This window comes from Mesorhizobium sp. AR02, assembly GCF_024746835.1.
Classification (GTDB): Bacteria; Pseudomonadota; Alphaproteobacteria; order Rhizobiales; family Rhizobiaceae; genus Mesorhizobium.
The window spans coordinates 737,544-794,075 of the sequence record NZ_CP080531.1; the positions used below are offsets into that span (position 1 = coordinate 737,544).

52 protein-coding genes and 1 pseudogene (2 of these 53 running past the window's edge) are annotated in these 56,532 nt (G+C 63.8%); 15 read left to right on the forward strand and 38 right to left on the reverse strand.

From position 1 onward, the window contains the following. Together DBIPINDM_RS08140 and DBIPINDM_RS08145 are read right to left on the reverse strand one after the other, a co-directional pair. A protein-coding gene (locus tag DBIPINDM_RS08140) for a GntR family transcriptional regulator (protein WP_258585257.1) crosses the window boundary here: on the reverse strand, positions 1–359 show its 5' portion. 322 nt of this gene lie to the left of the window's left edge; 359 of the gene's 681 nt are visible here — the first part of the coding sequence; its start codon is at positions 357–359; its stop codon lies beyond the left edge, outside the window. Positions 360–467: 108 nt separating this feature from the next. Continuing rightward, the gene (locus tag DBIPINDM_RS08145) at positions 468–1,106 is read right to left on the reverse strand and encodes an HD domain-containing protein (RefSeq protein WP_258585258.1); all 639 of its coding nucleotides are present in this window, start codon (positions 1,104–1,106) and stop codon (positions 468–470) included. Between the two features lie 130 nt (positions 1,107–1,236). Between DBIPINDM_RS08145 and DBIPINDM_RS08150 the strand changes: the two genes are divergently transcribed. Continuing rightward, positions 1,237–2,211, forward strand: a complete 975-nt coding sequence (locus DBIPINDM_RS08150; RefSeq protein ID WP_258585259.1) for a GlxA family transcriptional regulator — start codon at positions 1,237–1,239, stop codon at positions 2,209–2,211. A gap of 11 nt (positions 2,212–2,222) precedes the next feature. On the opposite strand, the gene doeB is transcribed toward DBIPINDM_RS08150, so the two are convergent. From doeB to DBIPINDM_RS08200, 10 genes are all read right to left on the reverse strand, one after another. After that, on the reverse strand, positions 2,223–3,227 hold the full coding sequence (gene doeB, locus DBIPINDM_RS08155; protein ID WP_258585260.1) for a N(2)-acetyl-L-2,4-diaminobutanoate deacetylase DoeB: 1,005 nt from the start codon (positions 3,225–3,227) through the stop codon (positions 2,223–2,225). Positions 3,228–3,232: 5 nt separating this feature from the next. Beyond that, the gene (gene doeA / locus DBIPINDM_RS08160) at positions 3,233–4,411 is read right to left on the reverse strand and encodes an ectoine hydrolase DoeA (protein ID WP_258585261.1); all 1,179 of its coding nucleotides are present in this window, start codon (positions 4,409–4,411) and stop codon (positions 3,233–3,235) included. Between the two features lie 29 nt (positions 4,412–4,440). After that, a complete protein-coding gene (locus DBIPINDM_RS08165) occupies positions 4,441–5,433 on the reverse strand; it encodes a cyclodeaminase (protein ID WP_258585262.1) in 993 nt (330 codons plus the stop codon). After that, complete coding sequence (gene eutB, locus DBIPINDM_RS08170) at positions 5,430–6,416, reverse strand: hydroxyectoine utilization dehydratase EutB (protein WP_258585263.1); 987 nt, start codon at positions 6,414–6,416, stop codon at positions 5,430–5,432. The genes DBIPINDM_RS08165 and eutB overlap by 4 nt, the downstream gene beginning before the upstream one ends. 187 nt (positions 6,417–6,603) lie before the next feature. Beyond that, entirely contained in the window at positions 6,604–7,404 is an 801-nt protein-coding gene (gene eutA, locus DBIPINDM_RS08175) for an ectoine utilization protein EutA (RefSeq protein WP_258585264.1), read from the reverse strand. Positions 7,405–7,407: 3 nt separating this feature from the next. Further along, positions 7,408–8,067: an ectoine/hydroxyectoine ABC transporter permease subunit EhuD gene (ehuD, locus tag DBIPINDM_RS08180; protein ID WP_258585265.1), complete on the reverse strand. Its 660-nt coding sequence runs from the start codon at positions 8,065–8,067 to the stop codon at positions 7,408–7,410. Positions 8,068–8,083: 16 nt separating this feature from the next. After that, positions 8,084–8,743 carry an ectoine/hydroxyectoine ABC transporter permease subunit EhuC gene (gene ehuC / locus DBIPINDM_RS08185; protein ID WP_258585266.1) on the reverse strand — a complete coding sequence of 220 codons (660 nt, stop codon included), beginning with the start codon at positions 8,741–8,743 and terminating at the stop codon, positions 8,084–8,086. 221 nt (positions 8,744–8,964) lie between these two features. Continuing rightward, positions 8,965–9,816 carry an ectoine/hydroxyectoine ABC transporter substrate-binding protein EhuB gene (ehuB, locus tag DBIPINDM_RS08190; RefSeq protein ID WP_258585267.1) on the reverse strand — a complete coding sequence of 284 codons (852 nt, stop codon included), beginning with the start codon at positions 9,814–9,816 and terminating at the stop codon, positions 8,965–8,967. Positions 9,817–9,904: 88 nt separating this feature from the next. Beyond that, positions 9,905–10,633, reverse strand: a complete 729-nt coding sequence (gene ehuA, locus DBIPINDM_RS08195) for an ectoine/hydroxyectoine ABC transporter ATP-binding protein EhuA (RefSeq protein WP_318036947.1) — start codon at positions 10,631–10,633, stop codon at positions 9,905–9,907. A gap of 210 nt (positions 10,634–10,843) precedes the next feature. Then, positions 10,844–12,229, reverse strand: a complete 1,386-nt coding sequence (locus tag DBIPINDM_RS08200) for a PLP-dependent aminotransferase family protein (RefSeq protein WP_258585268.1) — start codon at positions 12,227–12,229, stop codon at positions 10,844–10,846. A gap of 83 nt (positions 12,230–12,312) precedes the next feature. Here DBIPINDM_RS08200 and DBIPINDM_RS08205 point away from each other — a divergent pair, with 83 nt between their 5' ends. The 5 genes from DBIPINDM_RS08205 to DBIPINDM_RS08225 all read left to right on the forward strand — a co-directional run bounded on the left by DBIPINDM_RS08205 (position 12,313) and on the right by DBIPINDM_RS08225 (position 18,729). Continuing rightward, on the forward strand, positions 12,313–12,804 hold the full coding sequence (locus DBIPINDM_RS08205; RefSeq protein WP_258585269.1) for an Lrp/AsnC family transcriptional regulator: 492 nt from the start codon (positions 12,313–12,315) through the stop codon (positions 12,802–12,804). 130 nt (positions 12,805–12,934) lie between these two features. After that, the gene (locus DBIPINDM_RS08210) at positions 12,935–14,428 is read left to right on the forward strand and encodes an NAD-dependent succinate-semialdehyde dehydrogenase (protein WP_258585270.1); all 1,494 of its coding nucleotides are present in this window, start codon (positions 12,935–12,937) and stop codon (positions 14,426–14,428) included. A 175-nt stretch (positions 14,429–14,603) separates the two neighbouring features. Next, complete coding sequence (locus DBIPINDM_RS08215) at positions 14,604–15,983, forward strand: aspartate aminotransferase family protein (RefSeq protein ID WP_258585271.1); 1,380 nt, start codon at positions 14,604–14,606, stop codon at positions 15,981–15,983. 8 nt (positions 15,984–15,991) lie between these two features. After that, the gene (locus DBIPINDM_RS08220; protein ID WP_258585272.1) at positions 15,992–17,095 is read left to right on the forward strand and encodes an alcohol dehydrogenase family protein; all 1,104 of its coding nucleotides are present in this window, start codon (positions 15,992–15,994) and stop codon (positions 17,093–17,095) included. A gap of 137 nt (positions 17,096–17,232) precedes the next feature. After that, complete coding sequence (locus tag DBIPINDM_RS08225; protein ID WP_258585273.1) at positions 17,233–18,729, forward strand: HAL/PAL/TAL family ammonia-lyase; 1,497 nt, start codon at positions 17,233–17,235, stop codon at positions 18,727–18,729. A 56-nt stretch (positions 18,730–18,785) separates the two neighbouring features. Here DBIPINDM_RS08225 and DBIPINDM_RS08230 read toward each other — a convergent pair whose 3' ends face one another. From DBIPINDM_RS08230 to DBIPINDM_RS08275, 10 genes are all read right to left on the reverse strand, one after another. After that, positions 18,786–20,225, reverse strand: coding sequence for an NAD(P)-dependent oxidoreductase (locus DBIPINDM_RS08230; protein ID WP_258585274.1), 1,440 nt, complete (start codon positions 20,223–20,225; stop codon positions 18,786–18,788). A 58-nt stretch (positions 20,226–20,283) separates the two neighbouring features. After that, positions 20,284–21,549 carry an NAD(P)/FAD-dependent oxidoreductase gene (locus DBIPINDM_RS08235; protein ID WP_258585275.1) on the reverse strand — a complete coding sequence of 422 codons (1,266 nt, stop codon included), beginning with the start codon at positions 21,547–21,549 and terminating at the stop codon, positions 20,284–20,286. 19 nt (positions 21,550–21,568) lie between these two features. Then, positions 21,569–22,351: an HpcH/HpaI aldolase family protein gene (locus DBIPINDM_RS08240; protein ID WP_064987889.1), complete on the reverse strand. Its 783-nt coding sequence runs from the start codon at positions 22,349–22,351 to the stop codon at positions 21,569–21,571. Positions 22,352–22,368: 17 nt separating this feature from the next. After that, complete coding sequence (locus DBIPINDM_RS08245) at positions 22,369–24,063, reverse strand: GMC family oxidoreductase (protein WP_258585276.1); 1,695 nt, start codon at positions 24,061–24,063, stop codon at positions 22,369–22,371. Positions 24,064–24,077: 14 nt separating this feature from the next. Beyond that, the gene (locus tag DBIPINDM_RS08250; RefSeq protein WP_258585277.1) at positions 24,078–25,556 is read right to left on the reverse strand and encodes an aldehyde dehydrogenase family protein; all 1,479 of its coding nucleotides are present in this window, start codon (positions 25,554–25,556) and stop codon (positions 24,078–24,080) included. Positions 25,557–25,639: 83 nt separating this feature from the next. Further along, positions 25,640–26,500 carry an amino acid ABC transporter ATP-binding protein gene (locus DBIPINDM_RS08255; protein WP_258585278.1) on the reverse strand — a complete coding sequence of 287 codons (861 nt, stop codon included), beginning with the start codon at positions 26,498–26,500 and terminating at the stop codon, positions 25,640–25,642. 1 nt (position 26,501) lies between these two features. Then, positions 26,502–27,152 (reverse strand): amino acid ABC transporter permease, encoded by a 651-nt coding sequence (locus tag DBIPINDM_RS08260; protein ID WP_258585279.1) that lies wholly within the window; start codon positions 27,150–27,152, stop codon positions 26,502–26,504. A 74-nt stretch (positions 27,153–27,226) separates the two neighbouring features. Continuing rightward, positions 27,227–28,069: a transporter substrate-binding domain-containing protein gene (locus tag DBIPINDM_RS08265; RefSeq protein ID WP_258585280.1), complete on the reverse strand. Its 843-nt coding sequence runs from the start codon at positions 28,067–28,069 to the stop codon at positions 27,227–27,229. A gap of 29 nt (positions 28,070–28,098) precedes the next feature. Then, on the reverse strand, positions 28,099–29,091 hold the full coding sequence (locus tag DBIPINDM_RS08270; protein ID WP_258585281.1) for a proline racemase family protein: 993 nt from the start codon (positions 29,089–29,091) through the stop codon (positions 28,099–28,101). Between the two features lie 3 nt (positions 29,092–29,094). Next, positions 29,095–29,775 carry a GntR family transcriptional regulator gene (locus tag DBIPINDM_RS08275; protein WP_258585282.1) on the reverse strand — a complete coding sequence of 227 codons (681 nt, stop codon included), beginning with the start codon at positions 29,773–29,775 and terminating at the stop codon, positions 29,095–29,097. Positions 29,776–29,886: 111 nt separating this feature from the next. On the opposite strand from DBIPINDM_RS08275, the gene DBIPINDM_RS08280 reads away from it, so the two are divergent. Further along, entirely contained in the window at positions 29,887–31,317 is a 1,431-nt protein-coding gene (locus tag DBIPINDM_RS08280) for an NAD-dependent succinate-semialdehyde dehydrogenase (RefSeq protein ID WP_258585283.1), read from the forward strand. 31 nt (positions 31,318–31,348) lie between these two features. Here the strand turns inward: DBIPINDM_RS08280 and DBIPINDM_RS08285 are convergent, their stop codons facing one another. Next, positions 31,349–32,695, reverse strand: a complete 1,347-nt coding sequence (locus DBIPINDM_RS08285) for an NAD(P)/FAD-dependent oxidoreductase (protein WP_258585284.1) — start codon at positions 32,693–32,695, stop codon at positions 31,349–31,351. A gap of 355 nt (positions 32,696–33,050) precedes the next feature. Between DBIPINDM_RS08285 and DBIPINDM_RS08290 the strand changes: the two genes are divergently transcribed. Both DBIPINDM_RS08290 and DBIPINDM_RS08295 read left to right on the forward strand, forming a co-directional pair. Further along, on the forward strand, positions 33,051–34,907 hold the full coding sequence (locus tag DBIPINDM_RS08290) for an ABC transporter ATP-binding protein (RefSeq protein WP_258585285.1): 1,857 nt from the start codon (positions 33,051–33,053) through the stop codon (positions 34,905–34,907). Then, complete coding sequence (locus DBIPINDM_RS08295) at positions 34,907–36,799, forward strand: ABC transporter ATP-binding protein (RefSeq protein ID WP_258585286.1); 1,893 nt, start codon at positions 34,907–34,909, stop codon at positions 36,797–36,799. The genes DBIPINDM_RS08290 and DBIPINDM_RS08295 overlap by 1 nt, the downstream gene beginning before the upstream one ends. Before the next feature lie 525 nt (positions 36,800–37,324). On the opposite strand, the gene DBIPINDM_RS08300 is transcribed toward DBIPINDM_RS08295, so the two are convergent. Beyond that, on the reverse strand, positions 37,325–37,696 hold the full coding sequence (locus DBIPINDM_RS08300) for a hypothetical protein (protein WP_258585287.1): 372 nt from the start codon (positions 37,694–37,696) through the stop codon (positions 37,325–37,327). Between the two features lie 676 nt (positions 37,697–38,372). Here DBIPINDM_RS08300 and DBIPINDM_RS08305 point away from each other — a divergent pair. Next, positions 38,373–39,233, forward strand: a complete 861-nt coding sequence (locus DBIPINDM_RS08305) for an alpha/beta hydrolase (RefSeq protein ID WP_258585288.1) — start codon at positions 38,373–38,375, stop codon at positions 39,231–39,233. Positions 39,234–39,298: 65 nt separating this feature from the next. Here DBIPINDM_RS08305 and DBIPINDM_RS08310 read toward each other — a convergent pair whose 3' ends face one another. The 10 genes from DBIPINDM_RS08310 to DBIPINDM_RS08355 form a co-directional block, all read right to left on the reverse strand. Beyond that, on the reverse strand, positions 39,299–39,664 hold the full coding sequence (locus DBIPINDM_RS08310; protein ID WP_258585289.1) for a response regulator: 366 nt from the start codon (positions 39,662–39,664) through the stop codon (positions 39,299–39,301). Continuing rightward, a complete protein-coding gene (locus tag DBIPINDM_RS08315; RefSeq protein ID WP_258585290.1) occupies positions 39,657–40,709 on the reverse strand; it encodes an HWE histidine kinase domain-containing protein in 1,053 nt (350 codons plus the stop codon). Before DBIPINDM_RS08315 ends, DBIPINDM_RS08310 begins: the two co-directional genes overlap by 8 nt. 120 nt (positions 40,710–40,829) lie before the next feature. Continuing rightward, positions 40,830–41,621: an ABC transporter ATP-binding protein gene (locus tag DBIPINDM_RS08320; RefSeq protein WP_258585291.1), complete on the reverse strand. Its 792-nt coding sequence runs from the start codon at positions 41,619–41,621 to the stop codon at positions 40,830–40,832. Positions 41,622–41,631: 10 nt separating this feature from the next. Continuing rightward, entirely contained in the window at positions 41,632–42,399 is a 768-nt protein-coding gene (locus DBIPINDM_RS08325) for an ABC transporter permease (RefSeq protein ID WP_258585292.1), read from the reverse strand. A gap of 124 nt (positions 42,400–42,523) precedes the next feature. Next, positions 42,524–43,531, reverse strand: coding sequence for an ABC transporter substrate-binding protein (locus DBIPINDM_RS08330; RefSeq protein ID WP_258589219.1), 1,008 nt, complete (start codon positions 43,529–43,531; stop codon positions 42,524–42,526). Between the two features lie 249 nt (positions 43,532–43,780). Further along, on the reverse strand, positions 43,781–45,070 hold the full coding sequence (locus DBIPINDM_RS08335) for a hypothetical protein (RefSeq protein WP_258585293.1): 1,290 nt from the start codon (positions 45,068–45,070) through the stop codon (positions 43,781–43,783). 106 nt (positions 45,071–45,176) lie between these two features. Next, complete coding sequence (hutC, locus tag DBIPINDM_RS08340; RefSeq protein ID WP_258585294.1) at positions 45,177–45,908, reverse strand: histidine utilization repressor; 732 nt, start codon at positions 45,906–45,908, stop codon at positions 45,177–45,179. 31 nt (positions 45,909–45,939) lie between these two features. Beyond that, a complete protein-coding gene (locus DBIPINDM_RS08345) occupies positions 45,940–46,965 on the reverse strand; it encodes a zinc-dependent alcohol dehydrogenase (protein WP_258585295.1) in 1,026 nt (341 codons plus the stop codon). Positions 46,966–46,980: 15 nt separating this feature from the next. Continuing rightward, positions 46,981–48,303, reverse strand: a complete 1,323-nt coding sequence (gene hisD, locus DBIPINDM_RS08350; protein ID WP_258585296.1) for a histidinol dehydrogenase — start codon at positions 48,301–48,303, stop codon at positions 46,981–46,983. Positions 48,304–48,385: 82 nt separating this feature from the next. Further along, entirely contained in the window at positions 48,386–49,159 is a 774-nt protein-coding gene (locus DBIPINDM_RS08355; protein WP_258585297.1) for an SDR family NAD(P)-dependent oxidoreductase, read from the reverse strand. Between the two features lie 231 nt (positions 49,160–49,390). Between DBIPINDM_RS08355 and DBIPINDM_RS08360 the strand changes: the two genes are divergently transcribed. Beyond that, positions 49,391–50,494 carry a histidinol-phosphate transaminase gene (locus DBIPINDM_RS08360; protein ID WP_416361745.1) on the forward strand — a complete coding sequence of 368 codons (1,104 nt, stop codon included), beginning with the start codon at positions 49,391–49,393 and terminating at the stop codon, positions 50,492–50,494. Positions 50,495–50,659: 165 nt separating this feature from the next. Beyond that, a pseudogene (locus DBIPINDM_RS08365) lies at positions 50,660–51,942 on the forward strand (NAD(P)/FAD-dependent oxidoreductase). Between the two features lie 47 nt (positions 51,943–51,989). Here DBIPINDM_RS08365 and DBIPINDM_RS08370 read toward each other — a convergent pair. The 3 genes from DBIPINDM_RS08370 to DBIPINDM_RS08380 are packed head-to-tail and all read right to left on the reverse strand — an operon-like array spanning position 51,990 to position 53,883. Further along, positions 51,990–52,796: an SDR family NAD(P)-dependent oxidoreductase gene (locus DBIPINDM_RS08370; RefSeq protein WP_258585298.1), complete on the reverse strand. Its 807-nt coding sequence runs from the start codon at positions 52,794–52,796 to the stop codon at positions 51,990–51,992. Beyond that, positions 52,793–53,647 (reverse strand): NAD-dependent epimerase/dehydratase family protein, encoded by an 855-nt coding sequence (locus DBIPINDM_RS08375; protein ID WP_258585299.1) that lies wholly within the window; start codon positions 53,645–53,647, stop codon positions 52,793–52,795. Before DBIPINDM_RS08375 ends, DBIPINDM_RS08370 begins: the two co-directional genes overlap by 4 nt. Positions 53,648–53,685: 38 nt before the next feature. Then, entirely contained in the window at positions 53,686–53,883 is a 198-nt protein-coding gene (locus DBIPINDM_RS08380; RefSeq protein ID WP_258585300.1) for a hypothetical protein, read from the reverse strand. Between DBIPINDM_RS08380 and DBIPINDM_RS08385 the strand changes: the two genes are divergently transcribed. Genes DBIPINDM_RS08385 through DBIPINDM_RS08395 form a run of 3 tightly spaced genes read left to right on the forward strand, consistent with a single transcriptional unit; the run spans position 53,882 to position 56,346 of the window. Continuing rightward, positions 53,882–54,526 (forward strand): cysteine hydrolase family protein, encoded by a 645-nt coding sequence (locus DBIPINDM_RS08385; RefSeq protein ID WP_027045720.1) that lies wholly within the window; start codon positions 53,882–53,884, stop codon positions 54,524–54,526. The genes DBIPINDM_RS08380 and DBIPINDM_RS08385 overlap by 2 nt on opposite strands. Positions 54,527–54,572: 46 nt before the next feature. Continuing rightward, positions 54,573–55,106, forward strand: a complete 534-nt coding sequence (locus DBIPINDM_RS08390) for a MarR family winged helix-turn-helix transcriptional regulator (RefSeq protein ID WP_258585301.1) — start codon at positions 54,573–54,575, stop codon at positions 55,104–55,106. A 43-nt stretch (positions 55,107–55,149) separates the two neighbouring features. After that, positions 55,150–56,346, forward strand: a complete 1,197-nt coding sequence (locus DBIPINDM_RS08395) for an amidohydrolase family protein (protein ID WP_258585302.1) — start codon at positions 55,150–55,152, stop codon at positions 56,344–56,346. An 18-nt stretch (positions 56,347–56,364) separates the two neighbouring features. Here DBIPINDM_RS08395 and DBIPINDM_RS08400 read toward each other — a convergent pair whose 3' ends face one another. Next, positions 56,365–56,532, reverse strand: the 3' portion of a protein-coding gene (locus DBIPINDM_RS08400; RefSeq protein WP_258585303.1) for an amino acid synthesis family protein. 417 nt of this gene lie beyond the right edge of the window; 168 of the gene's 585 nt are visible here — the last part of the coding sequence; the start codon falls outside the window, past its right edge; its stop codon occupies positions 56,365–56,367.

Consider the following 56,532-nt stretch of genomic DNA (forward strand, 5'->3'; position numbering starts at 1 on the left):
TCGAGCACCTGTTCGGCCTCATCGAGCTTGCCGCCGGACAAGGCGGGAACAGACAGCCGAAGCGCTTCGCATTCGAGCAATTCGCGCACCGCGTAGATTTCGCTGATTTCGGCGCCGTCCATCCGGGCGACATGCGCGCCCTTGGTCGGGTGGATGGACACGATGCCCTCGGCCTCCAACTGGCGAAGGGCATCACGAATAGGCATGCGGCTGAAGCCGAACTGCTCGGCCAGTTCGTCCTGGCGCAGCGCGGTGCCGGCCTTCAGGGTGCCGCTGGCTATGGCCTCGCGCAGGACGTTGGCGACCTGCTCCGCCACCGTCTGCGGTCTCTCGATCAGGCTTTCCGCAAATCCGCTCAATCGATGCTCCCCAAGTCACGCGAAGACCAGCGTAATGGAAAACCACCGGACTGGATATGAGTATCCTCGTGTACGGCCCTAACAAGGGTGTTGGAAACCCTGTTGCTCCTACCGCCAGACGGAGTTGCGGATCACCGAGCAGAAGTTGCCGCGGTGGAAATGCGGCTCCTTGTCGGCGATGACATCGGCCTTGACGTTGCCGAAGGTGGTGTCGGGCTTGTGCTTGATGCCGTCGTAGAAGGCCTGGATGATGTCTTCCTTGAAGGCAGGCGTCCGCGGGAAGGCTTGCACCACCGTTTCGCGCTCCTCGTCGGAATACTGCGCGTGGGTTAGCCCAAGCACGTCCATCTCGACGCCGGCCGTCACCAGCGCCACCACCGGATGCATGTGAACCGGCACGCCCGGCGTGGTGTGCAGCGCAATCGCTGTCCAGACCGTGTAGGCATCCTCTTCGGCAATGCCATGGCTGCGCAGGAAATCGCGCGCGGCGTGCGCGCCATCGACCTCGAAACGTTCATGCTGGCTTGAGTGGCTCGGCATCAGCCCGATGTCGTGGAACATCGCGCCGGCATAGAGCAGCTCTCGATCGAAGTTGAGCCCGCGATGCAGGCCGGCCAGCGCGCCAAAATGATAGACGCGGCTCGAATGGTTGAAGAGCAGTTCGGTCTCGGTGTCGCGGATGAAGGCGGTGATGGCGCGCGCCAGTCTGCTGTCGGGAATGGCGGCGGCGCTCGGGATGGTGGGCATGATGTCGTCTCCTGATGATCTGAAGTGACAATCTAGGCGCCATCGGCTATGGCAGAAATCGTTTTGTTACGACGATTTCTGCCAAAACACCGGCATAGCGGACTTGGGCGCGATTGATGGGAGCAGACTGATGGCTTTGCGGATCGGTATCCTCGCCTTGGAAGGCGCGCAGCTGCTCGATGTCTCGGGGCCGCTCGATGTCTTCGCCGAAGCCAATCTGCAGGCCGGCCGGCAAGCCTATGCCCTATCGGTCGTCGCAGCGGTGGATGGCGCGGTAACCTGCTCCTCGGGGGCCCGGCTGCTGCCTGATTTCGTCATTGGACAGGCTGATATGCCGCGCTTCGACACGATGCTGGTGGCCGGAGCACCGCATTTGGGGCTGAAGGCACACAGTGCGCCTGTGCTCGACTGGCTGCGCGCCGTCAGCATCACTGCCCGGCGCTATGGATCGGTATGCACCGGCGCCTTCCTGTTGGCGGAAGCCGGCTTGCTCGACGGCCGCCACGCCACCACCCATTGGGCCGTCGCCGACCGGCTCGCCGAGCGCTTTCCCGAGGTGATGCTCGATGTCGACGCCATTCATGTTCGCGACGGCAAGATCAGGACGGCTGCGGGGGTGACCGCTGGGCTCGACCTGGCGCTGGCGCTGGTCGAGGAGGATCTCGGCGCCGAGATCGCGCGGCGCGTCGCGGCGCAGCTCGTCATGTATTTCCGCCGCGGCGGCGGCCAGCTTCAGTACAGCCGCAAGGGCGCCGGCAGCCCGGCCGGGCGCTCGGCGCTGCAGCAGGTGCAACGCTGGGTGATCGCCAACCCGGCCGAAGAACATGGCGTCGACCAGCTTGCCGGCCGCGCCGGCATGAGCCCGCGCCACTTCGCCCGGCTGTTTCGCCAGGAGGTTGGCACTACGCCGTCGGCCTGGGTCGAGGCGATCCGGGTCGAGGCGGCGCAGCGCCTGCTGGAAACCGGTGCGGCGCCAAAGCTCGTCGCCGACCAATGCGGCTTTTCAGACGTCGACACGTTTCGTCGCGCCTTCCAGCGCAAGATCGGGGTGACACCTGCCGCCTACCGGCGCGTCCAGGTCGATGAGCCGCGGGCCGTGCCTTGACAGCGATCCGCCTAACCCTCGACTTCGACGGCGACCACAGCGGCGCAGTCGCCGGCCTTGACCAGGCCAGGAAAATGGCGCGCCGCCAGCATGCCCGACATCTTTGCCCGTATCTCCTGCGGGGTGATGCCAGTGCGGCCGGTGGAATGGATGCGCGCCAGTACCGAGCCCTCTTTGACAGGCTCACCGAGATCGACCATGGTTTCGATCATCCCGTCGTCCTCGGCGAAGGAGAAGCAATCGCCCGAGGGCATATCGAGCCATTGAGTTCGAGTCTTCTCGACCGCACCAGCAACAATTCCGGCGTGGCGCAGCACATTGAGAATGCCGCGCCGGGCGATGCGCACGGTTTGCGCGCGCGAGGTGCCGCCACCGCCAAGCTCGGTGCTGACGAAGACCTTGCCCATTTCCTCGGCCGCCGTGTCGTACATGCCGACTGAGTCGATCTCGATCATGCGCATCGAGAAGGGTGCCGAGAATGCCGCGACCGCATCGAAAGCTTTCTGCTCCAGCACCTTGTCGGGCAAAGTGTGCGCGGCGCAGAACGGCACGAAGTCCAGCGTCCTGCCGCCGGAATGGAAGTCGAAGACGATGTCGGCGCGGGGCAGCAATTCGCGCTGGAAATAGTCGGCGATCTTTTCCGTCACCGTGCCGTCCGGCCGACCGGGAAAGCTGCGGTTCATGTTGCCCTTGTCGATCGGCGATGTCCGCGTGCCCGCTCTGAAAGCCGGATAGTTCATCGCCGGCACGATGATCACGCTGCCGCTGACGTGCTTGGGGTCTAGCGTGCGGGCGAGATCGTAGAGCGCCAGCGGCCCCTCATATTCGTCGCCATGGTTGCCGCCGGAGAGCAGCGCCGTCGGCCCCTTGCCGTTGCGGATGACGCAGATCGGGATCATCACCGAGCCCCAGGCCGAGTCGTCGCGGCTATAGGGCAGACGCAGGAAGCCATGCTGGACGCCGTCACGATCGAAATCGACAGTCGGCGCGATTGGCGACGGGCGGAGGCTGGACATCGGGCTCAATTCTTCACCACCAGTTTGCGCGGCACATTGGCGAGGCACTCTACACCGGTTTCGGTGATCAGGATGGACTCGGTAATCTCCAGCCCCATCGTCTCCAGCCACAGGCCGGTCATGAAATGGAAGGTCATGCCGGGCTTGAGCTCGGTGCGATCGCCGGGGCGCAGGCTCATGGTGCGCTCGCCCCAGTCCGGCGGATAGGAAAGACCGATCGAGTAGCCGGTGCGGTTGTCCTTGACGATGCCGTATTTCTTCAGAACGGCGAAGAAGGCATTGGCGATGTCCTCGCAGGCGTTGCCGGGTTTCGCCGCCGCAAGCCCCGCCTCCATGCCTTCCAGCGTCGCCTTCTCGGCATCGAGAAATTCCTGCGTTGGTTTGCCGAGGAAGACGGTGCGCGAGAGCGGGCAATGGTACCTGTTATAGCAGCCGGCAATCTCGAAAAAGGTACCCTCGCCCGACTTCATCGGCTGGTCGTCCCAGGTCAGATGTGGCGCCGAGGCATCGACGCCTGACGGCAGCAGCGGCACGATCGCCGGGTAGTCGCCGCCAATACCGTCGACGCCGCGCGTGCCGGCATCATAGATCTCGGCGACGAGATCGCATTTGCGCATGCCGACCTCGATCTTGTCGACGATGCGCTGGTGCATGGCCTCGACGATGCGGGCGGCCTTGCGCATATAGTCGATCTCGGTCGGGCTTTTCACCGCGCGTTGCCAGTTGACCAGCGCGGTGGCATCGACGAAGCGGGCATTGGGCAGATGCTTCTGCAGCGAGGCGAAGGCGGCGGCCGAGAACCAGTAATTGTCCATCTCGACGCCGATGGTGAGCTTGCCCCAGCCGCGATCGGCCAACACGCTGGACAAGAAATCCATCGGGTGGCGCTCGGTCGACTGCACGTAATGGTCGGCATAGCCGACGATGTTGTCATGCGCGAGATAGGCGGTGCGCTTGGCGCCGTTGGCGTCCTGGCCACGGCCGTACCAGACCGGCTCACCCGAGGGTGGCACGATGACGGCCTGATGCACATAGAAGGACCAGCCATCATAGCCGGTCAGCCAGGCCATGTTGGAGGGGTCGCTGATAACAAGCAGATCGACGCCCTTCACCTCCATGGCTTGCCGGGTCTTGGCAAGGCGATCGGCAAATTCGCCGCGCGAGAATTTCAGGTTTGGTTGCATTGTTCTTGGTCCTCGTTTTGCGGCCAGCATCAGCTTTCAAAAATGGTTCCGGCATTGGCCGCCCGCGCCCGGTCGCGGGCGAGCGTGGCGATCGCGGTGTCCTGCACGCCGGTGCCGGTCAGGTCGGCAATGGTGATGTCGCTGGCCGAGCGCCGGCCGTGTTTTGCGCCGGCGATGATCTGGCCGAGCTCAGTCACCTCTGCATCCCCGGCCATCACGCCCGCCGCGATAGCATGATGCAGTTCACCCAGCCGTCGTGTCTGGCGGGCACTGTCGGCGACATAGAGATCGGCCATACGCAGGATGGCAGGCGCGATCTCGTTCTTGTGCTCGGCGTCCGAACCCATCGCGGTGATGTGTTGGCCGGCGGAAACGAACCCGGCCTTGATCAACGGCTCGGTCGACGGCGTGGTGGTGACAATGATATCGGCGCCGGCAACCGCCTTTGCCGCGTCGGGCTCGGCGCGCACGACAATGCCCAGTCTTTCGCGCAAGCGGGCAGCGGTGGCTTCCGCCTTCGCGGCGTCGCGTGCCCAGATGCGTGCTTCCTCGATCGGCCTGACAAGGCGCAGTGCTTCCAATTGCAGACCTGCCTGCAAACCGGCGCCGAAGATCGCCGCTACGGCGGAGTCTTCGCGCGACAAGTGCTTCGCCGCCACCGCGCCAGCCGCAGCGGTGCGGACATCGGTCAGGTAGCCATTGTCGAGCAGCAGCGCCTCGACCACACCAGTCTTGGCAGACAGCAGCACCATCATGCCGCCACCGCTCGGCAGGCCGAGTTTTGGATTGTCGAAGAAGCCGGAGCTGATCTTGACGGCGAAGCCGTCGATACCGGGCACGTAAGCGGACTTCACGTCGACCTCGCCGCGGTGCTCGTGAAGATCGAGCCGCAGGATCGGCGGCATCACCACCGGCAGTGTTGCCAGCGCGCGAAAAGCGTTTTCGACGCAAGCGACGGCGTCGAGATCGAGCGTCACGATCTTGCGCAGCTCAGCTTCGGTGAGGATCGTCATCCGGCTCATGCGGCACGCTCCGCCTCGCCGCAGACGATCTTGCGGTGCGCGTTCATGTCGATGTTGCGGCCGGAGAGCAGCACAACCACTGGTCCGTTCGCCTTGACCTTGCCGGCGAGCAGTGCGGCGATGCCAACCGCGCCGGCGCCCTCGACGATCTCGCGCTCCTGCGCATAAGCGTGTCGAATGCCGGCAGCGATCTCGTCCTCGCTGAGCAGCACGACGTCGTCGAGCAGGTCGCGGCACATGGAAAAGGTCAGCCTGTTGTCGAGGCCGATGCCGCCGCCGAGTGAATCCGCCAGCGTCGGCAGTTCTTCCACGAGCACCGGCTTGCCGGCATCAAGACTGGCCTTCATCGCCGCGCCACGCGCCATCGAAACGCCGATGACTTTTGTGCCGGGGCTGACGCCCTTGACGGCGGCAGCAACACCGGACGCCAGCCCGCCACCGGAGAGCTGCACCAGGACGACAGCAGCGTCCGGGACCTGCTCGATCATCTCCAGCCCGACTGTGCCTTGGCCCGCAATGATGGCGGGGTGGTCGAAAGGCGGCAGCATCACCAACCCTTCCTCCGCCACCAGCCGCTCGACCTCCTGCTGCGCGTCGTCCTGGCTGTTGCCGACAATGCGGATTTCGGCTCCAAGCCGGCGGATCTCGTCGAGCTTGTTCTCGGGCACCAGCCGCGACATGTAGATCACCGCGCGCATGCCTTCGAGCTTCGCCGCATGCGCCAGCGCCCGACCGTGATTGCCGGTCGAGGCCGCGACGACGCCCCGAGCTTTCTCCTCAGCGCTCAGCGAAGCGATGGCATTCGATGCACCGCGGAGCTTGAAGCTGCCGGTGGTCTGTCGGTGTTCGAGTTTGAGGTGGACAGGGACGCCGAAGCGTTCCGAAAGGCTTTGGGACAGGACAGTTGGCGTCTGCTCGATCTTGTTGGCGATACGCTCGCGCGCAGACCGGATGTCGTTGAGACTGATAGAGTGAATTGGCATGACGTCGGCGCTGCCCCTCATCCGCCTGCCGGCATCCTCTCCCCGTGAACGGGGAGAGGGACGCTTTCATCGGCGATTTCGCCAATCGCCAACGTTGCAGGATGAGCGCCGAGATTGCGGACAGCCCTCTTCTCCCCGTTTACGGGGAGAAGGTGCCGGCAGGCGGATGAGGGGCAGCGCCGACGCATCAGACCAAGCCCCTTTGCAAAGCAACTTCCGGCAATGCCAGCGTCATCAGACGGCCGAATTCGGGATGGTCTGTCTCGTCGCCGCAAAGCCGCAAACAATTCCAGGCGGTCGCCTGATTGCTGGTGACCACCGGCCGGCCGATCGCCTGTTCCATCCCTGTAACCACAAGCGCGCCGCGCAGCGCCGTGCAGGACACGAACAGGGCTTCGGCGCTCGCGTCGGTGGCCTCACGTGCGAGATCGACAAGCACTGGCGGCGGAATGCGCGCCATCTCGCGGTCATCCTCGAAGCCGAGACAGGTGAAGCTGAGGATGTCGAAACCTCGCTCGGCGAAATACTCAGCCATCGGCCTGGAGGTTTCGACCGTGTAGGGGGTGAGGATACTGATCTTCTTCGCCCCGAGCGCCTTCAATCCGCGGACGCCGGCCATCGGCGGCGTGACGACGGGAATGCCGGGTTTGGCGGCCTGGATCGCCGCCTCGATCTCGGCATCGCCGATGACCACCGAGGCCGAGGTGCAGGAATAGCAGATGGCATCGAGATTCTCGTCGGGCAGGATCAAGGCCGCGCCCGCCGTCAGCGCCGGCTGCATCTTGCGCAGATTTTCCGGCGTCGTCGGATTGGCGTAGGGAATGCGCGCGACATAGACGCCGATGCGTTCGCTCGCCACCATGCGGCGGAAATCCGGTTCGCTGGTGTGATCGGTGGCGAGGATGATCAGGCCGACGCGCTTTTCCAGAGGGCGCGCATCCAACGCTGGCCGTTTCGGGTGGACCTTGATCTCAGGCAATGGTTTCACGGATTACCTCTCGATCTTGCCGTAGCGGCGTTCCAGCCAGCGCAGCAGCACGACCGAACAAAGACTGATAGCGAGGAAGAAGGCGCCGACCAGCGTGATCGGCTCGATATAGCGGTAGTAGGTGTTGGCAACGCTTTTCGCCTGGTTCATCAGCTCCAGCACGGTGATCGCCGACAACAGCGGCGTCTCCTTGAACATGGCGATGAAATAATTGGCCAGAGCCGGGATCATCGGCGGGATGGCTTGCGGAATGATGATGTGGGTCCAGGTCTGCGTGGCGCTGAGATTGCAGGCCTTGGCGGCCTCCCATTGGCCGCGCGGCACATTGTCGATGCCGGCGCGGTAGACCTCCGCCGTGTAGGTGCCGTAGTGCAGCCCAAGCCCGATAACGCCGGCGACGAGCGGCGGTAAAAGAATGCCGATATCGGGCAGCACGTAGAAGATGAAATAGAGCTGCACCAGAAGCGGCGTGCCGCGGATGAATTCGGCCGCCCAGCCGACGGTGCGCGACAAGGCCTTGTTGGTCGAGCGGCGCGCCAGCGCGATGCCAAGCCCGACGATCGCCGCCAGCACCGAGCCGAGCAGCGTCGCCAGGATGGTGATCTTCACCCCCTGGATCAGCGTCGGCATGATCTGCCAGACAAAATCCCAATCCCATTCCATCAGCGAGCCCACTCCATCAGACGCGCACCCCATCAAGGCCGCGCGCCAGCCGGCGCTCCAGCGAGCGCACGCCCCATGAGATGAGCAGCGCCAGGATGAAATAGATGATGAGGATGGTGGTGAACGGCACCATAGTGTTGCCGGTCTGGGCGCGCACCACCTGCGCCTGGAACGTGAGGTCGGCGAGCGAGATCAGCGAGACCACCGACGTGGCCTTCAGCAGCTCGATGGCGTTGTTGCCGAAGGTCGGCAGCATCACCAGAAATGCCTGCGGCAGGATGACGTGGCGCAGACCTTGCCAACGGCCGAGATTAAGGGCGATGCAGGCCTCGTGCTGTTCGCGGCCGATCGATTGCACCGCGCCGCGCACCACTTCGGCGGCATAGGCGCCGACGTTCAAGCCGAGCGCCAGCACGCCGGCCTGCAGCGGGGTCAATTCGAGGCCCACCAGCGGCAGCACGAAATAGGCGAAGAACAGCTGCACGAAGATCGATGTGCCGCGAAAGAATTCGATATAGGCGGTGGCGAGCGCCCGCAGCAGAAAGAAGCGCGACAGCCGCCCCATGCCGGCAAAGAAGGCCATGATCAGGGCAAGCACCGACCCCATCAGCGTCAGCTCGATGGTGACAAGCGCTCCCTGCACTATCAGGCCGAGATAGCCGGACCACTGGGTCATTCGATTAGAGGTTCCAACGTTGGCGGTTCTTGGGTCCTTCTCCCCGTTCACGGGGAGTTGAGGAGCGGTCCGCGTAGCGGGCGAAAAGCCAATTGCTTGGCTTTTCGAGCGACGAAAGGCGGCAGGCAGATGAGGGGCAGCGCTAGCCTGTCCAAACTTGGCGCCGCCCCTCATCCGTCACTTCGTGACACCTTCTCCCCGTAAACGGGGAGAAGGAAAAATCACTTCGCCGAGCAGAGCTTGTCGCGCGTCGTCGACATCGCGGCGGCTGCCGAGAAGCCGTAGGGCTCGATGATCTTGGCGAACTCGCCTGATTTCTTCATCTTGGCCAATTCGACGTCGTAGGCGTCACGCATCGCCTCGTCGCCCTTCTTGAAGGCGGCGCCGTCGCAATAGACCGGGGCGCCCTGCACCGGCGCGATGACTTCGAGGCTCGGATCATTGGCCTTTTTCATCAGATCGTTGATCGACAGAACCGGCAGCGAATAGGCGTCGATGCGGCCGTCCTGCACCATCTTCAGGCCGCTTTGCCCATCCGGCACGACGATGATACGTTCGCGCGGCACGCCGGCGTTGAGGGCCAGCTTCTCCTCGGTGCCACCGCCGGGCGCGCCGATCGTGGCGGTCGTGTCCTTGGCGACATCCTCGTAGCTCTTGAAACCTTTCGGATTGCCTTTCTTCACCAGCATCGCCTCGGCGTCGCACAGCACCGGTTCGGAATAGGCGACAGCCGCGCAACGCTCCGGCTTCATGAACAGGCCGGCGGTGACGACATCGAAACGGCCGGCCTTCAGGCCGGGGATCATGGCGCCATATTCCGAGATGGAAGCGACGATGTCGGAGACACCGAGGCGTTTGAAGATCTCGCGCGCCACGTCGGGCGCCGCGCCAGAAACCTTGCCGTCGGCGGCGACGGCCGTGTAGGGCGGCTCGTTGGCGATGGCGACACGGGCGAAGCCCTGTGCCTTCAACTGCTCGAGCTTGCTGTCGTCGGCCGACCCCGCGGTCGAGGCGGCCAGCACCGCCGTCAGTGCAAGGCCGGCGACGCCGGCCAGAATGCCAAGTTTCTTCATTGTTCCCAACTCCTTGTTTCTTGTCTTGGTTTGTTCGAGGCAGCTTTCCCGCCCCTTGAGGACGGCGTTGTCGCCTCGGGCATGACGGTCAGACGCGATGTCCGGCCGCGATGATCTTCTTCAGGAAGCCTTGCGTGCGCTCCTGCTTGGGATGGCGGAAAATCTCGTCGGGCTTGCCTTCCTCAACGATCTTGCCGCGATCGAAGAACAGCACCCGGTCGGCGAAGTCGTGGGCAAACCCCATCTCGTGCGTGACCAGCAGCATGGTCATGTCGGTCTCGGCGCAGAGCCGCCACAGAACGTTGAGCACCTCCTCGACCAGTTCCGGATCTAGCGCCGACGTCACTTCGTCGAACAGCATGATCTTCGGCTGCAAAGCGAGCGCGCGGGCGATCGCCACGCGCTGTTTCTGGCCGCCGGACAGCTGCGCCGGCATGGCCTTGGCCTTGTCGGCCATGCCGACCATGTCGAGCAGTTCCATCGCCCGTTTTTCGGCGGCGGCGCGTGGCGTGCCCTTGGTCAGCATCGGCGCCAGCGTCACATTGTCGATGACGCTCTTGTGCGGAAACAGGTTGAACAGCTGGAAGACCATGCCGATCTTCTGGCGCATCCGGGCCAGATGCCGCTCGTCGGCCGGCAGCAGCTGACCGTTGCGCTCCATGTGGTAGAGCTGCTCGCCCTCGATCTGGATGTGGCCGCCATCGATGCGCTCCAGCGTCATCAGGATGCGCAGGATCGTCGTCTTGCCCGAGCCGGACGGGCCGATCAGCGCCAGCTTCTCGCGCGGCATGACCTGCATCGACAGGCCGTCCAGCACCTTGAAGCTGCCAAAGCTCTTCGAGATGCCGTCGATCTTGATGATGGGCGCGGTGGTTGCGGACAAATGAATTTCCCCGTGCTGGAGAAGCCTGTGCCCTTAACGATGCGGAACGCGCCAAATCATGTCAATTGGGAAAATAATATCATGACAATATTTCCCATTCCGCACAATTGTTGAGCAATCGGTGCCCGAAGAGCGGCGCACTCGCTAGATGGCCAACAGCAGATGTTCCGGATCGCCAAGCAAGAGCTTGGTGACAACGCCGAGGCCGGCGCGCAGTTCCCCTTCGGTGGTCGAGCCCAGCGAGATGCGCACCGCCGGATGCCAGGGCGCGTCGGAAATGCGGAAGGATGTGCCGGGCGCGATCGCCACGCCCTGCAGCCGGGCCTGGGCGACAAAGCCCTCCTCGGTACGGTCGTCGGGCAATTGCAGCCAGACGTGCAGCCCGTCGCGCCGGGCGCGATAGTCGATCCCGGCAAGCACCTCGGCGGCGATGTCCTGCCGCCGTCGAAGTGCGGCGCGCTGCCAACGCACGAGTTCCATCGCGGTGCCGTCGGTCACCCATTTGGTCGCGATCTCGGCCACCAGCGGCGTTGCCATCCAGTTCGAGACCAGGTGCCGGTTGGCGACGGCGGCGACATAGCGGTCGGGCGCGGCGAGATAGCCGATGCGCAGGCCGGGCACGGTGATCTTGGTGAAGGAAGTGACGTAGAGCGTGCGCTCCGGCGCGAAGGCGGCCACCGGCGGCGGCCGGTCTTCGACCAACGGCCCCAGCACATCGTTCTCGATGATGGCGATGTCGTGCTTGCGCGCAACCGCGGCGATCTCTTCGCGCCGCCGTGCATCCATCAGGGTTGCCGTGGGGTTGATCACCGAAGGCTGTACGAACACCGCGCGGATGTCGGACAGCCGGCAGGCCTCGTCCAGCGCCTCCGGGATCAGGCCGTTGTCGTCGATCGGCAGACCTTCGAGGTTGAAGCCGAGATAGCGCGCCAGCGGTACCAGCGTGTGGTGGCCGATCGCCTCGGTGGCGACAGTGGAGCCGGGCGGCGCCACGCTCATCAGCGCCACCGTCATGCCGGCGGTGGCGCCGTTGGTCAGGCTGATATTCTGCGCGGAGACATCCAGCCCGCACAGTTTCAGCCATTCGACGGCGACCGCTCGATGGCGCGGGAACACCATGTTGGGCCGGAACGACAGCGCCGAGCTCGACGGCAGGTTTTCGGCCAGCCAGCCCAGCGCCTGCTTCAGCCGCTCCAGATGCATCGGCTCGCAGACCGGCTTCAGGATGGACAGGTCGATGACCTCGCCGAGGCGCTCCGGCAGATAGGGTGGCTCCGGCTCGCGGCGTTGCGTCTGGACAAAGCTGCCACGGCCGATCTCGCCGGAAATCAAGCCGCGGCGAATCAATTCCTCATAGGCACGGCTGACGGTCTGCACCGAGAGTTTGAGATCGTCCGCCAGCCGGCGATGCGTCGGCAGCCGCGCGCCATTGGCCAAACGCCCGTCATGGATGGCGCGCGCGAACTGGTCGGCCAGCGATTGATAGGCTGGCCGCCGAATGAGCGCGGGGTCGGGTTGCCACAATGTCATGACTTATTAGAGATCGAAATCAGTGCAATTGACAATCGAAATAATGCGCCATCATGGTACTGTGGACGAAAAAGTGGGCAACGATGACTGCTGCTAAACTCGACCCGATCGACCTCAAAATCCTCGACGCCATCCAGCGCGACGGGCGCATCACCAAGCTGGCGCTGGCCGAGCAGGTCGGGCTGTCGCCGACCCCATGCTGGATGCGGCTGCGCAAGCTGGAGAAGGCCGGCATCGTCTCGGGTTATCACGCCAGGATCGCCATGCGTGTCGTGGCGCCGGTCGCTACCGTGCTTATGGAGGTGACGCTGGCCAGCCACCGCCAGGCCGATTTCGACCGCTTCGAGCGCGTCATCCGAGACATCCCCGAGATCGTTGCCTGCTGGTCGGTGGGTGGCGGCGTCGACTATGTGCTGAAGGTGATGGCGCGCGACATCGACGCCTACCAGCGGCTGGTCGACGGCTTGCTCGAGCGCGAGATCGGCATCGACCGCTACTTCACCTACATCGTCATCAAGACGGTGAAGGACGATATCGCGCTGCCCATAGCCGACCTGTTGCCGGTATCGCCGTAGCGCCGGAGAGATCGTCTGCCCGACCGGTGCAATAGAGAGAGACTCTCTATCAGCGCGTGCCCAAACAGCCTCTCTGTCTGTCCGCGATGGATAATCTCCCGGCATCAGACCGCACCGGGAGGCTTCGACCATGTCCGCGCATTTCGCCCGCTCGCATCGCCATGAAGCGCTCGACCGCCTCGCCGACCGCCGCCTGCTGCGCGAACTCGCCTATGTCGATGGACACTGGACGGCAAGCGAGGCCGCTGAAAGTTTTGAGGTCACCGATCCGGCGACTGGCACTACTGTCGCGTTTGTCGCCGCGCTGGATGCGCGGCAAACGACAAAAGCGATCGATGCCGCCGTCAGCGCCTTCCCGGCCTGGCGGTCGCTGATGCCGCAGGAGCGCTCGAAAATTCTGCGAAAATGGTTCGAACTGATCATCGCCGCGAAAGACGACCTCGCTCTGCTGATGACACTGGAACAAGGCAAGCCGCTGCAGGAATCGCTCGGCGAGATCGATTATGCCGCCTCCTTCGTCGAATGGTACGCGGAGGAAGCAAAACGTCTCAACGCCGAGAGCGTCACCAGCCATCTGCCTGATGCGGAAATGATGGTTCGGCGCGAGCCGCTTGGCGTCGTCGGTGTCGTCACGCCGTGGAATTTCCCCTCGGCCATGCTGACCCGCAAGGCGGCCGCCGCCCTTGCCGCCGGCTGTACCATCGTCGCGCATCCCTCCTCCGAGACGCCGCTGTCGGCGCTGGCGCTGGCTGAGCTTGGTGAGCGCGCCGGCCTGCCCGCAGGCGTTTTCAACATCGTCACTGGCAAGGCCGCGACGATCGTCGGCCGGATGTGCGAGGACGCACGCGTCCGCGCCATGAGTTTTACGGGCTCGACCGAGATCGGCCGGCTGATCGCGGCCCAGAGCGCGCCGACGATGAAGCGGCTGGTGATGGAGCTTGGCGGCCACGCGCCACTGATCGTCTTTGCCGACGCGGATCTGGACAAAGCGGTGGGCATTGCCATCGATGCCAAATTCGCCACGTCGGGCCAGGACTGCCTTGCCGCCAATCGCATCTACGTCCAGCGGCCTCTCTACGACCGCTTCTGCGCCGCCTTCGCCAGGCGCATCGAGGCGCTGCGGATCGGCAATGGGCTCGCCGACAAGATTGATATCGGGCCGCTGATGCATGAGCGAGCCGTCCAGAAAGTCGAGGAACAGGTCGCCAACGCCCTCGCCCAGGGCGCGCGCTGCCTCAATGGCGGCAAGCGGCATCAGGCCGGGCCGCTGTTCTATCAGCCGACGCTGCTGGTCGATGTGCCCGACGAGGCGTTGATCATGCGCGAAGAGACTTTTGGACCGGTCGCCGCCGTCACGCCTTTCGACAGCGAGGACGAGGTGATCGCGCGCGCCAACGCCACCGAATATGGCCTCGTCGCCTATATCGTGACCGAGAATGGCGCCCGCCAGCAGCGCCTGGGCCGCGCGCTCGACTACGGCATGGTTGCCATCAACCGCGTCAAGATCACCGGCGCGCCGATACCCTTCGGCGGCGTCAAGCAATCCGGCATCGGCCGCGAAGGCTCGCGCCACGGGCTCGAAGCTTTCACCGATCTAAAATATCTCTGCCTGGACGTAGCCTAAGATGTGTCGATATTCAGGTGATGCCGGCCTGCAAATGCCAGGCTTCTGCGCTTCCGGTGCTCACGTACTTGAGTACGCTCCGCTCCGGTTCTCGAAACCTGACATTTTCGGCTCGGCCTGACCTGAATCTCAACACATCTTAAGTCGCGTTCGCTTTCCTCAAGGAGTAGAAAAAATGCTCGACCAGTCCAATGAACTCGCCGCCTGGGATCGCGACCACTTCTTCCATCCCTCGACCCATATGGGCACGCATGCACGGGGCGAGAGCCAGACCCGCATCATGGCCGGTGGTGAAGGCGTCACCGTCTGGGACAACAATGGCAGGAAGAGCATCGATGCCTTCGCCGGCCTCTATTGCGTCAATGTCGGCTATGGCCGCCAGAAGATCGCCGATGCCATCGCCACCCAGGCCAGGAATCTCGCCTACTACCACGCCTATGTCGGGCACGGCACCGAGGCCTCGATCACTCTGGCCAAGATGATCGTCGATCGCGCACCGAAAGGCATGTCGAGGGTCTATTTCGGCCTCTCCGGCTCGGATGCCAACGAAACCAACATCAAGCTGATCTGGTACTACAACAACGTGCTCGGCCGGCCGGAGAAGAAGAAGATCATCTCGCGCTGGCGCGGCTATCACGGTTCGGGCGTGATGACAGGGTCGCTGACCGGGCTCGACCTGTTCCACAACGCCTTCGACCTGCCGCGCGCGCCCATCCTGCACACCGAAGCGCCCTACTATTTCCGCCGCGCCGACCGCTCGATGAGCGAGGAGCAGTTTTCGCAGCATTGCGCCGACAAGCTCGAGGAGACGATCCTGGCCGAAGGGCCCGAAACCGTCGCCGCCTTCATCGGCGAGCCGATCCTCGGCACCGGCGGCATCGTGCCGCCGCCGGCCGGTTATTGGGAAAAGATCCAGGCGGTGCTGAAGAAATATGATGTGCTACTGGTCGCCGACGAGGTGGTCACGGGCTTTGGGCGGCTGGGCACCATGTTCGGCTCCGACCACTACGGCATCAAGCCGGATTTGATCACCATCGCCAAGGGTCTGACCTCGGCCTATGCGCCCCTATCGGGCGTCATTGTCGCCGACAAGATGTGGCAGGTGTTGGTGCAGGGCTCCGACAAGCTCGGCTCGCTCGGCCATGGCTGGACCTATTCGGCGCATCCGATCTGCGTTGCCGCCGGTGTCGCCAATCTCGAACTGATCGACGAGATGGACCTTGTGACCAATGCCAAGGAGATCGGCGCCTATTTCCGCGCCGAGCTGGCCAAGGCCGTCGGCGGGCATAAGAACGTCGGCGATGTGCGCGGCGACGGCATGCTGGCGGCGGTCGAGTTCGTCGCCGATCGGGATGACCGGGTGTTCTTCGAGGCTTCGCAGAAGATCGGACCGCAAGTGGCGACAGCGCTGGCCGCCAGCGGCGTCATCGGCCGCGCCATGCCGCAGGGCGACATCCTTGGCTTTGCGCCGCCGCTTTGCCTGACGCGTGAAGAAGCCGATATCGTCGTGTCGAAGACCGCCGATGCGGTGAAGAGCGTGTTTGCCAATCTCTGAGATCGACCATGAATGCGATAACCAGAACCATCCCCGCCACCATGGCCGCCGTGCTGCTCACCGGGCACGGCGGACCGGAAAAGCTTGTCTACCGCACCGATGTGAAAGTGCCCGTACCTGCCGCCGCCGAAGTGCTGGTCAAGGTCACCGCTTGCGGCATGAACAACACCGATGTCTGGGTGCGCCAGGGCGCCTATGGCACGGAAGAGGATGCTGCCGCCGTGTCGACCTGGCGGAGGCAGGGCAACACGCTTGTTTTCCCGCGCATCCAGGGCACCGACACGGTGGGCACCATCGTTGCTGTCGGCGAAGGCGTCTCGCCGGACCGTGTCGGCGAACGGGTGATGGTCGATTTCTCCATCTACAACCGCGACGACGATTCGCTGGCCGACATCGACTATATGGGCCATGGCCGCGATGGCGGTTACGCCGAGTACCAGACCGTGCCGGCACAGAATGCGCATGTTGTCGACACGGATATGAGCGATATCGAACTCGCCACCTTCTGCTGTGCGTATCTCACCGGTGAACAGATGCTGGAACGCGCTGGCTTGAAGGCTGGCGAGCGCGTGCTGGTCACTGGCGCCTCGGGTGGCGTTGGCTCCGGCATCGTGCAACTGGCGCGGGCGCGCGACGCGATCCCCTATGCAATCGTCGGCAAGGGCAAGGAACAGGCGGTGCTCAACATCGGCGCCGAGGCCGTGATCACCCGCGGCGTCGCCGACCTGCCGCAAGCCGTGACTGAGGCGACCGGCGGCAAGCCGATCGACGTCGTGGCCGACCTCGTCGGCGGCGCGATCTTCAACGACCTGCTGCGTATCCTGCGGCCCGAGGGCCGCTACACCACCGCCGGCGCGATCGCCGGCCCGGTTGTGCAGCTTGATCTCAGGACCATGTATCTCAAGCAGTTGCAGTTGCATGGTTCGAGCCAGGGCACGCGCGCCGATTTCCGCCGCATCGTCGGCTATATCGAGGCGAAGAAAATCCGGCCGCTGGTCGGCGGCGTCTACAAGCTCTCCGATTTTCACCACGCGCAAGCCGATTTCATCGCCAAGGATTTTGTCGGCAAGCTGGTGGTGGTGCCCGACGCCGTCGCGGAGCGGTCGGCGTAGTTCAGAAATCCAGGCATCCTCGCTTCTGCCCGCTGCCATAATCGGAATGGCTTGCAGTCCAGCCGGCAAGCCGCCACAAACGGTGACGCCCGCCGCGCCGCAGGTCCGGGCCTCTGGTCACAAGATACAGGCGAGACATGACAGCCCGGATGATACTGCTCGACGCCAAGCCGCTCGGCGTGGCCGATGTCGCCGAGATCGCACGCCGCAACGCCCGGCTGATGCTGGGCGAAGACGCGATGCGCCGCGTCCAGGCGAGCCGCGCCCTCATCGAACATCTCACTGGGCTTGGCAAGCCGATGTACGGCGTCACCACGGGCCTCGGCGCTTGTGTCGACACGCCGCTGGCGCAGGCCGACCTGATCGCCTTCCAGCACAGCGTGCCGCTCAGCCACAGCATGGGCATCGGACCGGCGCTGCCAACCGAGGCAGTGCGGGCGATGATGATCGCGCGCATTTCAGGCATGGCCGCCGGTGGCACCGGCACCTCCGAGCGCGTGGTCATGGGCCTTGTGGCGGCGCTGAACGCCGGCGTCCATCCGGTGATCCCGACCTGGGGATCGATCGGCGCGGCAGACCTTGCCCATCTCGGCCATATGGCAAGGTCGCTACGCGGCGATGGCGAGGCGGAGTTCCAGGGCAGGATCATGCCCTCCGCCGAGGCGCTTGCGCTCGCCGGTCTAGAACCGCTCGACCTGCGCGAAAAGGACGGCCACGCCATCATCGTCGCCAACAGCCTGTCGACCGGAACAGCATGCCTGTGCCTCGAAGACGTCGCCCATCTCATCGACTGGGCGCTGGCAGCGGTCGCCCTCAACTATGAGGCATTCCGCTCTTCCCTCACCGCGATCGACGAGGATGCCCTGGCGGCCCGGCCGGCCTTCGGCCAGCGCGAGATCGGCGCGCGGCTGCGCACAGAACTGGCCGGTAGCGGCCTGTGGAAGGACAGAGCGGCGCGGCGTCTGCAGGATCCGCTCAGCTATCGCTGCGTGCCGCAGGTCTGGGGTGGCCTGCTCAATGCGTTCGAACAGGCGCGGCGGGCGACCGAAATCGAACTGACCCATTCGGGCGACAACCCCGTGATCCTGGCCGAGGGAGAACGGGTGATTTCCAACGGCAATTTCGACCTCACGGCGATGACGCTGGCCTTTGAACAGCTCGGCCAGGCCCTCGCGCATTGCGCGGTCGGCACCGCCAACCGCTGCATGAAACTGATGTCGCCGACCATCGCCGACCTGCCACGCTTCCTGTCGGCCAGGGGTGGCAGCCGCCAGGGCTACGCGGAACTGCAGAAGCCGTTGTCCGCGCTGGAAGCCGAAATCCGGCATCTCGCCAACCCGATGTCGCTCAGCCCGCTCGCCGTTTCGGACGGCATCGAGGATCAGTCGTCGATGGCACCGCGGGTGGTGGCCAAGACCGCCGAGATCATCGAGCGCATGCGTTATCTCGTGGCGATGGAGCTGATCTTCGCGGCGACGGGCGTCGAACTGCGCGGCGTCGTCGACAGCATGGGCGAAGGGCCGCAGCGCACCTTCGCCGCCGTGCGCGCGCTCGTCAGCCCGCTCGACGACGACCGCGAGATGAGCACCGACATGACACGGATGGCGCGGATGGTGGCAGGACCAAGATACTGAGCGAGGCTCCCATCCGACAGCTGCCGTTTTTAAATCCGCGCGGCGGCAGGCCGATATTATTGATAAGGCCCCCTGAGGTTCAGGCTCTCGGCCAGAAGGCAGAAGCGGTCGATCAGCCGGACAAGCTCCTCGCCCTGTTCGGCGACGATCGTGCCGCGCTCGGCGGGCGGCGTGTCCGACAGAGCCTGCCACAGCCGGCTTTGCCGATCGCAGACATCCGCCAGCTCGGAGCATTCGCCTGAGGTCAATTTCAAAAGGTGGTCCGCCGTCACCGGCCCGATGCCTTGGGGCGTTGTCGCCCCACGGGAAAGATAGCCCGGCGGTACGGTGCCCTTCGCATTCGCCACCGATTTGCGGCAGATGACGTCGAACAGTTGGTCGACGGCCTGTTTGGCGCCGGCAACGCGCGAGGGATGGTCCGTGTCGGCGGCGGCATGCGGCAGAAGTTCGAGTTTGTCGCCATGCCTTTCGACGAGGTCGAGATAAGGCAGCATCGGACCGGAAAGAGCGTCGGTCGAGGCATTCTTGAACAGGTCGGCATCGATTGCCGCATGGCGCACCCGGCCTGCATCCAGCGCGTCGCCAAGGGCCGCCACGTCGACAAGCTCGCCGCGATCGTAATTGACCAGCACCGCGCCCTTGTTCATGCGGGAGAGGACGTCCGCGCCGATGAGCCCGGCATTGGCGTAGCGGCCGCTTTGCGCATCCTGCTTGCCCAGTCCGACATGGACGCTGAGCACATCCGCGCCTTCGGCCGCGTCGCCGAGGTCCGCCGCAAAGGCGAAGCCCTCGGCTTCTATCCAGTCGCGGTGCCGTGGCCGTGCATGGATCACCACGCGCATGCCGAAGGCGCGGGCAAGCTTGGCCACCTCGCGGCCGATATTGCCGTAGCCGATGACGGCAATCGTCTTGCCTTCGAGCTTCTCGGTCGGGAAATCGCGCAGTTCCCTGCCGGTGTCGAAAGCGCCGCGCGCCACCCGCTCGTGAAGCCTGTCGACCGGCAGGTCTGGCAGCACTTTGAGGATCGCCTTCATCACCATCTGCGCCGTGGCACGGCTGTTGATACCGGGCGTGTTCATCAGCACCGCAGTGCCGCCCTCGCCGCTGCCGCCACCCCAGGAGCGCGAGCCCATATTGCCGGTGCCGGCGCCGATCCGCACGCCCGCCAGCGGAAAGACGGTCTCTGCGGGCAGAAAGGTCGCGGCGGCGATGACGGCGTCATAGCGCCCGTCGCCCGCGGCTTCGATCAGCTCTTCGCGCGTGCTGAGGTCCGGCCGGTAGAAGAAATGCACCCGGCCACGTTCGAGGCCTGCTTTGTCGCCAAGTGCTGCCGCATGAAAGCGGCCACCCTTGGCCTCGATATGCGCGCGCACTTCGCTCGGGTCGGGCTTGCCGTCGGGCCCGAAACGCAGGCCGACCAGATCGCAGATCAGCACGGCGTAGACGCTTTGCGGGTCGATTGGCTCCACGGCCTGTGTATTGGTGTTCGCGGTCACGTCGTTTCCCTCATGCAAGAGCGGCAAGGCCTGCTGCGACAGCAGGTGTCCTGAACAATCAGAACCTATCCGTCCGGAAGGGCGTCAGATCGATCACCGGCGGCAAACCGGCGGCAAGTTGCGACACGATCTTGCCGGTGACAGCGCCGCCAATGAGGCCCTGATGGCCGTGGCCGAAGGCATAGATGACATTCCTGGCCCGCGACGCCCGGTCGATGACCGGAATGCTGTCGGGCGTGCCTGGCCGATGTCCCATCCAGCGCGTGACCTCGCCAACCTCGAGTTTCCTGAACATCGGCCTCGCCTGCTTCAGGAGAACATCCGCGCGGTTCATGTTGGCGGGTGCCTTCAGGCCGGCGAATTCGACATTGCCGGCGATCCGCAGTCCATCCTCCATCGGTGAGGCGACGAACTTGCGGTCGGCCGAAATGGTCTGGATGCGCAGGCCGGTATCGGCCCCCTTGACCATGATATGGTAGCCACGCTCGCTCTCGAGCGGAATACGGTCGCCAAGCTTGCGGGCGAGATCGCCCGACCAGGCCCCCGCGCACAGCACCACGGTTTCGACAGGCATGCGCCCGCCACCTTCAAGCCGCAGCGCCGAGGGACCATTGGGGCCCATGTCGAATCCGATCACTTTCGCCCTGATGAAGCGCGCACCCTGGCGCGCCGCATGTTCGGCGAGCTTCGCAACAAGCCGGCCGGGATTGGGACACTGCCCCTGTTCGGGCAAATAGACCGCGCTCTTGAAAATCGGTGCCAGGGCCGGTTCGAGCTGGCGGATCTCGTCGGCATCGAGGATGTCGACCTTGACGCCATGCTCGCGCCGCAGCCCGAGCCCATAGGCGCTCTTCGACGGGCCGTCGGCGGTTTCATGGACGAAGAGCTGGCCGCGCTTCTGCAGAAGATCCTCGCAGCCGGCGGCCTTGATCAGCGGCTCGTAGCACTCGAATGTGTAACGGTGCAGAGAGCGCATCGCCGCCGATATCTCCTCGGCGCGCGGCTTGCGGCTGGCGGCGAGGAAGCGCAGCAGCCAGGGCAGCGCGTGCGGCAGATAGGCGAGCCGCACGATCAACGGACCTTCGGGATCCATCAGCCATTTCGGCACGTTGCGAAGCACGCCCGGCATCGCGTTCGGGATGCAGGAGCCCGGGCAGATGCCGCCGGCATTGCCGAATGAGCATTGTTCCTCGGACCCCGGCAAGGCCGGATCGACCACCTCGACGGCAAAACCCTGATCGAGCAGGTAATTCGCGGTGCAGACGCCGATGATGCCGGCGCCGATGACCGTCACCTTGCCGCGCGGCGTGCTTGTCGATGCCATGATCGATCCGTTGTGCCGGTCAGGGTGCGATCGCGCTCGGCGTGCCGGCGCGGAAGGCCGGCAGCGACCGCGCCACCATCTGCTGCAGCATGCGGAAGTCGGAGAGATAGGCCATGAAGCGATAGCCCAGCTTGCGCATGTCGACGCCGTAAGCGACCGAGCCGCAATGGATGCCAGGAATGACGCCAGCTTCCTTGCACTTGGCGGCGATGTATTCGATCGCCTCGTAGACGGCGGGATAGCGCGGGTCGAAACCGGGTGCCTCGCCCATGGTCACCGCAAGGTCCGACGGACCGACGAAGATGGCGTCGAGATTCGGCGTCTTCAGTATGTCTTCCAGGTTCTTCACCGCCTGCTCGCTCTCGATCATCGCCATGGTGATGATGGTGTCGTTGGCGTGCTGGAAATAGTCCGCGCCGGCATAGAGTGAGGCGCGCAGCGGACCGACGCTGCGGCCGCCCTTAGGGAAATAGCGGCAGGCCTTGACGAAGGCATCCGCTTCCTCGGCGGTGTTGACCATCGGGCAGATCACACCATAGGCGCCGGCATCGAGCACCTTGCCGATGATCGCCGGGTCGTTCCACGGCACGCGCACCATCGGCGTCGTGTCCGTCGTCGAGATCGCCTGCAGCATCGGCACCGCGTCGACATAGTCCGTCGCGCCATGCTGGAGGTCGACAGTCAGCGCGTCCCAGCCCTGCTGGGCCATCAGTTCCGCCGAGATCGACGACGGAATGCCGAGCCAGCCCGTCACCACTTCGCCGCCGGCGGCCCAGATGTCCTTCACCTTGTTCTTGCGCATAGTCTTGAGGTCCTTTGCTATTGTCGAGAATTCAAAATCAAGTCCGCCGCCTTTTCAGCGATGGCGATGGTCGTGATGTTGGTGTTGGCGGCGACGATCGTCGGCATGATCGAGGCGTCGACGACGCGCAGGCCCTGCACGCCGCGCACGCGGCATTCGGCATCGAGCACCGCCAGCGGATCGCCGTCGGCGCCCATCTTGCAAGTGCCGGAGACATGCCAGCCCGACCAGACGGATTGCTTGACCCAGTCGGCGATCAGCTCTTCATTGCCGAGCATCGCCTGGATGCGGTCGGTGGTGCCGAACTTGCGCTTGAGCAAGGTCTCGCGGAAGAAGGGCGCGTAGTCGAACAGGTAGGCCGCGGTCGCGGTCTTGACCCAGTTCGATGGCTTGCGGACGCTGAGCGCTCGCGCCTCGTCGCTGTAGCCGGCCAGGAACCAGGTGTTGACGTGCTGCTGGACATCGGGCGATTGCATGATCTTGCAGATGCGCCTGAAGCCATCGACCAGGCGCATCAGGTCGCGGCCGTCGGAGGCCATGTTCAGATCGACGATCGGTTCATCGGTCTGGACCGCAGACTTCAACGTCACCGTGCCGCGCGAATAGGATTTGTTGACGCAGACATTGAGCGCGCCCATCGCCTTGCCGAGCGGATGCCAACCGGCGCGGTTGACCGGCATCAGCAGCATGTCGCCCGGATGGCAGTCGGCATAGTTGGAAGAATATCTGACGCCCAGGAAGATGTGGCGCCGCTGACCGGGCTTGAGCCGCGCGGATTTCTTGAAATGCGCGCCGACGGCTATATGCGGATGATCGGTCAGGTTCTCGCCGACGCCGGGGCGATCGGCGACCACTTCGATGCCCAGCCGCTTCAGCTGCGCCGCCGGCCCGATGCCGGCACGAAGCAGGATGGCTGGCGAATGCAGGGCGCCGGCTGAAACGATCGTCTCGTTGGCGTTGTAGATCTGTGTGCGGCCAGCGATCGTGACCTCGACGCCGGTGATGCGCGTCCCCTTGGTCACCAGTCTCTCAACGAAGGCATTGGCGAAGATGTGCAGGTTCTTGCGCGCGCGCGCCTCGGCGTCGAGATAGCCGATCGCCGTCGACACGCGGCGGTCGTTCTCGTTCGACAAAGGCAGCGGGAACGAGCCGTCCTCGAAACTGCCATTGTAGTCCGGCCGGTAGGGATATTCGCTTTCCGTCTGCTTGAGCACGGATCTGGTGAAGCCGGCCCAATCCTTTGGAAAGACGCGGCGGATCGGAATCCGGCCGGTCTTGTTGTGAAGCTCGCCATCGAAATCGAGATCGCGCTCGAGCTTCTTGAGGTAGGGCAGCATGCCGTCCCATCCCCAGCCGGGCAGGCCGAGACCTTCCCATTCGTCATAGTCATGCGGCAGGCCGCGCACGGCGAACTGGCCGTTGATGCTGGAGCCGCCGCCCATCACCTTGGCCTGTTCGAGCTTGGCCGTCTTGACCACCTGCGCATTTTGCTTGGGCGAGCGGTTGAAGACGCGCAGTTCCGTCCAATGGTATTTCGGGTCGAAATAGGAGAGGCCGGGATAGCTGTCGGCGATCACCTCCGGGACGTCGTCCGGCGGCGTGTCGGGTCCGGCTTCGAAAAGCGCGACCTGTTTCGTCCCGTTCTCCGAGAGACGGCTGGCGAGCACGGCGCCTGCCGAGCCGCCGCCGACAATGATGTAATCGAATTGCATGTGCTTGCGCTCGCTCAGGCGTAATTGGCCCAGATGGCCTTCTGGCGCAGGAACGCCTCGATGCCGGCACGGCCCATATCCTTGCCGAAGCCGGATCCCTTGTAACCGCCGGCCGGATAGGTGAACTCCGGGCCGCGCCCGTGCTGGTTGATCCAGACCATGCCGGCCTCGATCGAATCCGCTGCCTTGAGCGCCTTCTTCAAATCCGTGGTGTGGACGCTGGCGGCGAGCCCGTAGACCGGATGCGCCGCCTGAGCGAGGCCTTCCTCGAGATCAGCAAAGGTGCGTACGGTCAGCACCGGACCAAAAAACTCTTCCTTGAAACCGATATTGTCGTCGGAGACATTTTCGAGGATCGTCGGGGCGTAGAAACTACCCTCGTTGCGGCCTTCCAGCACCGTGCCGCCGGTGACCACCGAGGCGCCCTCGCCGATGCTGGCGCGGACCATCGTATCGATGTGCTCGAGCTGCTTGCGGCTGATGATCGGCGCGAAGGTCGTCGCCTCGTCCCAGGTCGGGCCAGCCTTGATCACCTTGGTCCGGGCGATGACGCGTTCGACAAGCTGATCGGCAATCTTGTCCTCGACGATCAGCCGCGAACCGGCCGTGCAGACCTGGCCGGCATTGTCCATGAATGCCGCCGCGACCCGGCCGGCCACGACATCGATATCACCGGCATCGGCCAGCACCAATTGCGGACTCTTGCCGCCGAGTTCAAGCGTGACGGGTTTGATGCCGGACTGGGCGGCCAGCGTCATGATGGCCACACCGGTCTGCGTGGAGCCGGTAAAGGAGATTTTCAATATATCGGGATGGCGCACGATCGCCGCTCCCGTCGTGTGCCCGTAACCGTTGACGACATTGAACAGGCCGGCCGGAATGCCGGCCTTGGCCGCGAGCTCCGCCAGCGCCAGAAGGCTGTGCGGGGTCAGCTCCGAGGTCTTCATCAGCACCGCATTGCCGGCGGCCAGCGCCGGGGCGAATTTCCAGGCCGCCGTGATCATCGGGAAGTTCCAGGGAACGATCGCGCCGACAATGCCGTAGGGCTCATGCTTGACGATGCTGAGCGCATTCGCCTCGGTCGAAGTGACCGTGCCTTCGATCTTGTCGCAGAATTCGGCGTAGTAGCGCACGACGCCAGCGGTGCGGACCGCGTCTCGAGCAATCGTCATCGAGATCAGCCGGCTCGATCCCATCGCTTCCAGTTGGCCGAGATAGGTCGCGTTCTCCTCGATCAGCGCCGCGAGGCGCATCAGCGCGGCGGCACGATCGCGTGGCGCGATCTTCGCCCAGCGGCTCTGCGCCAGCGCCTTTTTGGCGGCATCGACGGCTTGCTGCACCGCCGCTTCGCCGCCATCGGTGATCACGCCCATGGGCTGGAGATCGGAGGGGCGGAGAACCTCGATTTCCGCGCCAGGCAGTTCAACGTACTGCCCGCCAATGTGATGGCCCCTGGGGACGGCGATTGTGGCCGGATCGAAACTCAGTGTCATTGATGTCTTCCTTTTGCGGCCAGCTCGAAAGGGGGGCGCATTCGACGATGTCCGCTTGACTGTTTGCGTGAAGCGGCGTGCCGTCAGCACGCCTTCTCGGCTTCACGCGCCTCGAGGAACGGGCGAAGCAGATCCGCCGATTCATGAAAGCGTCCGACAAATGTCTTCAGACGCGGATGTTCGGGATGAAGCAGCACCTTGGCAGGCGGCCCCTGCTCGGCGACCAACCCCTGGTCGAGAAACACGACCCGATCGGCGACTTCGAAGGCAAAGCCCAGTTCGTGGGTGACGATCACCATGGTCATGCCGCTCCTGGCCAGTTCGACCATCGCCTTCATGACTTCGCCGACCAGTTCGGGGTCGAGTGCGGAGGTCGGCTCGTCGAACAGCATCACCTTGGGCTGCATGGCCATGGCTCTGGCGATCGCGACGCGCTGCTGCTGGCCGCCGGAAAGCTGGCGCGGATATTTTTCGACGTGCTGCGCCAGCCCCATCAGGTCGAGAAGCTTCAGCGCCGTTTGACGCGCCTGCTCCTTCGGCTCTTTCTTGACGATGACCGGGCCTTCCATGACGTTTTCGAGCGCCGTCATATGCGGGAAGAGATTGAACTGCTGGAAGACCATGCCGGTCTTGGAGCGGATGCGGTTGACCTCCTGGGCCGGTATCTGGGCGCCCTTGCCATCGGCCTGCCTGTCGAACAGCGTCTCGTCACCGATGACGATGCTGCCGCTGGTCGGAATGTTGAGCAGGTTGATGCAGCGCAGCAGCGAGGTCTTGCCCGATCCGCTGGCACCGATCAGGACGACCACCTCGCCTTCGACGACCGAGAGGTGGATGCCGTTCAGCACACGCTTGTCGCCGAACTTCAGGCAGATGCCATCCAGCCGCAGGACAGGCTTGTCGCTCTTCTCCGGCACGGCAGAGTTGGTTTGGGTGGTGCTCATTTTACGCTGGCCCGCTCTTTTCGAGTTTCCGGGACAGCAGCGTCAGCGGCACCAGGATGATCAGGAAGATGGCGCCGACGGCGGTGTAAACCTCCATCGGCCGATAGGTGAAACTCGAGATATAGCTCGCCTGATAGAGAAGGTCCGGAACCGTGATCATCGACAGCAGCGTCGTGTTCTTCATCTGGATGATCGACTGGCCGGCGAGTGGCGGGATCATCTTGCGGAAGGCCTGCGGCAGGATGATGCGGCGCATGCGCTGGCCATAGGACATGCCGATGGCGGTTGCCGCATCGGTCTGGCCTGGGTCGACCGACTGGACGCCGGCGCGCAGGATTTCAGCGTAGAAGGAGCCGACATAGCAGCTCAGCCCGATGAAGCCGGCCCAGAATTTCGTGACATTGATGCCGGCGAAGATCGGGAAGGCGTAATAGACCCACAGAAGCGTGACGAGCAGCGGAATGTTGCGGAAGAACTCGACATAGATCTGGCCGAGGACGACCAGCGGCTTGAACGTGCTCAGTTGGATAAGCCCGATGAACAGGCCGATCAGCATGCCCGCACCGATGGTGATGACGGTGAAGTAGAGCGTCATCAGCAGGCCCTGCCAGAGCAGCCCGATATTGTTGGTTATGACTGTATAGTCGAACATGGCGTCCTCACTGGTTCGATGCACGTCCAGTGGTGGCCTGACCGCCGCACCAGGCGGCGGTCAGGCTGTTGCGATCAGAAGGAGAAACCTGCCGGAAGGATCGACAGGTCGATGCCGCGGGCTTCCCAGGAACGGGCAAGCTTGCCCTGGGCGAGGCCGAGCGAGCGCTCCTGCAGGATCCAGTTGGTCAGGAAGTTGATGAAGCCGGCATTACCGGGCTTGCGGGCGACGGCCAGCGTTGCCGGATTGCGCAGGATCGGCTCAGGCAACGAGACATTGCCGATCTTCTGGTTGGTGATCTGCAGCGCATCGAAAATGGAGAGCACGACGCCATCGGCGCGGCCGGCTTGCAATTCCATCAGCGCCAGGCCACGATCTTCGACCGGCGTGATCTTGGCCTTCGGCAGCAGCGCTTCGGCGACCACCTGCATGGTGCTGCCCTTCTGCACGACGACGGTCTTGTCCGGCGAATTGAGCTCGGCCCAGGTCTTGACCGGCTTGCCGGGAGGCGTCAGCACGGCCCAGGCGTCGGTGAACAGCGGCTCCCAGAGATAGTCGACGACGAGGCCACGCTTCGGGTTCGGATTGACGCCGATGGCGATATCGATCTTGTTGGCCTGGAAGTCGGCGGCCAGATTGCCCCAGGTCGTCTCGACAGGTTCGAGCTTGACGCCGAGCTGGGTTGCGATCTCGCCCAGGAATTCGTAGTAGAAGCCGCTCCACTGGCCGGTGGCCGGATCCTTGATATAGCCCGGCTCCTCGCCGGTCATCACTGGCACCTTGAGCACACCGCTGGCGCGGATCTGGTCGATGACGGCGGACGGATTGTCGTCCGCGGAAGCCGCGATCGGCGCCGTGAGCAGGCCAAGGCCAATGGTCAAAGCGGCCATGAACGTACGCATTACTGTCAATTTCATGTCATTCCCCTTTTCTGAGTTTTTGGTGATTACCGGGCTAGAAATCCCTTCGAGAGAGGGTCGCCCTTCTCGAAGTAGATCGTCTGGGTCGAGGTGATGAAGGCCGAGCCCTCGATCTCGATGATCATCGCCTCGCGGCCTTGCTCCTCGACGCGCCGTTGCAGGCGCGCCTCGAACGGAATGCCGAAGATGTTCCGGGCGTGGTAAGTCTGGTCGGGACCGATCAGCCCCTTCTCCAGCAGATAGGTCAGGCGCGCCGACGTGCCGGTGCCGCAAGGCGAGCGGTCGAACTTGTTGGATTCCAGGACAAGAAAATGCGTCGCCGAGTGCTCGCTGTCGGCATCGTGGAACAGCACGCTCGGCGCGGCCGCGCCCGCCAGCAGCGGCAGGTCCTTCGTCGCCGCCTTGATCGCGGCCTTGATCCTGGCGCCGGCCAGCATCAGGGCCGATGCATTGTCCGGGACCAGCTTGAAGCCGAGTGGCGCAGCATTCACCAGCGCGTACCACATGCCGGCATAGACAATCGCGGCATCGACCTTGCCGACACCTTCAACGGAGACGCTCAGGTGCTCCAGTCCGACATAGCTCGGGACGTTGGCGATCCGCACGCGGTCCAGCGAGCCGTCTTCGTTCCAGATCAGGTGAACGGTCACCACTCCGGCTGGCGTTTCCAACGTGAAGCTGTCGCCCGTTTCGACAGAAATCTGGCCTGTGAAGGCCAGCGTCCTGGCAAGGCCGATCGTGCCGTGACCGCACATATCGAGATAGACATAGGACGAGATGAAGAACGCGCCATAGTCGGCGACTTCAGAGGCGACCGGCACGAGACCGACCATGGCGGCATGGCCGCGCGGCTCATGCAGCAGTGCGGCGCGCAGATGGTCGAAGTGCTGGCGGAAATGGTCCCGCTTCTCCCGCACGCTCGAGCCGGAGAGTTTCGGAATACCACTTAGGATGACGCGCGTCGGGTGGCCGGCTGTGTGGGAATCGATGACGCTGAACGCTGACGAGAAGCTGGACACGAACTAGCCCTCTCCGAAGGCGTCGCGAATGCCGGCCCGCATGCTCTGCCAGATTTCCCGGATGAGGTTTTCGGTCATCGCCTTGGCGCTTTCGCCATCGCCTGCGGTGATCGCATTATAGATGCGGGCGGTGTCGTCCAGCGACAGCTGGATGATCTTCGGATCTTGCTCATAGGCGTGATAGCGGTAGCGCAAGGCCTGCTTTTCCAACCCGCCGAGCAGGCGCGTCAGCGTCTTGTTGCCGGCCAGCGTGTAGGTCAGGAAAGAGCCGCGCACGTCGACGATGAAGAACTGCCTTGCATCGTTCCTGGCCTGGGCCTGCTTCAGCTCCGACAAAAGGTTCTTGAACTCGGCCTTCTTATCGATGTCGGCGGATTCGGCCGCCTGCTTGGCGACCAGCCCTTCGAGTTCGATGCGGCAAGTATAGACCTCGTCGAAATCGCGTTGCGACATCGGCGAGACCCAGATGCCGCGCCTGGCCTCGCGCATCACCAGACCGTCGCGCTCGAGCAGCCTCAGCGCCTCGCGCACCGGCGACCGGCTGACGCCGTAGCGCGCGGCGACCATTTCCTCGGTCAACCGTTCCCGCGACTTGAGGCGGCCGAAGATGATCTCTTCCTCGAGCATCTCGGCGAGATTCTCCGGGATGGCGACCGACAATTTCTGGATGCGCGCTAAAATCATGTCGACACCATACTGTATACAATGTACAGGTCAAGCCATCGCGGAAACTTTCTTGTGACGTGCAATCTGCCGGCGGCTTTCCGCGCCCCGTCGGGCTGAAAGGGCCAGGACATGTATCCAGAGACGATCGAGCTGCTGATTGACGGCGTGTGGTGCCAGGGGGCGGACGGCAAGTCCGAACCATTGATCAACCCCGCCACCGAGGAGGTGCTGGCCAGCGTGCCGCATGCCACACAGGCCGATCTCGACCATGCTCTCGCGGCCGCGCTCAAAGGCTTCAAGCTGTGGAAGACGATGACCGCGATGCAGCGCTGGGCGATCATGGACAAGGCGGCCGACCTGATCGAGCAGCGCAAGGACACCATCGCCCGCATCCTGACGATGGAAAACGGCAAGGCACTGGCCGAGGCGACTGGCGAGGTGCAGTTCGCGGCGGACGCGACCCGCTGGTATGCGGAGGAAGGCAAGCGCGCCTATGGCCGCATCGTCCCTGCCCGGCTGCCCGGCGTGCGGCAGATGGTGTTCAAGGAGCCGGTCGGCCCGGTCGTCGCCTTCGCCGCCTGGAACTTCCCGGCCAGCAATGTCATCCGCAAGATCTCGGGCGCGCTCGGCGCCGGCTGCTCGATCATCCTGAAGCCGGCGGAAGAAACGCCGGGAACCGCCGTCGCCATCGCCCGCTGCTTCCAGGACGCCGGACTGCCGGCAGGCGTGCTGAACATCGTGTTCGGCGAGCCGGCCAAGGTCTCGTCCTATCTCATCGCCTCACCGATCCCGAAGAAGGTTTCGCTGACGGGGTCGACCGCGGTTGGCAAGCTGTTGCAGAAGCAGGCGGCGGACACGCTCAAGCGCTGCACCATGGAGCTGGGCGGCCACGCCCCGGTCATCGTCTATGAGGATGCCGACCTCGACAAGACGCTCGATACGGTCGTTACCTTCAAGTTCCGCAATGCCGGCCAGGTATGCACCTCACCGACCCGCTTCTATGTGCATGAGGCTGTCTATGACCGTTTCATCGACGGTTTCGCCTCGCGCGCCGAAAAGCTCAAGATCGGCGACGGCCTCGACACGAGCGTGCAGATGGGCCCGATGATCGCGCCGCGGCGGCTCGACGCCATGGACGGTTTCGTCAGCGATGCTACGGCGAAGGGCGCGAGCGTCGTCACCGGCGGCAAGCGGATCGGCAACAAGGGTTATTTCTACGGGCCGACATTGTTGAAGGACGTGCCGGATACGGCGCGCATCATGTCGGAGGAGCCGTTCGGGCCGATCGCGCCAACCACCACCTTTTCAACCTTCGACGATATGATCGAGCGGGCGAACGCCCTGCCTTACGGCCTGGCTTCCTTCGTCTTCACCCGCAATCTCAGCCTCGCCCAAAAGACCGAGGCGGCGCTGGAGGCCGGCATGGTCGGCGTCAACCACATGATGGTGTCGACACCGGAAACGCCGTTCGGCGGCGTCAACGAATCCGGCTATGGCTCGGAGAGCGGTATCGAAGGCCTCGATGCCTATCTGCGGACGAAGTTCGTGACTGAGATGTAAGGCGGCGGGCCGCTACACGCGGCGGCCCGATCTAGAGACTGGGGCCCAGCTCGATCGGGCTGCCGTCGCTGAACCGGGCTTGACGGAACCTGTGAAGATTATGTCCGATCTCGTTTCCCTGGACGAGGTCGGACACGATACGGCCCATCCCGGGTCCGATGCCGAAGCCGTGGCCACTCATCCCGGTGGCGATAACGAGACCCGGAATTTCAACGGCACGATCGACGATTGGGACGACATCCGGCATCGCATCGATCATGCCCGCCCAGCTCGCCTTGATCGGCACTGCCTTGAATTGTGGGAAAAGTGCCGTGAATTCGCGGTCGATATCACGCAGCGCCGAGGCTTTGGGAGCGGGATTGAGGATGCGCATCCGTTCGAACGGGCTTTCCTCGTCCGCGTTCCATTTGCGTGGGGTTGACCAGCTGTCCGGATAGCCTCGCGGCGCCGCCGGCAAATAGTGGGTGCCAAAAGGATTGGCCATCAGGGCGGGACCGTATTTGCGCGCGTGACGAAACGCGTCAGGCCCGACATAGAGCTGATTGGAGCCTCCCGATGCGAGCGTATAACCGCCATCCTGCCGGCGCCGGAATGCGATATGGTCGTCGGCGACGGCGCCCGCATGGATTTCGGGCATGGGTTCGGTCGCGGCGACGGTCGCCCTGACGCTGAGCTGCGGGATGGAGACGCCGTGTGCGCGCAGGAAGAGCGACGTCCACGCACCGCTTGCCACGACAGCGTTCGAGGTGGCGATACGACCCTGCTCGGTCCAGACGCCGCCGATGCGTCCAGCCGATATGTCGAGCATACGCGCCGCACAATTCTCGATGATCGTGACGCCCTGTCGGGCGGCCAGGCGGGCAAGCGCGGGCACCGCGACCCTGGGCTCGGCGCGCATGTCCGACGGGGTGGTCATTGCGCCCTTGAAGGAGCGCGACATGGCCGGGATCAGCTTGGCTGTCTCGCCTTGGTCAAGGAGACGCGTGTCGACGCCGTGGATCTCAGCGATCTTCAGGAATTTGGCGAAGCCGGCCATCTCCTTGTCGGTTCGCGCAAGATAGGTGACGCCCGTCTGCTTCAGTCCGATGTCCTCGCAGCATTCCTCGGCCAGTTGACGCCACAGGCGTTGCGCTTCGATGACAACAGGCAGTTCAGCGGCATCGCGACCCTGCTGCCGGATCCAGCCCCAGTTGCGCGACGATTGCTCGCCGGCGATCCGCCCCTTTTCCACCAACGTCACTGAAATGTTCCGTCGCGCCAAGAACAAGGCCGTCGTCACGCCGATGACGCCACCGCCGATGATCACAACCTCCGAAGCCTTCGGCAACGGCGCTTGAAACTGGATCGGCATGGCCTCGGTGAACGGAAAACGTGTCAAGGAAGACGGCCCTCTTAGTATTCACGGCGGTGCCGGCTCTCGCTGCCGGACTGGCCGCTTGCGTGGAATGTCGGCGATGCGTGACAGAACTGATAGGGGGCGAGCTGGAGAATCTGTGCGTCAATGCGGTGAATTGTTTGTGCCAGCGAATGTCGCCTCGACACTCCTCGCATGAACTTTGGCGGCAACGCCGCAAGCGCCCAGCGACGCCAGTAGCGGCACCGCCTGTCAGGCACAGTGCGACGGCGCCATTGGCCCCTTGAAGGGGCAAGTCGGACACGCGTAACATTGCACCATCAGAACTGAGTCTGCTTCATTCGTCCGGGCTAATGTCCGGATTGGACTGGATATTTCCTTGGCAACGGATGCAACCAGCGGCGCGGCGAAGCGCGGCAAATCGTTTGCCCATGTGGCGGAAGCCTCCTGGGGCAAGGGCCTCAGCACCTTGCTGCGTATCGTGCGCATGACGCTGCGCCATCCCTGGCAGGTTGCGATCACCCTCGTCTCGACCTTCATCGCCGCGACGCTGCAGCTTTTCATTCCGCGCCTCCTGGGACGCGCCATCGACCAGGCGCAAGGCGTGATGGCCGCGGGTGCCGGCACCGCTGCCGAACAGGCGCTGTGGAACACGGCGCTGACGCTGCTGGTCGTCAGCATCCTGCGCGGCCTCTTCACCATGGCGCAGAACTACTATGGCGAGGCGGTCGGCCACCGGACCGGCTATGAGCTTCGCCTGGCTTTCTACGAGAAGATCCAGCGGCTGAGCTTCGCCTACCACGACAAGGTCCATACCGGTGATCTCATCACGCTCGGGCTGCTCGATCTCGACGGCGTGCGCATGTTCTTTGCCACCGGCATCCTGCGCGTGGTGCTGCTCGGCGTGCTGATCGGCGTCGGCGCCTATCTCCTGATCAGCACCGACCTCGTGCTTGGGCTGCTCAGCCTGAGCTTCGTGCCGTTCGTCGCCTGGCGCTCCTCGGTGACCCAGCTCAAGCTGCGCAGCACCTGGCTGACGCTGCAGGAGCGGCTGTCGGTGCTGAGCCGGGTGATGGACGAGAATCTCGGCGGCATCCGCGTCGTGCGTGCCTTCGCCGCGCAGCGCCATGAGCTCAAAAAATTCGACCGCGCCAAGCAGGATGCGCTGGAGCTGGCCAATGAGCGCGTCGACATCCGCGTCTCCAACACCAGCGCCATGAACTTTTCCTTCCTGGCCGCCATGGGGCTGGTGCTGTGGTTCGGCGGCCAGAAGGTGATTGCGGGCCAGATCAGCGTCGGCACGCTGGCGCAGTTCCTCACCTTCATGACCATCCTGCAGATGCCGGTGCGCCAGCTCGGCCTGATGGTCAATTCGTTCGCGCGTGCCTCGACCTGCGGCACGCGGCTGTTCGAACTGCTCGACACCGAACTCGACATCAAGGATGCGCCCGATGCCAGGGATCTCGTCATCACCGAGGGCGTGCTGCGTTTCGACAATGTCGGCTTCCGCTATGAGGGCGCGGGCGACCGCCAGACCCTGACCGGCATCTCCTTCGAGGCCAGGCCCGGCGAGACGATCGGCATTGTCGGCCCGCCGGGCAGCGGCAAGTCGACGATCGCGCATCTGATCCCACGCTTCTACGACGTGACTTCAGGCGCGATCACCATCGACGGACAGGACATCCGAAAGGTCACGTTGCAGTCGCTGCGCAAGGTGGTCGGCGTCGTGCAACAGGACGCCTTCCTGTTCACCACCTCGATCGAGAACAACATCGCCTATGGCAACCCCTGGGCGCGCGAGACCCGCATCGGGCAGGCAGCCGAGTACGCCCAGCTGCACAACTACATCATCGGGCTTCCGGCCGGCTACACCACGGTCGTCGGCGAACGCGGCGCGTCGCTTTCCGGCGGCCAGCGCCAGCGCCTGACCATTGCGCGCAGCCTGATGCTGCGGCCATCGGTTCTGGTCTTCGACGATTCCACCGCGGCCATCGATGCTGGCACCGAGCAGCGCATCCGGGCGGCGATGAAGCGCTTCGCCAAAGATCGCGTGACGCTGATCATCTCGCACCGGCTGAGTTCGCTGATGCATGCCGACCAGATCCTGTTCGTCGAGGGCGGCCGCATTGTCGAGCGTGGCACGCATGAGGAACTGCTGGCGCTCGGCGGGCGCTATCGGGCGCTTTACGACCTGCAACTGCGGCCGGACGACGACCGGCTCGAGGGAGCCGCGTGATGTCGACGCAGGACGACGACGAGAAAGACGACAAGAGCGGGCGGCCGACCAAGGCGGTCGTCGGCTCGCATCGCGACGAGGAAGAGGTTTTCGGCAAGGCCTATGATCCGCGTATTGTCAGGCGCATCTGGAGCTTCGTCAGACCGTATCAGGGCCGGATCTTCATCTCGGTCGCGGCGGTGCTGGTGTTCACGCTGACGCAGCTGGCGATTCCGCTGGTCATTCGCTACGCCATCGACCACGGCATGGCTCCGGGCAGGCTCGACCGCTCGGTGATGATCTCCGCGATCGTCACGTTCACCGTGATCATCCTGATCAACTACGCCGCCAGCCATGTGCAGGAGAGCGTCGTCGGCAAGGTGGCCGAAAACGTGCTGTCCGACTTGCGCCGTGCCATGTTCAGCCATCTGCAACGTGTGTCGCTCAGCTTCATGGACAAGACCGAGGTCGGCCGGCTGATGTCGCGCCTGCAGGGCGACGTCAATTCGATGCAGGAATTCCTCGAAACCTCAGTCATGTCGGTGGGCGACATCGTGCTGCTGTTCGGCATCGTCACCGTGCTTTTGTGGCTCGATTTCCGGCTCGGATTGCTGACGCTGTCGACCATGCCGGTGCTGTTCATCGTGCGCCTGTTCTGGCTGCCGCGCGCCAAGGTCGCCTTCATGGCCGCGCACGAGACCAATTCCATCGCCAATGGCGCTCTGGCCGAAGGCATCCATGGCGTGCGCACCGTGCAGAGCCTGGAGCGCCAGCACGTCAATTTCGAGCTCTATGACGAGAAGGTGCTGGCCAATCTCAACGCGCATCTGCGGTCGGCCAGATACGCGCAGGTGATGGTGCCGATCGTCGACACGCTGACCGGCATCGCCATGGCGACGGTCATCGTCGTCGGTGGTTCGATGGTGCTGTCGCACAGCCTCGATGTCGGCGTCATGGTGGCGTTCCTGTTCTACATCCAGCGCTTCTTCGACCCGATCCGCTCGCTCACCATGCAGTACAGCGTCATGCAGCGCGCCATGGCTTCGGGCCAGCGCATCTCCGAAGTGCTCGACGTGCCGGTGGATGTCAGCGACAAGGAAAATGCGCTGACGCTGTCGCGCGACATGGACGGCTCGGTCGAGTTCAGGAACGTCACCTTCGGCTACCGGCAGAACCAGCCGGTGCTGAAGAACATCTCCTTCCGCGTCAACCCGGGCGAGACGGTCGCCCTTGTCGGCCCGACCGGGTCGGGCAAATCGAGCTCGATGGCGCTTGTGCACCGCTTCTACGATGTCTGGTCGGGTGAGGTGCTGGTCGGCGGCCATGACGTACGCGACCTGACGCAGGATTCACTCGGCGACCAGGTGGCGATGGTGCTGCAGGAACCGTTCCTGTTCTCCGGCACGGTGTTGGAGAACATCCGCTATCACAAGACATCAGCCAGTCGCGAAGAGGTCGTCCGCGCCGCACAAGCCGTCGGCGCGCACGACTTCATCGAGCAACTGCCCGATGGCTACGACACCGAGCTCGAGCAGCGCGGCGGCAACCTCTCGCTCGGCCAGCGCCAGTTGATCAGCTTTGCGCGCGCGCTGGTCGCCGACGCCAAGATCCTCGTGCTCGACGAAGCCACGGCCAGCATCGATTCCTACACCGAGATGCTGATCCAGAAGGCACTGATCAAACTGCTGGAGGGCCGCACCGGGCTGGTCATCGCCCACCGGCTGGCCACCATCCGCGGCGCCGACCGCATCATCGTCCTACAGAATGGCGAGATCGTCGAGAGCGGCAACCACGAACAGCTGATGCAGAGGAAGGGTCTCTACGCCCGCCTCTACAACATGAATTACGCCTCGTTCGACGACATTTCGCAGGAAGAGATGGGAATGGACGCGGCGGTCGGCAAAGCGACGTGACTGATGCAGGTTAAGGTCGCAGCGGGGCAAGCTCGCAAGGACGATGGCGCGTTGTATTCAGCCAAGCGACAGGCAGCTATGTCCTATGGATTGTGGTCGCAGCGCCTTAGTAGGCAGGCCGGCTATAGGTCGAAAGATCGTTGTTCAGCCGGTCGAGCAGATCGGGCATGTTCCAGAACGAAAGCCCGTGCCGCTGGCGAAGGGCGCGGGCCGATCGAGTGCGGGTTCCAGCAGCAATATCGGGGGACATCGCGGTTCACGTAAGGATCAGGCCGGCCAAAACGACTGTAAGGACAAGCGAGAAGGGTACAGCAAGAAGCCAACGAGCCTCCAAAATGCTGTTGTGACGATCGTCCATTAGCTCGTGCCTCTTGATTTATTTCTCCACACTATAACGGAGTGCGTAACCGAGAGGTTCCGGGTTCGATGATGACCTTCGTTGTTAGTACCAGCGTCCACGGCCGTAGAAGCCGCCGCCTCCTACCAGAAAAACTATGAGAACGATGACCAGAATTGTGGTGATGTTCATATGCGCCTCCTGAGCGCGCCCGGCGGCGTTCGCCGTTCGCGGCTCTTGCCCTGTAGGGCATGAATTGTTCCTGTCACTTTGACATCCACCAACGTTCCGCGCGGCATTCTTGTTCCAGTGGATCTTTCAGGCATGACCGGCCCCAACGGAACCGCTGGCCCCACCTCGGCTGGAAAGGTTTCAGAAACCATGTCCGGGTTCACCAAGGAACCAACCGGCCTGACGATTTCTTTAGCTGCATGAAAAAACCTGGCACGCTCGGAACGGAAGATCACGACCACACCGGTTCGGTCCGCACGCCGCCCGAATTTCCATCCCAACATCGGGATGCTGAAGGCGATTTCGGCGGTCGATTTGGATATGGGCATCCCGCTCACAAGCCGGATCCCTTTGCCACATACACGTTTTCGGCGGGGGCTGTTCGTCCTCTGCCGCTCGATAAAAAGAAGAGATGGCGCTAGCCTGCTGTGCAAAAACCCTATGAAACAGCCTATTTCGCCAGGAAGCACGGGATCACACAGGCCCAGGCACGACGGATCACCAAGGACTTCGGCCCCTCACGTGTCAGGTGCGACACAGCCGCCCAGGATCTGAACTTGGCCCTGACATGGCTCATCGACTTGCATAAGCGTCGGGCAGCATCCGTGTCTTCGATATCGAAGGAATAGCTGATTCTGGACGCAGACTACCAAAGCCGATGCATTGGTCTTGGCACAATCAGCGAAGCCACTTCCTGAACCTCGCGGCTTTATTCCGGACAAATGCAGCAGCTGCCGCATCAGACGCCCTTCGCGATGGCCCATTCGCTGCAATGATGAACTTGGCATCTTTCAGCGTGAGACCGTACTTCTTTGCAAAGTAGATTGCTCCATAAGGCTCGTCTTGGGGTATGCCCGCGTTCGTGTAGGCCATTTGTGCCTCGCATGACGGATAGCCTGGCTCGGCTTCGGCCACGCTCCAGTCTGGCTACATCAACCTTCGACAACAGCCGATGGTTCCGATCAGACGTGGAACCTCCGGCCATCGCCAAGGTTTAGATCCCTGATGTTCGAAGGTTTTCAGCTTGAGACAATCCGGCTGCCCGAAGCCACGCTTCGGGTCAGATACGGTGGCTCTGGACCGCCGGTCCTGCTTTTGCATGGCCACCCTCGTACACATGCCACCTGGCACCGCGTGGCGCCGCTTCTCGCCCACACCCATACAGTGGTTTGTCCTGACCTTCGCGGTTTCGGGCAGTCATCAATTCCCGAGGACAGCCATGATCATGCGGGCTCATCCAAGCGCGCCAAGGCAAGAGATTGTGTCGCGCTCATGCACCATCTGGGTTTTGGCCGATTTGCCGTCGCCGGGCACGATCGCGGAAGCTACACCGCTTTCCGGACGGCGATGGATAATCCAACCGTGGTAACGCATCTCATCGTTCTAGACGGCATTCCGATCCTGGAAGCCCTTGAGCGATGTGACGCCCACTTCGCTGCCGAGTGGTGGCACTGGTTCTTCTTTGCCCAGCCCGACAAGCCGGAACAGGCGATCATGGCCAACCCCGAGGCCTGGTATGGCGGCTCCGTTGATCAGATGGGGGCGGAGGCGTTTGCGGATTACAGGGCGGCAATTTTCGACGCTCGTGTCATCCATGGGATGGTCGAGGATTATAGGGCAGGCCTCTCAATCGACCATCTGCACGACGCGGATGACCGGAGGGCGGGCCGGCGGGTCCTATGTCCCACTATGGTTCTATGGTCGATCCGCGATGATCTGGAACGGCTTTATGGCGATGTTCTCGGCGTATGGCGCCCGTGGACGAAAGGCTTGCAAGGTAAAGGCATCGACTGTGGACATCATATGGCTGAAGAGGCACCAGAGGCGCTCGCTGCGGAGATACTTGCCTTCCTCCATCACACCTAGATTCGAGGTCTATCCTCCAGACGCGTTGGCCAGTCAGTCAGACTAGGGAGCCCTACGTCACTCGGTTAGCCAGAAAGCAGGCCTTCGAGCTTGGTGGTCAGTTCTTCAAAGCTGAACGGCTTGCGAAGGACGGCACGGTTGCTGAAACCTTCGCGCATGTCGCGGCCGGTGTTGCCGGTCGAATAGATGAACGGCACGCCGCGCTCAGCAAGCGCGTCGGCCACGGTATTGCTGTCGTCGCTGTCCAGATTCATGTCCAGCATGGCGGCATCGAAAGCCTGCGTTTCGATAAGGGCGATCGCCTTTTCTATCGTGGCGGCTGAGGTGACGGACTCGCACCCAAGATCGCCGAGCATGTCCTCAATCATCATCAGGACCAGAATCTCGTCCTCGACAACGAGAAAGCGTCGGCCAGAAAGCAGTTTATCCATCGCGAATTCCCGGTAGCGGAATGTTCATCGTGCAGATCAACCCGTCCGGGCGATAGTCAAGTTGCACAGTGCCTTCGAGTTCGTGGGTCAGGCCGCGCTCGATCACGCGCGAGCCGAACCCCTGTCGCGACGGTGACGTAACCGGCGGACCGCCCTGCTCTCGCCAGGACAGGATCAACCTACGGCCCTCCGACATCGGCTCGATCGTCCAGTCGATCCGGATCGAACCCTTGTCATTGGAAAACGCACCGTATTTCACCGCGTTGGTGGCGAGTTCGTTGAAGGCAATGCCGAGCGCCAGCGCCGCTCTTATCGAGAGGCGGATGTTCTCGCCTGATATCACCAGGCGCTCCGTCCGTCCGTGGCTGACGCCAAACGGTTCCAGGGCGTCGTGGAGCACATCGAGCAGCCCTGCGCTATGCCAATTTTCACGGGTCAGCAAATTGTGCGATCGGGAGAGCGCAAACAGCCGGGACTCGACCGCTTCGCGGATCGCCTTCGGATCGGAATTGGCTCGCGATGCCTGCCAGACGATCGACTGCACCGTTGCCAGCGTGTTCTTCACGCGATGGTTCAGCTCGTCGATGAGCATTTTGGATTGTGCCTGCTCCTCCTTGTGTCTGGTCAGGTCGACGAAGGAGGTAAAATATTGGACGATGGCGCCGCTCTTGTCCTGGACGGGACTGGCGAAAAGCGCCGCCCAGAATTCGCTGCCATCCTTGCGCCTGTAAAGGATTTCCGTACCCGCCTCCACATTGGCTTCAAACTCGACCTTGATGCGTTTCAACGCCCCGGCGTCGGTGCCGTCCGCCATCAGGAAATTGAAGGGCTGAGCGAGGACCTCTTCCCTGGCGTATCCGGTCAGGGCGAGGAAGGCGTCATTGGCGAATATAATGGGATTGCCGGGCTCTTTCGCGTCGGTGAAAACCATGGCCATTCGTGTTGTCTCGGCGGCGACCACGAACGGGCCAAGGTCGTGCTGAAAGCCCTCGACTTCGGCTTCGGCATCCTGCTGCTCTACGGACTTGTCTTTTATCTTCGGCATGTTGAAGATCGATCCTGCCCTTAGCGCAAACCGATCTTGCAGCTTATCCGACCTGAGGACTCCGCGCCATAGACACGACGTTTTGTGCCCGCGCCGGAACCGTTCCGGGGCGCAAAAGCGTCACCCCACCAAGGCCATTTCGGGGCGTCTTGATGCCTCGCGGATCGCCTTGTGCACGCCGCGCTGCAAATCCATGAAGGCCGGGGTTTCCATCACCTCTTCCCGACGCGGGCGCTCGATGTCGACATTGAAGGTCTGCATGATGCGTCCCGGGCCGATCCCCATGACGACGATCCGGTCCGACAGATAGACCGCCTCCTCCACATCATGCGTGACGAAGAGCACGGTCAACCTGTGTTCCTCCCAGATCTGGGTCAGCAGCTCCTGCATCTGATGCCGGGTCAGAGCATCGAGCGCGCCGAAGGGTTCATCCATCAGCAGCATCTTGGGACGATAGGACAGCGCGCGCGCAATGGCGACGCGCTGTTTCATGCCGCCCGACAGTTCGGACGGATAGCGGTCGGCACTCTGCGACAGCTTGACGAGGTCGAGATGCTCGAGCGCGATCTCGCGGCAGGCCGTGCGATCGTAGCCGGCGGCCTTGAGGGCGAACTCGATGTTCTGCCGCGCCGTCAGCCAGGGAAGCAGCGTGTAGGACTGGAAGACGACGCCACGGTCGAGACCCGGCTGCAGGATCGGCGCGCCATCGATGCTGAGATCGCCGGCGTCGAAGTCCTGCAGTCCGGCGACGATCGACAGCAGCGTGCTCTTGCCGCAGCCCGACGTGCCGACAAGCGAGACGAACTCATTGTCGGCAAGATCGAGGTTGATGTCGCGCAGCACTTCCGTGCGCCGCTCTCCCGTGCCGAAGCTCTTGTCGAGGCCGGCGATGCGCAATTTGGGAACAGTCATCGGCGGTTCCTCATTGCGAGTGGCCATCCTGCCGGAACAGCACCTTTTCCAGGGCCTTCATGACCTGATCGGTGATGAGGCCGAGCACGCCCAAAAGCAGGATGTAGCCGATGATGGTGTTGGTCTGGAAATAGCGCTGCGACACGGTGATGCGATAGCCGAGGCCAGATGTCGCCGCGACAAGCTCGGCCAGCACCAGCCAGGTCCATGCCCAGCCGAGGCTGATGCGCAGCGTGTCCCAGATGCCCGGCAAGGCGCTGGGCACGACGATGCGCGTCAAGATCTTGCGGTCCGGCAGGCCGAGCGTGCGGCCGAGGCCGATGAAATCGGTGGGAACCCGTTTCACGTTGTCCATGATCATCAGCACCTGCTGGAAGAAGGTGCCGATGAAGATGATCAGGAATTTCTGCGTGTCACCGGTACCGGCCCACAGGATGGAGAGCGGCACGAAAGCGACGACCGGCATGTAGCGGATGAAATCGACCAGCGGCTCGATACCAGCCTCCCATGAGCGGAAACTGCCGATCAGCACGCCGATCGGGATCGACAAAGCCGAGGCGATGAGGAAGCCGATGGAAATGCGATACGCCGAGGCGCTGAGGTCCACCCACAACGTGCCGTCCGTGGCGAGCTTGGCGATCTGGGTCGCGACGCTGCCGGGCGACGGCAGGAAGATGGGTTTTACCCATTCCAGCCCGGTCGCCGCCCACCAGGCAAGGCCAAGCCCGACAAAGACCGCCACCGCGATCATCAGGAAACGCGACCTGGCGATGGGCACGCCGATCCCGGAGGATCGGCGGCGCCTCGCCTGTTTCGTGACCGGCCCTGATGAGGGAAGAGCCAGACCCGTTTTCGCGGGGGGCTTTGCGGACATCTGCGCTACCACCGCGATCCGGCCTTGGTCATTGCGCCGCCTTGACGAAGGACGGGTCGATCATCTGCTCCGGCGTCACATCGGCCTGCAGCAGCTTGGCGTTCTTGGCGGCCGCTTCGACATCGGCGAAGGTCTTGGTGGTGAAATCGCCGGTGAGCACCGTCTTGTTTTCGGCGAGCGAGTAGTAGCGCACGCCGTCGAAGGCGGTGTTGAGGTCCTTGACGTCGGAACCGACCGCCTTGGCGATGATGGCGCGGCCACCGGGCGTGTCGGCATTATAGTCCTTGAGTGCGGCGTCCCAGCTCTTGATCATGGCCAACACCTGGCCGGGTCGCGACTTGATCACCTCGTCGCGCACCACCAGCACGTCGCTGATCAGGCCGGGATCCTCGCCGGCGGTGAACAGCAGCTTGACGTCCTTGTTCTGCGCCATGGCGACGGTGAGGTATGGTTCGTAAGTGACCGCGACCGGCACCTGACCCGCGATCAGCGCGCCGCCGGCGTCGGACGCCGGCATCGGAACAGCTTTCACATCGTCGATCGACATGCCGTTCTTGGCGAGCGCGTATTTGAGCAGGATGTCGCTCGTCGTGCCTTCCTCGAAGGCGACCTGCTTGCCCTTGAGGTCCTTGATGGAGGTGACGTCCTTGCCGGCGATGATGGCGTCGGCCGTCATGGAAACATCGAGCAGCAGCACGATCTTCACCGGCAGGCCGGCGGCAACCATGCCCATCGCCGTGTGGGTGGCGATGTTGGCGGCGTCGAGCTGGCCGCTGGCGAGCGCGGCGTTGATGTCTTTGTCCTCGGCGAAGTTGACGATCTGGACGTCCGACAGGCCGTTTGCCTTGAACAGGCCCTTGGCGTCGGCGACATGCCACTGGCCATAGCCGAGCCAGGGCTCGATGCCGATCTTGAACGATCCGGCCTCGGGCGTCGTGGGAATGGCCGCATCGGCCGCGTGGGCCGCCGGCGCGGCGGCGAGCCCGATGGCGGCGGCCATCATGAGCGCGCGAAATTGTCCTGCTAGGTTACGCATCATCTAGTTCCCCTTGATGATCAGACCGCTTTTTTACCCAGGCATCCGGTCTGGTGAGACTGTGGGGTTCTGCTCTCGCGGCACTGTGCCCCGGCGTCTTGCCCACCACTTCATGGTGAAGTGCAGGGATATTTCAGCGTCAGTGGAAGCGGATGTCAAGGCTAAAATACATACATGCATATACAAGTTAGAGTGACTCAATTTTTCATTGTGACCGAGTGCATTTGCCCGCCTCTCCGCGACACCAGTTCATGCTCTTTCAGGATCGATCCGGTCGAGGAAATCGCTTACCCGATCGGCCCCGGCATCGGGCTCGCTGCCGACCATGACCGCGACTGAAAAGGCAATGAGGGAAGAGACCGGCGTGTGGCTGCGCGCGCCGGCGCGCAGGTTCATGACCAGGGTTGGCGACAGAAAGAGCCCTGAGCGCAGCACCGCCCGCCAGTCCACTGGCAGCATGCCGCGCCGTTTGAGCTCCAGCAGCAATGGCCGCCACAAGGCTGTCGCCTTGACTTCCAGCAGGTCGCGACGGACCGGGCTCAAGTCCCAGTCCGTGTCGACATGGAGCAGGTTTCCGTCCAGCCGCGCCTGGGCGCGAAACGCTTCCGTCGCGATGGCCGGATCGTAGAGCCAGAACGGATGGGCGAAGATGTTGTGGAACGTCGCCTTCACCTCCGCCAGCAGCGTCGGGATATGCGAACCGGCAAAGGCGGGATCGAAGAAGGACAGTTCCGCCCTCCCCGCTTTCCCAGTGTACCAGACATTGGCGTTGTGGGCGTCGCCATGCGCGACCACGCCGCCGGCATCGGCAAGCCGGTCCGGCCGCAGGCGTGCTGAAGCCGCGTCGAAAAGCTCACCGATGCTGCTGACGTAAAGCCGGCCGTTGATGACGAATTTCAACCAGGAAAACTGATCCCAACCTAACTCCGCGCCGGGGAAGACAAACCGCTTGCCGACATAGAAATCGGCCAGCCGGCCGCCCGGCGAGGAGCGTGTCTCGGCGTCAATCAACCGCTCATAGAACAGCCGGTGGATCGGCTCCGCCGAGACCTCCGAGACGGTCACGGGATGCAGCGTCTCGAGATAGACCTCGAGCAGCCTGGTGGACAGGTCGCGCTCGGCAAGAACCGCCTCGCGCCGCTTGCCGGCATCGTCCTCAGCATCCAGCGCGAACAGCACATCCGAAAATCTCGGATCCGTGCGCCGGCGATAGACAAGGATCTGCTCGCCGGGCTGGGCGGACATATGGACAGGCTGATCGACCGGCAGGCCGGCACGCGACAGGATCTCGGCCCGGTAGTACTCGCCGGTCATGCCCTCTTCGCGTTCTTCCTGATGGAATTTGAAGAAGTAGGCCTGGCCGTCGCTGTCGAAGAAGCCGTTCAACGAATTGAGGCTGTATTTGTCGACATTGATGCGGACGTTGCTGGGGGCCATTGCGAACAAGTCGCCCAGCAAGGCCGACAGCGCACGCTGCGCCTCGCCGACATCGTGCTGCGCGAGAACGCGGATCCGCGCCGTGCGGCTCGGTATCGTCATCGGTCGCCCCTTCTGGCCAGGCCGCCCACCGAGGGCGAGATCATCATCAGTACATGTACATACATCTATGGAAAAACCTCTGCGAGCCGCCTTAGCCCTGTTGTCGTCAGTTGGTCTTGGAGGGGGAATAGCGGCTGCCGAGCGAGTAGCGGCTGCCGACATAGGTCAGCTTGCTGATCGTGGCGACGATCGCGCCCGTCCATGTGCGACGGTGCAGAAACAGGCAGCAGCTGCCGACATCGATGTTCAGATGCCGCGCCGTCTCGGCGTCGGCCGGGATCGCGGAGATGATGTGCTCGACCTCGGTCACCGGGGTCTTCTGCATGAGGTAGTCGTAGGTCGCCGTCTTCGAAAAATCCTGCTTGTCGTAGTCGGGGATCAGGCTCGGATTGACGAAGCGCTCTTCCAATTGCACCGGCAGGTCGTTCTCGAAATTGACGACGACGGAGTGATAGATCGAGACACGCTTCGGAAACTCGAAGGACAAAGCGAGTTCCTTGGTCGGCGTGATGGTTTCGAGGACGAGCACTTCGGAGCGATGCCGGTTGCCGCGCTCGACGATCTCGGCCGCGATATTGTTGATCTCGATCAGCGTCGATTGCGGCCTGGGCGGCGCGATGAACGTGCCCACACCTTGCAGCCGGATCAGGAATCCCGCCGAGGTCAGTTCCCGCAAGGCCCGGTGAACCGTCATGCGTGAGACACCCAGCGAGACCACCAGCTCATTCTCGGACGGCAGCTTGCGATCCTTGCCCCACCGGCCCGTTCCGATGTTGGTCAGGATGTAGTCCTTCACCTTCTCGTAGAGGGGGCTCGCCGTATCGGGCAAATCGATCATTTCAAAATCCTTTCCGGCAATTTATCGGAAATCACGCCGGCTCAACAGGTTGCCGCATGCGGATGATTGTTTTCAAGCCGTCGCTTTGCCCCGCCAACAGCCGCTCATAGGCGGCGGGAACCTCATCCAGGCCGATCTCGCGATCGATCAGGGCGAGCAGCGGCCCGCTCAATTCACCCAGCATCCCGACGGCATCGGGCAGTTCATCGGCGAAGGCATGGCATCCCAGCAATGCGATCTCGCGTTCGACCAGGAGATTGGGGTCGATGTCGAGACGGCCGTGGAAGATGCCGACCATCGCCACCGCGCTGCCGGAATCGAGAACGCCGAGCAACTGAGTGAATGCGGCGATGCTGCCGGTCGCCTCGACGGCTGCCAGCAACGGGGCATTGGTGGTCGCGGCGGCAATGGTATCGCGGTCGAGGTCGACGATTGTTGCGCCGGTCACCCGCGCCACGCGGGCAGAGCGCGCCTGGTTACGGTCGGCGACAAGCACGGTGCCGGCGAAGCTTCGCGACAGCAGCAGCGCGGCAAGACCGCCGATCGGCCCGCAGCCGACGACAAGCACGGAGCCTGCCGTCTTCGGCAGCCGGCGCACCGCGTGCAACGCCACCGCGAGCGGCTCGGCCATGGCAGCGACCCGCTCATCCAGCGCCGGATCGACGACATGCAGCAGGCGCGCGGGCAACACCGCCTGTTCGGCGAAGCCGCCGTCGCAGACTTCGCCGACGAAGCCTAGCGAAGCGCAGAGATGGCGCCTGCCGGCACGGCACTGCGCGCAGTCCCCGCACCAGAAACGGGAATCGGCAACCACCCTGTCGCCGACGGCGACTGTGTCGACGCCCTCGCCGAGCGCGATCACCGTGCCGGTCAGTTCGTGGCCGGCCGTCGAAGGCGACCGGCTTATCCATTGGCCGGTGCGGAAATTGTGCAGGTCCGAACCGCAAATGCCGGCGGCATCGACCCTGAGCTTCACCCAGCCCGCATCCGGCACGCCCGGCGAAGCGATATCCTCCACGCGCAGATCACCGGGTCCATAAAGCCGTGCCGCCTTCATCGCGATCGTCTCCGCTCAGCCGGCGAGGTAGCGGTCGCGGATCTCCGAGACCGCGTTTTCATGCGAGCTGAAGCCCTCGTAACGGGCGAGCCTGCGGGCATGCTTCGCCAGTTCCGGATAGGCGGCCGAGGTGACATAGCCGACCGATGAGCGCTTGACGAAATCCGTCACCGAGAGCGGCCCATAGGTCCGCGCCCAGCGGCTGGTCGGCAGCACCGCATTGGGCCCAAGGACGAAGTTGGCAAGCGTCACCGGCGTATGCGGGCCCATGAGGATTTCGGCCGCCTCGGTGATGTGCCCGAGATGCGCGAATGGCTCCTTCGACAGGATCTCGAGATGTTCGGGCGCATAGTCGTTGATGAAGCGGTAGCTGTCTTCCAGTGATACGGTCAGCACGATGCCACCGCGTTTTCCCGTCAGCACCGCGCGCGAGAACTCCACACGCTGTTCGGTCATCCGCGACCAGTGTTCGGGAAGTGCCGCGAGTGCTGCTTCGGCAACCTTGCGGCTGTGCGTCACGAGATAGGCCGAGGAATCCGGCCCGTGCTCGGCCTCGATCAACAGGTCGAGTGCGGCAAGGCCGCCGTCGACACTGTCATCGGCAAAGATGATGGCTTCGGACGGACCGGCCGGGAGACCGGTGTTGATGATCGACGACAGCACACTTTTGGCCGCCACCACCCAGGGGCTGCCTGGGCCGACGATCTTGAGCGCAGGCTTCACCGTCTCGGTGCCGTAGGCGACGGCGGCGACGGCCTGGGCGCCGCCGCATTTGTAGACGGTGTGCACGCCGGCGAGGCGGGCGGCGACGAGCGTTGCCGCATCCACCGAACCGTCCGCTGTCGGCGGCGTCACGATGGCGATCTGCGGCACGCCGGCAATGACGGCCGGAACCGAGGTCATCATCGTCACCGATGGAAAGGCACCCTTGCCGCGCGGCACGTAAAGCGCGACGGAGGCGATCGGCGTGTACCGGTCGCCGGCATAGGCGCCCGGCCGGACTTCCTTGAGCCACATCGTTTCCGGCTTCTGCTCTTCATGGAAACGCCTGATGTTGTCGATGCCGAAGCCGATGCTCTCCACGACATCCTTTTCGACCTTGTCGAAGGCCGCGTCGAACTCGGCTTCCGAAACCTTCAGCCCGCCCCCAGCCACATTGGCCTTGTCGAGTTCCCTGGCGAAGCGGATCAGCGCGGCGTCGCCCTCGTCCTTGACGGCCTGGATGATCGGGCGGACCTTTTCGACAAAGACCGACAGATCGCTCTCGGCGCGTTTCAGCAAGCCGGCCCGCTGGGTGGCGTCGAGCGATGACAGATCGTGGAAGCTGATGTCGGACATGGATATTCCTCTTTGTTGGAACGCGACGTGCCGGCCGGTCACATTGCGCAAGACGTTGATTTCGAACCTGTGGCGAGCTGCCTCAAATCGATGCCAGGAACCCGCCATCCACCGGAATGGACTGGCCGGTTATGTAGGCCGCCGCATCCGAGGCAAGGAACACGGCGACGCCGTGCAGGTCGCCGAGATCGCCGAAACGGTGCTGCGGGATCTTGGCCAGCATCGACTGCTGCCATGCCTCGTTGCTGTAGAACACATCCGTCATCGCCGTCCTGAAGTAGCCCGGAGCGATGGCGTTGACCCTGATGCCGAGATCCGCCCACTCCGCGGCGAGCGCACGCGTCATGCCGAGCAGGCCCGACTTCGATGAGCCATAGGGCACCGCGGTCGGAATGCCGACTTCGGAAGTCAGCGAGCAGAGATTGATGATGGCGCCGGAGCGGCCGGCGTCGCGCATCTGCCGCGCCGCGGCCTGGGCGCAGAAGAACGCGCCCTTGAGGTTGGTATCGACGATCCGGTCCCACAGCGCTTCGTCGACATCGAGCGAAGGCCGGACCTCTTCCATCCCGGCATTGTTGACGAGGATGTCGAGACCGCCAAGCAGGCTCGCGGCTTCGGCGGTGGCCGCATGGCAGCGGCCGACATCGGTGACATCAAGGGCAACGGCATGCGCCACCCCGCCGGCCGCACGGATGGCCGCTATCGTCTCATCGAGGGAGGCCAGGCTGCGCGCGGTGATCGCGACGTCGGCGCCGGCGGCGCTCAGCGCCTCGGCGATGCTGCGCCCGATGCCGCGGCTGGCGCCGGTGATGAGCGCCTTCCTGCCGGCGAGATCGAAGAGAGAAGCATTGCGCATGTGATCCTCCTTGCCGGTGTCGGTTCCTGCTTCAATACCGAGACTATCAGATCAGGTTACATATACAAGCATATACAAACCGTTTCGGCTACGCTACTCCTGACAAAAATTCGCCGCACCAGCGCGCCCGTCGGTGACATGGCTTGCCCCGGGGACGATGCAGCGAAACCCAGTGTTTGAGAACCCGGCCGAAGGCGGAAGTCGCTCGGCCAACCGCAGAGGAGCCCGCTCGTGTCGAAAGCTTCAGACATGGTCCGAACCGAAGTCACACGCCTGTCGCCTTACAATTCCGGACTGACCATCGCCGAGGTCATGCAGCGATACGCGCCAGTCAGGATCGCCAAGCTGGGTTCGAATGAAAACCCGCTTGGCCCGAGCCCGACCCTGGCCACGATGATGCAGGGCGGCGCCGAGATGTTCCGGCTCTATCCGGATCCGGCCGGGCGCGCGCTGCGCCAGGCCATCGCCGCTAAATATGAAGTCGGCGAGGATCAGGTCACCCTCGGCAATGGCTCGGAGGATCTTCTTTCCGTCATCAGCCGCGCCGTGCTGCGGCCGGGCGACGCCGTCGTCACCCTCTATCCGTCGTTCCCGCTGCATGAGGACTATGCGACGCTGATGGGCGCGAGCATCAAACGTGTAGCCGTCAACGACGATCTCACCATCAACGTCGACGCGCTGATCGAGGCGGTGCGCGAACGACCCCGCATGCTGCTGTTCTCGAACCCGATGAACCCGGTCGGCAGTTGGCTGTCGAGCAGCGATCTGTCGCGGGTTCTGGATGCAGTCGGCGACGAGACGCTGATCGTCGTCGATGAGGCCTATGCCGAATATGCGGAGGGCGACGACTACGCCTCGTCCCTGCCCGACCTCGGCAAGCGCGACCGGTCCTGGATCGTGCTGCGCACATTTTCCAAGGCGTTCGGGCTTGCCGGATTGCGCATCGGCTTCGGCATCGTCGGTGACCCGGAATTGCGCGCGCTGCTCGACAGGGTGCGCACGCCCTTCAACGCCAATGGCGTTGCACAGGCCGCCGCGCTGGCCGCGCTCGCGGACGAGGAACACCTTGCAAGGGTCGTGGCGCTGGCCAAGGCGGAGAGAGTTCGTGTCGAGAATTTCCTCGCAAGCAACGGCCTCGAAGTCGCCGCTTCTCGAGGCAATTTTCTGTTCTTCAACTGCCGGCAAAACGCCAGCGCATTCGTCGAAGGCCTGCTGCGCGAAGGCGTCATCGTCAAACCCTGGAAGCAGGAAGGTTTCGACAGCTATGTGCGTGTCAGCATCGGCGCACCATCGGAGAACGACCACTTCATGACCGCGCTGTCGCAGCTGTTGTGATTTCCCGAAAGCCATGCTGAATTGCGTGGCGCGCCAGGCACGATATTCGAGAGTCTGCCGTTTCCCTCATGGAGTTTCTCGCAGGTGACGCATCGTCTTTCGTCCAATGCTTCCCTCCAGCCTCTCTGACCTGCGCCCTTACCGGTCACTTTGACGATGTCCAATATGCTCGAAAGCAACCCGCCCCGCAGCCTCTATCGCGAAACGGCCGGCGGCATCGGCGATTACCCCGCCCTTGCCGGCGCGCAGCGGGCAAGGGTCGCCATTGTCGGCGGCGGCTTCACAGGCCTCTCGACCGCCTTGCACTTGGCGGAGGCCGGCGACGACGTTGCCGTGCTCGAGGCCCAACAGCCGGGCTGGGGCGCGTCGGGCAGGAATGGCGGCCAGGTCAATCCCGGCCTCAAATACGATCCCGACACGATCGAGGCGATGTTCGGCCCTGAGCTTGGGCCGCGCATGATCGATTTCTCCTATGGCGCGCCGGATTTCACCTTCGGTCTCATCCGGCGCCTGTCGATCGCCTGCGAGGCGCGGCAGAACGGCACCATACGCGCGGCCATCCGGCCGAAGCCGGAAACCGCGGTGCGAACCACGGCCGCGCAATGCGAACGACGGGGTATGCCGGTCAGCCTGTTGGACGCGCAGGCGATGGCGGCGCGTACCGGAACCGACAGATACATATCCGGCATGTTCGACGCCCGCGGCGGCGACCTCCACCCCTTGAAATACACGATCGGCCTGGCAGCCGCAGCCAAGAGCGCCGGCGCGCGGATATTCGGCAACAGCGAAGTCCTGTCGCTGAAGAGGGAGGCCGGACGATGGGTCCTCAAAACCGCGAACGGCTCTGTCGGCGCCGAGAAGGTTCTTATCGCAACCAATGGCTACACCGGGCCTCTTTGGCCGGACCTCGAGCAGTCTCTCGTCCCGGTGTTCAGCGCGATTGCAGCAACCGAACCGCTTGCGCCGGCAGTCGCGGCCGCGATTCTCCCGAAAGGCCCGTCGTCTACGAGGCCGGGAACATCACCGTGTACTACCGCATCGACGCCGAAGGGCGCCTGCTCATGGGCGGCCGCGGACCGATGAAACCGATTGGAGATGCTTCCGCCATCCGCTACCTCACCGACTATGCGCTGCGGCTCTGGCCAGCACTTGCGGGAACACGCTGGACGCACGCCTGGAACGGCCGGGTTGCGATCACCAAGGACCATCTTCTGCACATTCATGAGCCGGAAGACGGCGTCCTGATCTGCCTTGGCTACAATGGCCGTGGCGTCGCCATGGCCTCGGCGATGGGCGCTGCGTTGGCGCAGCGCCTGCAAGGCAACGAGACGTCGCCATTTCCCATGCCGATATCACCGCTCAAGCCAATCCGGTTTCACCGTTTCTGGCCGCTCGGGGTGAAGGCCGCGATCCTTTCGGGGCGATTGAAGGACCGCTTCGGCCTCTGACGCGAAGGGCCGCCCGGCCTGACGGCCCGTGGGATGGCACCAGCTTCTTATCGAAATTTCGGAAAGGCGTCGCCGGCCGGCGCGTTGGCCCAGCTTTGCAAGGTCTGGCCGCCGTCGATCAGCCAGTCGACACCAGTGACATGCCTTGCCTCGTCCGAAGCGAGGAACGCCACGGCGGCCGCGACATCGTCCGGCTGGCCGATGCGGCGCAACGGGATGCGGTCGGCGAAATGCTGGACGCTGCTCTTGAAATCGCCAGCGCCGGAAGCCGGCACGCCGAGCGTCGTCTCGATCACGCCGGGGCAGATGGCATTGACGCGAATGCCGTAGGGCGCGGCATCGAGCGCCGCGACCCGCGTCAGTCCGACCACGCCATGTTTCGAGGCGACGTACCCGGCACCGCCCGCAAGCACGTCCCAACCGGCCATGGACGAGCCCATATTGACGATCGAGCCACCGGTCCCGGCCTTGATCATCGTCTGAAGCGACGCCTGCAGGACGAGGAAGATGCCGCGCAGATTGATGCGGATGATGGTGTCCCAGTCCTCGACCGGCAGCTCGTGAACGGGAGCGACGACACCGGAAATGCCGGCATTGTTGAACACGACGTCCAGCCCGCCGAATGTGTCGACGGTGGTTTCGACGGCGCCGCGCACATTCTTCTCGTCGGTGACGTCGGCTTCGATGGCGATGGTGTTGCCGCCGAGAGAGCGAGCCAGCTCGTGCGCCGCGGCGCCGTTGCGGTCGACAATGGCGACACGCGCGCCTTCGTCGAGGAAACGCCGGACCGCGGCACTGCCAATGGCGCCGGCGCCGCCGGTGACAAGGACCTTCTTCTGGTCGAACCGTTTCATTCCTCGGTCTCCGGCTTTGGATAGGAACGCCATGAATGCTCCGGCTCGAAGCCTAGCGCTTCGCGCGCATGGACCGTGTCGAGCACGGAACCGAAACCGGCAATCGGCCGCGACAGGGCAACGCCTGGATAGACCCGGCGCACCAGCGCGTCGGTTTCCTCCTCCATGAAGGTGTCGGCGGCGCTGAGCAGGACGCGCAGATGACCCTCGCCTTGCCATTCGAGCGCCCGCAGGAAGCCCTGCCCGGCATCGCGCGCGTCAAGATAGGCCCACAGGTCGCGGGCACTGTCGGCGGTGGCGCGGCGCGGACCGACGCCGGCGAAGAAGGATTGCGGGGTCTGAATCCATGGCATGCGGATGCTGACCGCCGAAAAGGCACCGCGGCGCACCGCCGCGTCGACGATTTCCTCGCCCAGCCATTTCGACAGGCCGTACGGATCCTGCGCACCGACCGGGTGGTTCATGTCGACCGGCAGATAGGGCGGAATGACCGTCTTCTCGAAGAAGGGATAGCCGAAAACGCTGAAGGACGAGGCATAGATAAAGCGCCCGATACCAGCCATGGCGGCAGCCTCGACGACATTGTAGGCGGTCGCGACGTTGGTTCGGAACACCTCGCCGCCGGCGCGCCCGGTCGGCCGCGGAATGGCCGCGACATGCACGACCGCATCGCAATCGCGCACCAGTTGCAGGGTCGATCCCAGATCCGTCAGGTCGGCGGTGGCGTGGCGCCATGCGCCCTCGACCGGCGCCACAGTATCGATGCCCAGCACATCATGGCCGGCGGCAAGCAGAGCCTCCGCCACGTGGCGGCCAAGCAGGCCACTCGCACCGGTGACGATCGTCCTCATATCACGGCCCTCGGCTCGCAAGCACAGAGGCTTGGATATCATTGATGGTCATACAAATCGAGCACATGGTTGCCGACCCTTGTCAAGGCCATTTCGCGTTGAACAAATAGCGCATACGCTTGTGCGAGCGGCGTGCGCAAGGCCGGTGACCAAAGCTTTGCGTCGAACGGGATTGACTTGGCATCCGCCAGGGTTTTTTGTATGAGTATCAACGATCGACCAAAGGAGTCCGCCATGGCCGTGGACGTTTTTTCCTCACATCGGCATGACGACGCGATGCGCCTTGATCCGCAACGCGCAGCCATTATCGTCATCGACATGGTCAACGAGTTCTGCAAACCGGGCGGAGCGATGGTCCTGCCGGGATATGAGACGCTGGTGGCGCCGCAACTGGCCGTTATCGAGGCGGCGCGCGCCAGCGGCGTGCCGGTGATCTGGGTTCACGATGCGCACCGGCCGGGCATGCGCCGCGAGCGCGAATGGGTCAAGCGCACGCCGCATTGCGTGGAAGGCAGCTGGGGACCGGAGATCATCGAGGATCTCGGCGCCCGCGATGACGAGATCCATGTCATCAAGCGGCGCTACTCGGCCTTCTTTCAGACCGATCTCGATCTGACGCTCAAGGATATGCAGGTCGACCAATTGGTCATCTTCGGCGTGGTCACCAACATTTGCGTGCGTTCGACCGTCCACGACGCGTTTTTCCAGGGCTATGAGGTGGTGGTGCCGAGCGATTGCTGCGCCGCGACCGGACCGCGCGAGCAGGAAAGCTCGCTCTACGACATAGCGACGCATTTCGGCGTGGTCAGCGATTCGGCTGATGTCGTCGCGGCCCTTCGCGATGGGACGTCGCTGCAACCGACCGAAGTCGCGGCTTGAACGATCCAGAGCCAGCGGCATCCGAGACAGGCAAAAGGAGTGCGGTTTGACGACCGAAAAGAAATCCGAGAAAAGCGCGACACCGAAGCGGGAACCACCGACCCGCGAGCAGGTGCTGGAGCGCTACGCTGAGACCGGATACGCGTTGGACCAGCATCCGGCGCACGTCATCCGCAAGGCGCATCAGCGCGCGACGCTGCGTTTCCAGCAGGTCATGGCCGGCGAAGATCTGTCGCCGACCCAGTTCGCAGCCCTTGCCACGATCCTCAAACATGGCGAGGTCTCGCAGAACCATCTCGGACGGCTGACGGCGATGGACCCGTCGACCATCAGCATCGTCATGCGTAAATTGCTCAAGCACGGGCTGATCACGCGCAGCGCTTCCGACACCGACCAGCGCCTGTCGATGATCGCACTGACCGAAAAAGGCACCGAATACACGCTCGAGCGGCTCGCACGCAGCGTCGAGGTCGGACGGCGTTTCCTGTCACCGCTGTCACCCGCCGAGCAGGCGACGCTGCTTCGCCTGCTCAAGCGCATCAATGACGACGATCCATCGAATGGCGACGGCGGCAAGTAGGCCGCGTCCAGACCCTTTTCCGTACCAGCAGAAGTGAGAACCGATGCCGTCCGACCCCAAGTCGTCTGCCAACACGCTCGTCGTCCGCAATATCGGCCTCATGCTGAGCGGCGACCTCGGCCAGCCGATCCTCGACGCCGACACCATCGTCGTGACCGACGGGCGCATATCAGGCATTGGCAAGGCTGGTGATGTCGACACCGGTAATGCGGCGACGATCATCGATGCGATGGGCTGCGCGGTGGCGCCGGGGCTGATCGACAACCATGCCCATCCGGTGGCCGGCGACTGGACGCCGCGGCAGAACCAGATCGGCTGGATGGATTCGACCGTGCATGGCGGCGTCACCACGATCATTTCGGCCGGAGAGGTCCACACGCCAGGGCGCCCGCGCGACCTGGTCGGGCTGAAGGCATTGGCGATCGCGGCGCAGCGGACCTTCTCCAATTTCCGCCCCAACGGCATGAAGATCCTGGCCGGCGCCCCCATCCTGGAACACGGCCTGGTCGAGGATGACTTCCGATATCTCGCCGAAGCCGGCGTGACACTTGTCGGCGAGGTCGGCCTCGGTGGCGTCAAGGATGGTCCGACCGGCCGGCAGATGATCGGCTGGGCGCGCAAATACGGCATGACCTCGATGACCCATACGGGTGGCCCATCCCTGCCCGGTTCCGGCCGCATCGGCGCGGACGTCGTGCTGGAGGTCGACGCCGACATCGTTGCCCACGTCAACGGCGGGCCGACGGCGCTTCCCGAAGCCGAGATCAGGCAGATCTGCGAGAACGGCACGCGTGCGCTTGAAATCGTCCACAACGGCAATCTGCGCACCGGACTGTTCGTGCTCGACCTGGCCAGGCAGCGCGGCGAACTTGCGCGCGTCATCCTCGGCACCGACAGCCCGGCCGGATCCGGCGTGCAGCCGCTCGGCATCCTGCGGACGCTGACCATGCTGGCTTCGCTGGGCGGTGTCGCGCCGGAAGTGGCGTTCTGTCTCGCCAGCGGCAACACGGCGCGGGTGCGCGGACTGACCGACCGCGGCATCATCGAAATCGGCCGCGCCGCCGACCTGATCTTCATCGACCAGGCGATGGGCGGCGCTGGCGACGGGCTCCTCGACAGCGTGGCGCTCGGCAATCTGCCGGGCATCGGCATGGTCGTCATCGACGGCGAGGTGCGCACTGGCCGGAGCCGCAACACCCCGCCGGCGATGCGGGTGCCGGAAGTTCGGGCTGCGCAGTGACGATGGCCTTCTGGCCCGTCAGCTAACTCCATCCTTGCCGATGACCTTGTCCTTGGTCAGCCCGCCGACGCGCGGGTGCGGCCGGCCGGAATCGGTGACGGCGATGGCGACGACGATCTCGTCGGCGCGCGGTGCATCTGGGACGCGGACCTCCATGCCGTCGAAATGGCTGCGCACCTTCGCCGC

Coding starts and splice junctions, on each gene's coding strand:
- DBIPINDM_RS08250 (WP_258585277.1), bottom strand. CDS start 25,556: ATGACACTGAGTTTCGATCCGGCCACAATCGCCGTCCCCAGGGGCCAT.
- DBIPINDM_RS08320 (WP_258585291.1), bottom strand. CDS start 41,621: ATGACTGTTCCCAAATTGCGCATCGCCGGCCTCGACAAGAGCTTCGGC.
- DBIPINDM_RS08220 (WP_258585272.1), top strand. CDS start 15,992: ATGAATGCGATAACCAGAACCATCCCCGCCACCATGGCCGCCGTGCTG.
- DBIPINDM_RS08200 (WP_258585268.1), bottom strand. CDS start 12,229: ATGACATTGTGGCAACCCGACCCCGCGCTCATTCGGCGGCCAGCCTAT.
- DBIPINDM_RS08370 (WP_258585298.1), bottom strand. CDS start 52,796: ATGAAACGGTTCGACCAGAAGAAGGTCCTTGTCACCGGCGGCGCCGGC.
- DBIPINDM_RS08235 (WP_258585275.1), bottom strand. CDS start 21,549: ATGGCATCGACAAGCACGCCGCGCGGCAAGGTGACGGTCATCGGCGCC.
- ehuB (WP_258585267.1), bottom strand. CDS start 9,816: ATGAAGAAACTTGGCATTCTGGCCGGCGTCGCCGGCCTTGCACTGACG.
- DBIPINDM_RS08295 (WP_258585286.1), top strand. CDS start 34,907: ATGTCGACGCAGGACGACGACGAGAAAGACGACAAGAGCGGGCGGCCG.
- eutB (WP_258585263.1), bottom strand. CDS start 6,416: ATGCCAATTCACTCTATCAGTCTCAACGACATCCGGTCTGCGCGCGAG.
- DBIPINDM_RS08305 (WP_258585288.1), top strand. CDS start 38,373: ATGTTCGAAGGTTTTCAGCTTGAGACAATCCGGCTGCCCGAAGCCACG.
- DBIPINDM_RS08245 (WP_258585276.1), bottom strand. CDS start 24,063: ATGCAATTCGATTACATCATTGTCGGCGGCGGCTCGGCAGGCGCCGTG.
- DBIPINDM_RS08395 (WP_258585302.1), top strand. CDS start 55,150: ATGCCGTCCGACCCCAAGTCGTCTGCCAACACGCTCGTCGTCCGCAAT.
- DBIPINDM_RS08150 (WP_258585259.1), top strand. CDS start 1,237: ATGGCTTTGCGGATCGGTATCCTCGCCTTGGAAGGCGCGCAGCTGCTC.
- ehuD (WP_258585265.1), bottom strand. CDS start 8,067: ATGGAATGGGATTGGGATTTTGTCTGGCAGATCATGCCGACGCTGATC.
- doeB (WP_258585260.1), bottom strand. CDS start 3,227: ATGTCCAGCCTCCGCCCGTCGCCAATCGCGCCGACTGTCGATTTCGAT.
- DBIPINDM_RS08315 (WP_258585290.1), bottom strand. CDS start 40,709: ATGCCGAAGATAAAAGACAAGTCCGTAGAGCAGCAGGATGCCGAAGCC.
- DBIPINDM_RS08210 (WP_258585270.1), top strand. CDS start 12,935: ATGTCCGCGCATTTCGCCCGCTCGCATCGCCATGAAGCGCTCGACCGC.
- DBIPINDM_RS08280 (WP_258585283.1), top strand. CDS start 29,887: ATGTATCCAGAGACGATCGAGCTGCTGATTGACGGCGTGTGGTGCCAG.
- DBIPINDM_RS08275 (WP_258585282.1), bottom strand. CDS start 29,775: ATGATTTTAGCGCGCATCCAGAAATTGTCGGTCGCCATCCCGGAGAAT.
- ehuC (WP_258585266.1), bottom strand. CDS start 8,743: ATGACCCAGTGGTCCGGCTATCTCGGCCTGATAGTGCAGGGAGCGCTT.
- DBIPINDM_RS08335 (WP_258585293.1), bottom strand. CDS start 45,070: ATGACGATACCGAGCCGCACGGCGCGGATCCGCGTTCTCGCGCAGCAC.
- doeA (WP_258585261.1), bottom strand. CDS start 4,411: ATGCAACCAAACCTGAAATTCTCGCGCGGCGAATTTGCCGATCGCCTT.
- DBIPINDM_RS08265 (WP_258585280.1), bottom strand. CDS start 28,069: ATGAAATTGACAGTAATGCGTACGTTCATGGCCGCTTTGACCATTGGC.
- hisD (WP_258585296.1), bottom strand. CDS start 48,303: ATGTCCGACATCAGCTTCCACGATCTGTCATCGCTCGACGCCACCCAG.
- DBIPINDM_RS08310 (WP_258585289.1), bottom strand. CDS start 39,664: ATGGATAAACTGCTTTCTGGCCGACGCTTTCTCGTTGTCGAGGACGAG.
- DBIPINDM_RS08215 (WP_258585271.1), top strand. CDS start 14,604: ATGCTCGACCAGTCCAATGAACTCGCCGCCTGGGATCGCGACCACTTC.
- DBIPINDM_RS08240 (WP_064987889.1), bottom strand. CDS start 22,351: ATGCGCAAGAACAAGGTGAAGGACATCTGGGCCGCCGGCGGCGAAGTG.
- DBIPINDM_RS08300 (WP_258585287.1), bottom strand. CDS start 37,696: ATGCCCATATCCAAATCGACCGCCGAAATCGCCTTCAGCATCCCGATG.
- DBIPINDM_RS08225 (WP_258585273.1), top strand. CDS start 17,233: ATGACAGCCCGGATGATACTGCTCGACGCCAAGCCGCTCGGCGTGGCC.
- DBIPINDM_RS08385 (WP_027045720.1), top strand. CDS start 53,882: ATGGCCGTGGACGTTTTTTCCTCACATCGGCATGACGACGCGATGCGC.
- DBIPINDM_RS08260 (WP_258585279.1), bottom strand. CDS start 27,152: ATGTTCGACTATACAGTCATAACCAACAATATCGGGCTGCTCTGGCAG.
- DBIPINDM_RS08380 (WP_258585300.1), bottom strand. CDS start 53,883: ATGGCGGACTCCTTTGGTCGATCGTTGATACTCATACAAAAAACCCTG.
- DBIPINDM_RS08145 (WP_258585258.1), bottom strand. CDS start 1,106: ATGCCCACCATCCCGAGCGCCGCCGCCATTCCCGACAGCAGACTGGCG.
- DBIPINDM_RS08330 (WP_258589219.1), bottom strand. CDS start 43,531: ATGCGTAACCTAGCAGGACAATTTCGCGCGCTCATGATGGCCGCCGCC.
- DBIPINDM_RS08345 (WP_258585295.1), bottom strand. CDS start 46,965: ATGAAGGCGGCACGGCTTTATGGACCCGGTGATCTGCGCGTGGAGGAT.
- DBIPINDM_RS08255 (WP_258585278.1), bottom strand. CDS start 26,500: ATGAGCACCACCCAAACCAACTCTGCCGTGCCGGAGAAGAGCGACAAG.
- DBIPINDM_RS08375 (WP_258585299.1), bottom strand. CDS start 53,647: ATGAGGACGATCGTCACCGGTGCGAGTGGCCTGCTTGGCCGCCACGTG.
- DBIPINDM_RS08355 (WP_258585297.1), bottom strand. CDS start 49,159: ATGCGCAATGCTTCTCTCTTCGATCTCGCCGGCAGGAAGGCGCTCATC.
- DBIPINDM_RS08165 (WP_258585262.1), bottom strand. CDS start 5,433: ATGAGCCGGATGACGATCCTCACCGAAGCTGAGCTGCGCAAGATCGTG.
- DBIPINDM_RS08205 (WP_258585269.1), top strand. CDS start 12,313: ATGACTGCTGCTAAACTCGACCCGATCGACCTCAAAATCCTCGACGCC.
- hutC (WP_258585294.1), bottom strand. CDS start 45,908: ATGATCGATTTGCCCGATACGGCGAGCCCCCTCTACGAGAAGGTGAAG.